Here is a 57,671-nt window from a genome sequence, read left to right as displayed (position 1 = left end):
TCGTAAGTTGACTTTGAGTGGAAGCATCCGGATGGATCAATCTAATTTGTTTGGAACAAATATCAAAAATCAATACAAACCTCTTTGGTCCATAGGCGCTTTATATCATCTGCCAAGAATTGATTGGGAACCATTAGATCGTTGGTCGGTACGTGCGACTTATGGTGTAAATGGAAATGTCCCAAAGGATAATGGACCATATTTGATTTCGAGGGTGAATAACAATCTGAACTACTTTAACGGTGAAATGCAAGCCTACATTGATTCTCCGCCTAATCCATTGTTGCGATGGGAGCGAACAAAAGTATTCAATGTTGGTTTTGATTTCTCACTATTTAAAGATAGACTTACAGCTACTCTTGATATCTACAATAAGAAAACTTCTGATTTATTGGGGAATACGCCGTTGGATCCAACTTTGGGATGGGATATGGTGTTGCTTAATTATGCTGATATGCAGAATAGCGGGATCGAGTTGGGGCTGAATGGTAAGATGATTCAACGTGAAAACTTCAGCTGGAACAGCACAGTGAATTTTAGTTACAACAAAAATAAGATTACCAATCTATATGTTGAACAGAATACCCCATACTATTACTATTATGCTCCCCAAAATCGGGTTGGAATCCCAATGGGTAGTTTATATAGCATAGATTATGCGGGATTAAATGATAAGGGACGACCTTTGGCACGAAAGGCTGATGGTAGTCTGGTCGAGACCACGCAAAAATTGACTGTCGATGATTTAATCTATGAAGGTACGACAGTACCTCCCTACACTGTTTCTTTCAGAAATGGATTTAAGTATAAAGATTTGACGCTTTCCTTTATGTTTATTTTCAATGGTGGCCATGTGATGCGGGGAGTTCATCCAGAGTTCTTGAGTAAATACGCGGAGCTTAACTACAATAATAACTTCGACAAATTATGGTTGAACTATTGGAAGAACCCAGGTGATGAAAGTAACCCTGATATTGCTCCCGCATTTGTTTCTGCTGCTTCAGGCAATATTTCCGATATTTTCAATGCTGCACATAAATTTGTTCAGAAGGCTGACTATATTAAATTGCGCGATATTTCATTATCCTACAACCTTCCTGCACAATGGATTGCACCGACAAAACTTTCTTATGTGCGTCTAACAGGACAGGTATTGAATGCATGGCGTTGGGTCGCTAACAAGGATAATCTTGATCCCGAGGTTTGGGCTGGGTATAGTACGGTAACGAGTCCAAGTAGAGGGATACAAGCACCAATAATTTACAATTTAGGTGTATCTGTAGGATTTTAATAAGAAAATATCATGAGAAAAATATATATAGGATTGCTATTCGGTTTATTGACATTGAATAGCTGTAACAAATACTTGGATATTAAACCAAAAGGTTTTACAATTCCAGAGAATCTGAATGATTACAAATTGCTTCTAAACGATCAATCTTTAGTAAGGGCTTCCGCTGTTTATCCGAACTATTTAGTAGATAATTTACAGTCCGGAGATCCTCAGGATGTACAATCGGCAGCAAGCTATGACTATTATGACTATGTAAAAAAACAACTCTATAGCTTTGCTCACGGTGCGATATTTGAAGATGGCCAGTATGATCCATACTGGGAATCGGCTTATAGCCACATATTCACTTACAATGTTGTTATTAACAATGTATTGGCAGCAACAGAGGGATCGGAAGCCGAAAAGAAAAGGGTTTGGGCTGAGGCTAAGGTCGGTCGTGCATTTGAATACCTTAGTCTAGTGAATATCTATGCCGCTCATTATAATCCTGCAAGTGCAACAAAAGATCTAGGGGTACCTTTGGTGCTGAAAGAGGATATCAATCAAAAATACGAACGTGTATCTGTTCAGGCGATCTATGATCAGGTAGTTAGCGATCTTAATGACGCGTTGCCAAATTTGAGTACAGTGCAGTCAAATAGATTTCAAGCAGTACGTTCCGTCGGTTTCTCTTTTCTAAGTCGGGTTTATCTCTATCAGGGAAAATACAAAGAGGCCCTTGAGAATGCAAAACAAGCACTTGCTGTGAATAAAACGCTCATTGATTATAGTTTATATACCAATAAAGACAAGACGACTTGGGGACGAGTTTGTCTTAAAACAGATAATTCGGTTCAATTTCCCGATTCCAGAACGAATATGGAGGCTGTATGGTCTCGATTGGGAACAAGTTCCCTAGGTAGCCCCAATGCCGAATTTTATGCCTCTAAAGAGCTGATAGAAACATACGCCAAAGATTTGCCAGCAGGTGCAACCGACAAACGTTATGAATTATTTTTCTGTCGCGATCAGGCTTCTTTAGGTGCTACTATTGTAAAATTTCCAGGACGGGTTCTTTTTGCTCCCTACGTCGAATTTAGCACAGGATTTAATACGCCTGAATTGTTTTTGATTGCTGCGGAAGCAGCTGTTCGGACGGGTAATACGGCGGAGGCACTAAGCTTCTTGAATACATTAAGAAATAGCCGAATAGAGAATAATAAAGCGTTAACCTCAACGGATCCAAAAATTGTTTTACAGACGGTACTTGACGAAAGACGTCGTGAAATGCCCTTTATGGCATCCGATAGGCTGATTGATTTGAAACGACTCGCTATAGCAGACAATTTTAAGAAGTCAATCCAACATCCATTGGCAGGGAAAGTTTTCGAAATGGAATCCACGGATGCCCGGATGATACTTCCGGTTCCCCCAAAGGTACTTTCGTTGAATCCGGGAATTCCCCAATACGAACGCTAAAAAATTAGATGTAAACCACTCATTCCTAATCAATTTCTATCAACATGGAAATTGATTAGGTTCTTAATAAAAAAATATGAAAAAGATACTATTGACAGCACTGGCTTTTACACAGTCGATGCTATTGCTCGCACAAGAACATATACAGTTTCAGAAGATCACTTTTGGCCAGGCAAAGGAATTGGCCAAGCAAGAAAATAAACTGATTTTCCTGGATGGATTTACCTCCTGGTGCGCTCCCTGTAAATGGATGGAAGGAAATGTGTTTTCACAACCTGAAGTCGCTCGTTATTTTAATAGCAGGTTTATCAATACTAAATTTGACTGCGAGATAGGAGAGGGTGTAGACATTGCTAAATTATACCAAATCAGAAGTTTTCCCACGTATTTATTTTTAGATGGGCAGGGGACATTGATCTATAGAACCCAGTCTCGCATGGAAGCTGATTTGTTCCTGAAACAGGCAGAGCAAGCTAATGATCCCAATTTTCAAATCCCCAACTTGCGTAAATCGTACGATTTGGGTATGCGGGAGTCTAATTTTCTAATCCGCTATATTAAAGTGATGGAGCAAACCGATAGTCAAGCAGCAAATGCAGCGAAAAAGGCATTGGACAGCGTGGCTACCGATAAATTTTTGAGGAGCCCAAACGGATGGGAGACCATAAAAATGATGGCACAAAGCCTGGATGATCGTTACGGAAAATTTTTTGAGTCGAACAAATCTTATTTTAAAAACATAGCAGTGCCGGCGGATTTTGCGAAAAAAGAGGCACAGCTGCTACGTTATGCCATGTATGGCTATATTAGAGATCATAAAGTAGATGAGTTTAATGCTGGCCTAGCCTATTTTGAAGGCCTAAAAGATCAAGAACAAAAAATAGAAGCTGCACTGTATAAAGTAGAATGGACCGCTGCACATGGTACCCATAAGGAGTTTGTTACCCTCACGAATGTCTTAAGAAAAGGCCTGCTCAAAAATGAGGACGAGAGATTGAGCTTTATTGCCCGCCGCAATGCCAATGCAAAAGGAAATATTGCAAATCCAGTTATCCTAAAACAATGCTATGTGCTGGCCAAACAGGCAGTCGAATTGAATCCCTCAAGTTATTCCAATCAAGGAACATTGGCCGATATTTGTATCGCATTGAAAAAAAAGAAAGAAGCTGTTCAAGCTGCAGAAGCTGCGCGTGGATTGGCGGAACTGGAAACTTCAAAAATTATTAAACTGGCCGATGCTCTTGTGGCACGTGCTAAAGCACTGTAATAGTCAATATGAAAAAAATAGCTACATCCATATTCTTGGTTTTAAGTTGTCTTGGGACAGTATCGGCTCAAGGTCAGCGTTTTCAATTAACAATAAAGGGAAAACAATTTCCCGCAAAATCTAAAGCATTTGTTCGCTACATCGTGGACAGAAAATTGACAATTGACTCTATTAATTTTGGATCCAATGATGTGATCTATAAGGGGGAAATTATGGAACCAACGCAAGTCATGTTATTTTATTCCAAAGATGGAGCTTCCTTCTGGAACCGCAAAGGTGGCCCGATGGAGCGTCTTACATTTTACGTAGACCCTATGGAACCCAATACGCAAATCACTGTTCAACGTCCTTTCGAGTCTTCCTTGGTGAAAGGCGGTAAACTGCAGGTAGCCTATAAGCAGTATCAAGATTATTTTAAACTCCTATGAGAAAAAGCTTATGGTTCAGCAGTCTAAAAGAGCTGATTTGTATCAGTAAAAAAATCGTGACGAGAATGCGCTCAACCAAATTGCGCAAGAAATAGACAAGATCGAAACAGAACGTAAGAAGGCGCAGCGAAATTTTATCGTCAATAATCCAGACAATTACTTCAGTTTGTTGGCCTTGCAGGAAGTTGCCAGCTACGATGATAATGTAGTTACCACCGAACCTTTGTTTTTCAATTTGTCATCGAGATTAAGGCAAACAGCTATCGGAAAAAAATTGAATGCAGATATTCAACTCGCAAAAAAACTAGGAATTGGACAGCCAGCTTTAGATTTTGAACAGGAAACTCCTGAAGGTAAAGCTTTAAAACTTTCGGATTTTAAAGGTAAATACGTGCTTTTGGATTTTTGGGCGTCATGGTGCGGTCCCTGTCGTGCAGAGAACCCTAATCTGGTGAAAGCCTATCAAAAATTTAAAGGATCAAAATTTGAGATACTGGGTGTTTCACTCGATAAACCCGGGAAGAAAGATAACTGGATGAAAGCGATTGAACAAGATGGGTTAACCTGGCCTCAGGTGTCTGATCTGAATGGTTGGCAAAATCAAGCGGCTCAATTGTACGGTATTCAGGCTATCCCGCAAAATTACCTCATCTCTCCCGAAGGTAAGATTGTTGGAATCAACTTAAAAGGAGTAAAGTTAATAGAGAAACTCGAAGAGCTCCTTAAATAAATTTTAAGGAGGGGTAAATCACCCCTCCTTAATTATGAACCTTTAACAGCTGCTATCGTTAGGGGACCGTTTTCTATTATAGCGCCGCTCTTTGGGGTGCTAAGGTAAGGGCTTGCAGCTTTTTCGCTATTTCTCTGCTATTCCGTTACTATTTCTTTGGGACAGCTAGGGGATTGACTCGCTTCTTCTTTGGTATTTCTTCGCTGTTTCTTTGGTATTCCTTTGCTGTTTCTTTGGTATTCCTTTGCTGTTTCTTTGCTGTTTCTTTGGTATTTCTTTGCTGTTTCTTTGGTATTCCTTTGCTAAAGAAGTAACAAAATACTAGAGAAACAGTAAGCAAAAGGGTAAGAATAAGCAAAGAAAGGCCAAGCCAGTATGTAGCTTGGCCCTGCAAAATAACCTTAAAAAGCTTTTCCAGCAGGTTCACTGCATCGAAGTAATCAATACAAAGCCCAGAAAAATGACACTGGATTTTGACGTTAGGAAGAAATCTGTTCCTTAAAGCCCGCTATTTTTTCCCTCAGACTATTGAGGTGTTCTGGACTGATTACGCCATTATCCTGATCAAAATTTTCGTAAAATTTGGGAAGCGAGAATGTTTCTTTAATGATAGCGCCAAACTGCGGAAAGAATTTATGCGCTTCGGCCATTACATTTCCACCACCGTAACCTCCGGGTGAAGTTGTCATAAGCAACATGGGTTTATCTTGGAAAACTTTAACATTTATTCTAGATGCCCAGTCGAATACATTTTTAAATGCAACGCTATAGGAACGATTATTCTCTGCCAGGGAGCAAATGATTATGTCACTGGAGGCAATATGATCCAGAAAAAGCTGCGCTTCCTGTGGGAAGCCATTCTTTTCTAGGTCAACAGAAAAGACAGGCATGTTATAGTCATTCAGGTCGATCAAATTAATCTCGTGCCCCTCGAAGCTTTTAAGTACAAATTTGACCAATTGTTTGTTAATTGATGTGGAAGAATTACTCCCAGCGAATGCAAATATTTTCATGTTTTATCCTTTATGATTATCGGTTGCTTAAATTTAGTCAATTTCACGAAAATAAATTTTCATTTTTTTGAATAGATCGCTATATCGATGTGGCTATCTATTATACTGAATATTTAATCATATTGTTTGCGAAAAAAATTGTTTGTGCTGTCTATTTTTAAGGGATTCTTCAAAAACCAATTTGAAAAAAGTGTCCATTTCTCTTCATTGTTTTCTAGCCATTTTTCGAAAGCATCTTCGTCGCCTTTCATTAATATCCAATGATTGTATGACTCGCCGTAACCTAAATCGATGATCTTTTTCTGATAACTGAAGAGGACATTTGGAAATATTTTGTTGTGTTTACTGCTAAAGTAGTTGTTTATGAAGTTAGTTCTTATAGGGTCTAGTGTATTGATATCTATAGATTTTGAACCGAGTATTGACATCGCGAGTGTTGTTTCATAAACTCCTACACCAAAAGGCAGTTTTATTTGACTGGAATCTGCTGTTTTTGCATTGACAAATGCGTTTTTACTAAAGCTAACGGAAAGCGCTGTGTCACTTTTCAATTTTATCTGCGTTTTGTATTGATCATAAAGAAGCTCGCTTATTTCAGCTGTTCTTTTGGTGTTTCGTTCTAAGTTCATAAAGATCTCACCGTAAATCATTCCCCAAACCTTTTCATCGGAAATACAAAATATCTTTGATGCCCAATAATAATTTGAAGAAAATTCCGGATCCACCTCTATGCCCTTTTCATAATAACCTAATGCATCTTCTAAATTTCCTTTGACACGTTGGATGGCTCCCATTTCCAAATAAAGATGACCTGATTTGGGAAATATTTTTAATCCACTTTCGTAAGTACCTACAGCTTTATCACTTTCGCCAAGCATATCGTATGCATTTCCCAATAATTGATATACTCTGTCATTGGTAATCTTCTCACTCTTAATACTTTCTAAGTACTTAATCGTCTTTTTATAGTCTTTTTTTAAATAATAGGCGTAGCCGAGCTCATAGGGGTACGTGATACTATGCGGATCGAGATTTTGAGCTTCTTTCAATAATAGGATACTCTCATCCACCTTTCCATCGTCCATGAGTTGGATGGCTTCCTTTCCTTTTGAAGAAGCTTTTTCCCGATTTGTTTCTTGACCATAGGTGGTTTGTCCAGTGAGAAATAAAAAAACGACGGCAATATATCCAATTTTGTTTTTCATTTTTTTAGCGGATTAAATGATTGATTTTTATTAAAAAGCTAGATCCGTTTTAAAAATAGAGTATAATGGAATATCGTAATACCGGCCATCTTTCTTTAAATGTTGTTTTAACAGGGCTTCTTTTTTCATGCCTATTTTTTCCATGACTTTTCCAGAGGCTGGATTATGTGGGAAGTAGGTCGCAAAGATTTTATTGAAGTTTAGTTCTTTAAAACCAAACTCAATGATTGCTTTTGCAGCTTCCGTGACATAACCATTATTCCAGTAAGGAATAGCAATCCAGTATCCCAACTCGGCCTTATCCGAGCCTTCATCGTGCAGACCAATAGCTCCGATCAGCTTTTTATCTTTATTTCGAATAGCAAAAGTGAATCCTTTACGATTGGCAAACGCTTCTTCGGCTAATTTAAGCCAATATTCAGCATCTTCTTTTCGGTATGGGTAGGGAATATTTGAGGTAAAGTCCGAATAAACCTTGTCTTGCAGATAGTTTACAATCTGTGGAATATCAGTCGTGTCAATGGCGTTGAGAATAAGTCGTTCTGTGACTAATTGTGGGAAATCCTTCATTTGATTAAATCTTCAATATGGCTAAAATGAAATTATGGGTTACTTAGTTTTATAAATGTAAGGAAGTTTTATGGGATTCTTTTCTTTATATTTTTTCGGGTGTAATAGGTATAAATTCCGGTAACAGTGATTAAGATCAATGTTATCAATAAGGCTATATATAGATTGAAGAATTTATGGACCAGTGTAAAGCCGATAAGTCCAATCAGGATTTCTAAAAAAGCTCCCCTTATGCGAGATGGAGGATTTGAATCTTCAAGGTATCTGGTATACTCTTCTACAATTGGTCGATCGGTATCTGTCCAGTCAAAATGCAATAGTTCTGCGGGGGAAACCCATAATGCTTGAACATATTTTTGAAAGGCAACTTCGCCAGAACAAAAGGTGCAGAGAACAGGATAGAGACAAGGTGCTGGACTTGTATAGTCTTGTTGCGTCATCTTTAACGGCCTTCCGACAAGAATATCTATATTAAGCTCTTCCCTGATTTTGAGCGACAAATTTGCTTTCATTGGTTTGTGGGACTCGGTAATGCGACCAGGAAATTCCCACTTTAAGGCATGCGTCACCGATGCCGGACGCTGACAGATGAGTACCTTATCGTCCTCCCTTATAATCGCACAAGTCAAATAATGCATAACGGTTTAAAGAATAGATATTAAGAGCTAGATTCTTTACTTTCAATTTGATGGCTTTCTAACAGCTCGATGTGGCCTTCAATAATCAGCAAATAAAAGTTTTCAAAGCAATCCTGATAGATCTTTTGCTCCAATGATTTTATTTCCTCAAAGAGACGTTCTTTTGAGACCGCAGGGTAACAAAGCTCATTTTTTGATGCTACTCTCGTTTCTTGGCAGGGCGTATCGTGAAGCTGTTTGTATAGGTCGCCTAAATCTGAAATGTCTTCACTACGGTGGTAGAAGGGGTGAAACCATACCCAAAAGTCTTCTTGATTTTTATAGGGATGAGGTAATAATTGAACCGACGTATTTCTAAATAGATCTCCCGGATGCTTCTTATAACGGAAATGAGTGGCTGTGGTCTTTAAACTATTCATAAAGCTAATTTGTCTGTAGGTTTACAAAAAACAATTCAAGAATAAAGATATCATCTTAAATATCGGTATTTTTTTTTAGTATTAAAAATTTACTACTGTTAACGCTAATTGGATCGTGATAGGATACAGAATGACCACAATGACAAAGCTCAACCGATCTATTTTGCTAAAAGAATAAAAGGATTTAATATTATACTATTAGCCCCAGAGAATTCTGATGAGAACGGATATTGTGAATACAAATAATCCGATATAGAATATATTTGTCCCATGTTTTCTGTCATGATCAGAATAGGAAAATATCCGTTCGCCATTCGGTAGGCTCTTTTTGGAACTAAACAACATATACCCGATTGCAATTCCTAAAAGACCACCTAGAAGGGCTGAAATATAGCCAAAAATAATCCAATACTTCTGTTGTGGTTCCGGTTCCCGTAGCTGCATGAGCCGCTCCTGCTTCAAAAGATCAAGCTTTTCCTGATCAATATCTTTCCCTCTTTTTAATAAAATTTCTCTGGCAAGCGCATAGTCCAATTTGTTCCATTCATCGGGTTTTTGCAGGATTTCGAAGAGCTCTTCGTCTGAAAATTGATACAGGTAGTGGTCATCTCCAACCAGTGGGAGAGATTGCATTTCCTGCTCTTCTAAAATAGATTCTGCATTTGCGAAATTGGCGGGGTCTATTTGAATCTCATATTGGTGTCCTACCGTATTTCCAGAAAATGTAATATCCACAGGGGGTAGATTATCAGCCAACCGCGTTTTTACACCTCTATCCGAAAGTAGCTGATGACATTCCTGAGCTTCTTCTAAACTAGTAAACCTTTTTAATACGATATAGTTAACTATTTGATCAATTATTTTTTAAAACCTGTATTTATGACCATTCGACAGCCCAATGCCTATATGCAATCTTCGCTATTTGCCGTAACAGTTGCCGCAAAAATCGGACGTGAATGTTTGAAACAGTGGATTAATTATGTAGTCTTTTTTTGAATAAAGTTAATAAAGCTGGTTTGATACTTTTCAGCTTAAAGATAGTAAAATCAAATGCTATTTTATAAGAACAACAATAGAATCCCAGCTATAAGATGAAGAAACATTTGATTCATCACATTTTTGGTGGTATTCGTCACATTTTTCTGTGTTATGTTTTCATTTCAGTTAATATTGTCTTATCAAAACCAATAACATGAAATTGAAAGACGTAAGAAAAATAGAGTTCTGGATGGCAACTGTCGTATTTGTCGCTGTTGTTTATGCTTTGCTTGTTGATACAAACAATCGGGATGATAGTGGTATGCATAACTATTTCATTGGTCAGAAAATAAACTACTCCTATTTTTTTAATTTTTTTGTACCCAAGTTTAGCTATTATCTGCTTCTATATTTGATGTTTCTCACATTAAATTTTGCCCTTATTCCTGCGCTCATCAACAGAAAACGGGAGCTGTTGAATTATTCATTACTAGCTGCTCTGATCTTGATATCTGGACTGATTTTAGGTGTATGCCGGAATTATAGCCATACCTATGAGCTTATGGATTTTGATAGTATTCAAAGAGGCTATAATAGCATGTTTTTTAAGTCCTTAACACAAGCAGTTCTATGGACAATCGTAATTTCTCTATACACCTGCATGCAATTTTTGATCAGCTATCTGCTTAAAAACAGGGTTGAAAACCCGGCTATACAAAAGCAGCTAAAATGGATTTGGCCTTTGGAATTGGCTTTTGGTTTATCGGATTGTTTTTTTTGATCATATCTCACTCGCATTACCAACTTTCGGTGTTATGGACTTTGGTCGTGTTGTCTGCGGTTGGTATCGTAATCTATTCCTTATACTATTTGTTGCCAAAATTACATGAAAAACAAAAGAAATTCCGCGACTTCTTTTGGATTATCGCTGCGGTGAGTTTGGTTTTAGTTATACCATTAAGCATATTGGCCCTATTCTTCTTTAACCAGAACGGTGAAGTGATCTTTATCGTTGCCATGTTTCATTTACCCACGCAATTATTGGTTAGCGTTCCGCTTTCCTGGTTTCTCTTTAAAAAACGTCTAATGCGTCACAACGAAATTGCCTCCTTACGTACGGAGCTCGGTCAGTCGGACGCAAATCTGACTTTTCTGAAATCCCAAATAAACCCACACTTTTTATTTAATGCCTTAAACACATTGTATGGCACGGCATTACAGGAAAAAGCCGAACGGACAGGGGAGGGAATTCAGCGATTGGGCGATATGATGCGGTTTATGCTCCATGAAAATACGCAAGATAAAATCTCGTTGACGCGTGAAATAGAATACCTGAATAATTACATCGCTTTACAGACCCTGCGGACTTCGATGTCAGACAAAATTACCATTATAACGGAAATAGAAGAGCAGTTTGAAAATTATCAAATTACCCCTATGTTGCTGATCCCTTTCGTTGAGAACGCATTTAAGCATGGTATAAGCCTTCAGAAATCGTCTTATATTAAAATATCTTTGCAAGTGCGAGACCAGGTTTTGTTTTTCGATGTGAGTAATAGCATTAATCCGAAAAGTGATCGTGATCCCGAAAAACTAAAAAGTGGTGTCGGTTTGGAGAATGTACGCCAACGTCTTTCATTGCTATATCGAGATCGACATGAACTGATGATACGTGAAAATGCCAATGAATTTTTTATCCATTTAACTTTACATATTTAAAGATGGCTAGTGTTATTTAAATCTAACTAGTTCCATTATCTTTTAATCAATTATTCACCTGATTTATTGGTTCCTTAATTAACAGCAATGAAAAAAATACTTGTTTTTTTGCTTATGACCTTGTATTGTCTAAGCAGTCATGCTCAATTTAAATTGAGCGGTAAGATTTGGAATTATGATCCAAACAAGGCCTTGGAAATTAATATTCCTCTTGTTTTTGGTTTTTATAAAGAAAATTCGCAACGGATAACCGTTGCCAGCGATGGCACATTTGAGGTCGCACTGCCAATAACAGCTCGAAAATCCGCGACTCTAAATTACAGCAGTGTATTTCAAACCTTGTTATTAAGCCCCGGTAAAGATCTTATCCTGAATTTAACCGACACTACGATCGTATTTACAGACGGTAGTGCTTTGACAGAAAACAAAATTATACAGCAAATAAAACACGATGAAGTGCCTTTTTTTATGAAGGCCCCGAACGTAAATAATCTTGCTCAATGCTCTTTGGCTCAGTTGAGACAGCAAGTGTTAATTCCCTGTTTAGCGGATTGCAATCAAATCAATAAAGTGATCCAAACTAGTCCATTGTCTTCCTCACTAAAAAACTATATACGTACTGAGTTTTACGCGCAACGAATGAACCATCTGAACGATTTTGCCCGTGTCGCTGAATTGCCAAAGTCTACCGCAGATAGTTTGGTTCTAGAGCTGTTTGGAAAAGCACTTATTAATTTACAGGACGACTTTGGAGGCCCTTCTTTTTATTCTTTCCTTGACAATTACCTGCGTTATTTGGAAACGAAAGCATTTGTTAAGATTCGGGCCGAGAAAATTCCGTCTAGTGAACCAATCCCTTATTTCGGGATAAGCTTAGACAGTGCAAATAGATTAATGACTATCTATAGTAAAGATTATTGGCGGTTTATCGGTGCTTTAAATAATTTCTCCAAGCCTATCGTAGAAAAATACAATTTTCAACAATTGGTCAATCTATATCATGACAAGGACTTAACGCATTTAAAAGCATTGGCAGGAGCACATTGGAAGATATTTCCAAAAGATAAGCATACGCCGCTTGTTGAAAGCTATATTGCCGATCTTGACGCTCTTTTGGTGGCGAATAAACACAACAAACACATTCGGTTGATTGAAGATGATCAACCTATCTCATCGATCGACGACCTGATTGCTGAATTGAAAGGAAAAGTGGTCTATTTGGATGTTTGGGGAACCTGGTGTGGTCCCTGCAAGTTTGAATTGAAGTATACACCTGAACTGAAGAAAAGATACATGGATAAAGATATTGCCTTCGTTTATTTGGATATGGATGAAGACCATCGCGATCAGGACTGGAAAGACTTTATACGCGTCAACAATTTAACCGGAATCCATTTACGTAAAAATAGGAAACAGATTGAGCCCTTTTGGAAGGAATTACTGCTAAATGCAAAAGACAAAGCCGAATATTATCCGCAATATTTTATATTTGATAAAACAGGAAAATTAGTTGTGGAAAAGGCTCTTCGACCAAGTAATGGAAAACAACTGTATGACCAAATAGATCAGATTTTAAATCAATAATTGTTATGATAGCCATCGCGATAGATGATGAACCTGTGGCACTGCAGGTTATTGAACACCATATAGCTAAAGTCCCTTTTATTGAATTAAAAAGTACATTTACGGATGCGTATATGGCGATTGATTATCTCCAGAAGGAGCAGGTGGACCTTATCTTTTTAGATATAAAAATGCCAGATATTTCAGGAATAGAGTTTCTGCGCAGTTTGAATACTTCGCCAATGGTGATTTTTACGACGGCTTATTCTGAGCATGCGCTATTGAGTTTCGAGCTCGACGCCATCGATTACTTGCTTAAACCATTTTCTATGAGCTGGTTTTTGAAAGCCTGCAACAAGGCGAGCGAATTGTATAGCCTTCGGGCAAAAAAGCTACAGCATAACAAAGACTATCTGTTCGTCAAAGATGGTTATGAACATGTTAAAGTTGAATTCGACCGTATCCTGTATATTGAAGCATCAGGCAATTACACCCAAATACATTTGAACGATAATAAATGCGTTAGTTCTAGAATTACCATTAGCGAGCTGCTGGAACTGCTCCCGAAGGGCGAATTTGTTCGTTGTCACAGAGCATTTATCGTCGCACGAAGTAAAATGATGAAGTTCGACAAAACCCAAATTTGGGTAGCAGACAGGGTTATTCCCATTGGAACGACATACACTGAATTGAAATTATATTAATTGACGCGTTTTTTGACTAATCAAGGCTGATTAGAAAGTAGGGAAGGCGGTGTGTTGTCCAAAAATCAAAGGGAGCGTATTTATGTTTTTAAAATAAATTGTATACTTTTGTAGCAACAGATCATTTGTGTTGTCAATTTTTAAAATTTAAAGTCATGTAATGCATTGTCGATATTTAGGAAGAAAGTAAACAACAGGATTTACCCGATTTGTTTACCCAATGCCTATGTCTTCAATTTTTTAGTATGGATTTAAATTTTAAAAATGGAATCAACAAAATATGGTCGTACCTATCATTTCCCATTTTCGCCAGGGACAAGCAGCGACGATCGTTTTAATCAATATTATTGGAAGGATATGCAATCTTTCCATCAACTGTTATTTACAGAAAAATTAGATGGCGAGAATAATTGCCTTTCACGGCGTGGAGTATTTGCACGATCTCATGCAGCTCCAACCACGTCGCCATGGACGGCCCAGCTTCGGGAGCATTGGTCCAGATTAAAAAACGATCTGGGTGATTTGGAGTTTTTTGGTGAAAATCTTTATGCTGTGCATTCGATCGAGTATATGCAACTTGAGCACTATTATTATGTTTTTGCTGCTCGAATTAAAGATCAGTGGCTTTCATGGGAAGAAGTTACTTTTTATGCCAGTTTATTTGATTTGCCTACTGTACCTGTTTTAAAACTCGACATGGTAAAGGATTTGACTGAGTTAGAACTTCGGCGTTTAGTCGAAAATTTGGCCATGCAGTCTTCTATATTTGGATCGGTTGATCCTAAAACTGAAGAAGCATGTACGATGGAGGGGTTAGTCTGCAGGAATGCTGATGCATATGCCGTCAGCGAATTTCAGCACAATGTTTTTAAATACGTTAGAAAAGGACATGTGCAGACCGACGAACATTGGACAAAATCATGGCGAAGAGCAAAAATGATTTGGGAAAGGAGGGATTATTCATGGAATGGACAATAGCAACAAATAAGGATTGGTCGGCTTTAGCGAAACAATTTTCTTGGGTCAGGGATATGGAACAGGTACAACAGGATCCTTTACATCATGCCGAAGGGAATGTCGCGATTCATACCCAAATGGTATTACAGCAGCTGGAAGCATTGCCTGAATATCGGAATCTGGATGAACAAAAGCAGGAGCTCCTCTGGGCTTCCGCTTTATTGCATGATGTCGAGAAGAGATCGACGACAGTTGTCGCTGCCGATGGTCGTATCAGTTCACCAAATCATGCCAAAAAAGGAGCACAGACCACACGGGAGATTTTATTTCGTGATGTGGAGACCCCTTTTGCATTACGGGAGGAAATTATCGCATTGGTACGCTATCATGGGTTGCCATTATGGTTGATGGAAAAAGCCGATCCGATGAAGAGCGCCTTGGAAGCGTCACTATGTGTCAAAATGAGTCAACTTAAGTTGTTGGCCGAAGCTGATGCTAAAGGAAGGTATTGTGGCGATTTGGATAATTTGCTCTATGCATTGGATATGTTCGAACTGTATAGTAAAGAGATTGGCTGCTGGGATGCCACGCGTTCTTTTTTGTCTGAAAATGCACGATTTACATATTTTAATGGAAACGATAGTTATGTTGGTTATGTGCCTTTTGATATATTCAAATCCACGGTGACTGTACTTTCAGGTTTGCCGGGAATGGGCAAAGATTATCAGATTTTAGCAATGAATACCGACCTCCCCGTTATTAGTCTGGACGACATCAGACGCAAGTATCGCATTGATCCGACCGATAAAAAGAGAAACGGATGGGTTGTACAGGAAGCAAAAGAGCAGGCAAAAAAATACTTACGCTGCGGACAGGATTTTATCTGGAATGCCACTAATATAACTTCCCAGATGCGAAAACAATTGATCGATCTTTTTGTCAGCTATCAAGCCTACGTGAAATTGTTGTACGTTGAAAAACCCTACAAGATTTGGCGCACGCAGAATAACGATCGGGAATATCCACTGCCAGATGTTGTATTGGATAAAATGCTTCATAATTTGGAAGTTCCGCAGTTGACAGAGGCGCATGAGGTTCACTACATTACGGAATAGATGGCGCTTTTTAGCAGGAGATTGCGGCTTTGTAGATTGGTTTTACGGATTAAGTAAATAAAGTACGAAAAGTTCGAATTTTACGTTAGTATAGTAAGGTTGTTTTCTGATAAACCGTATTGGATACCATAAATGCGAATCAGCCCGCCTATTTTAATGGCGGGCTGATTTTCTGTTAGAATCCTTTTTAGGAACACTAGTCACAATGTGCTGTCATTCCTTCAATTTTGGTGTTAACATGGACATGAGGTCCTTTTCTTTGATATCGATGACATCCATTACTTGAATTTATTTTCCCAGCCTTGCTCTTCGAGCTTATTTGAAATGGTGCCGCATGTATTTTTTATGATAAAATGAATGAGTAGCTTTGTCTGTACAAAAAATTGACAGACTGTTGGAAAAACTGAAAGAACATATAAAGAAATTTGTCGCTATCGATCCGGTCGAATTAGAAGAAATATTGCATTACTTTAAGACCAAAACGGTCGCGAAAAAAGAAAATATACTGGAGGAGGGCCAAGTGTGTAGATACCATTTTTTTGTATTGAAAGGTATTCTCCGTAAATTCTTTGTTAATGAAAAGGGAGTCGAACAAACGACTGAATTTGCCATAGAAAATTGGTGGATTACGGACAATATGGCTTTCGAACATAAGCTTGTTACGTCATTTTACATTCAGGCCGTAGAGACCTCAGATTTAGTTTATATCAGTCAAGAAAATCAAGAAAAATTGGTAGCTGCATTTCCGATCATGGAGCGTTATTTTCGATTTGTCTACCAAAGGGCTTATGCTGCTGCGCAAATGCGGGTTAAATATCTATTCTCTAAATCTAAAGAAGAATTCTACCATGATATGCTCCGTAAATATCCGCAGTTTGTACAACGTGTTCCGCAATACCTGATTGCTTCGTATCTGGGATTTACGCCAGAATATTTAAGTGAAATCCGTAAAAAAATACTTCCCTGAATCTCTTGCTATAATTTCATTGCAATTGAAGGCTAATAGCATTGGTCCGAATCTGCAATGCGAAAAGGGCTAATTTGAAATTGAAGCTTGTGTTCTTTTGCATAGTCTTGTGCTAATTTTTCGAATTTTTCCATTGCCTTTTCCTCAGAAGCAGCAAAACAGTGCAGGTTTAATTCCAAGGGTTTCTCTGAGGTGGCCGGATCGATACGCAATTGTTCAACTTCGGAGAGGACAACAGCAAAAGAAGTTTTACAGATCTCAACTTCTAAATGCGGCCCTATTAATTGAGATGATATGCTATAATAAGAATCATTATTTTGGATTTCTTCCTGAAAGGGGTCTAAATAGGTCGTAACAATAGATCGATAACCATATTTAGCATTACCAAAGAAGTGATCAATATATTCCTGTGCTTTTTCATATGTTGAGAAGACACCTTCCAGATTGGTGAATAAATCTGGATCTTCTTTTACTTCTTTTGAAACTACTGTATATACCTTAATGGGGTTGGTTGTCATATTTTGTATGCTACTGTTTGTACATTAAGTAAAAGTAAGTTTTTCTGCAAAAAAACTAATTTAGACTTTTATCTATGAGCGATTCTAAGATAAAATCCTCGTTTTAAAATAAAAAATTTCCTTTGTTAACTTGTAGCCTGTTTAGAGCAGGTGTTTGTGCTTTAAAGTTGTATATAATTTTCGTATTCTCCAAATTTTTTACTGATTGTTTTTATTTACTTTTCTAAAATAATACGAATTGCGTACACGACCCAGTCGTTGAGCCCTTTTTATGACCATCGTATCATCAAGTTCCTCCTACAAATAACGTGAGCCTATGTTGAAGCTAACTTTTTTAGTTGTTTTCACTGTGAAGTTACCTAGATTATACGGCCTAGGTGGGGCAATGTTAAAAGTAAGCTAATGAGAAGGGCGGGCATGTAGAATTGGAGATTAATCTGATTACTTCTAATGCCCAATGATGGAGACCTGTTTTGGCTAACTCATCAACGATATGGTTTTGTCCCAAACTTCGATCCTTTCATTTGACCTGACTTAAATAATGTATGTGACTTTTGTTTCCCTGACCATAAAAAAAATTCTAGGTCATGTCGGTTTTGTATTTAGTAAAGTTTGTATTATTTATTTCGTTAAATTTAATTTATTTTAAATTTGTTTTAATTTAAAATATAGTGAAATTATAGTTTAAAAAGATGTCATTTTTTATCAAAACTATGCTCTTTTGTCTCAATTTATTTTTAAATTTTATTTGTTTTAAAGCCTATGAAGGGCTTTTTGTTTGCTATATATTGTTTTTTAGCCAGAGGGCTGAACTATCCTCTTTATTTTGTTGGGATGCCGTGATTTGATTTTTATAGGCATTCAAACGTTTTCGTAAATAAATGAATTAAAAAGGTTTGATTGTATTTTATTAATTAATACTATTGTTTTGTGTTGATTAAATAATAACCAATTGATATGAACGACTAAAAGGTCTTGTTGTTAGCCTTTTTATAGTTTTATTTATTAATAACCAATAAATCTTAATCTATGAGAAAATTTAATCATTTAATTTTCGTTAGTTTTTCTTTTTTGTGTATGCTATTGCTGTCGACAGGAACCGTTCATTCACAAGGAACTGGAAAAGAATTAACGGGCGTCGTCAAAACTAATGATGGGCGTTTTTTGGAAAAAGTCACCGTTTTGGTGAAGGGAACTTCAACAGGTACTGTAACAGATAGCTACGGTCGCTTTAGTGTAAAATTGCAGCATAATTCTGCTAAGGTTACTTTAAGTTTTACCCATACAGGGTACTTGTCCAAAGAACTTGAGGTAGAAGTGGGTAAGGAAATAGAGATCACCCTTTCTGAATCTACAGAGAATCTAGATGAAGTTGTCGTTATTGGCTACGGAACCGCCAAGAGGAAAGATGTGACCGGCGCAATCGTTTCTGTTCAGACCGAAAAGCTTGAGAAGGAGGCGCCCAGGTCAGTTCAGGATCTCCTGCGGGGAAATGCAGCGGGATTGGTGATTGGACAGGGAAATTCGGCAAAGGGGGATGCAAGCTTACAGGTAAGGGGAAAGGGAACATTGAAAGCTGGTAGTAGCCCCTTAAATGTTGTGGATGGTGTTATTTTTGACGGAACATTTGCTGATATTAATCCCAATGATATTCAGTCAATAGATATTTTAAAAGATGCCAGTGCAACTGCTGTATACGGTGCAAAAGCTGCCAACGGCGTTATCTTAATTACGACAAAAAGAGGTAAAAAAGGAAAACCGTCCATTACTTTCAATGGAAATTTTGGTATGGTGGAAAGTGCAGGTATGCCTGCAGTGATGAATGCTGGTGAGTTTTTGAAATATCGCTATGACTTTGAAGTAGGTCGTCGGACAGAGGACTATCTTAAAGCTCACCCCGAAATGTTCGTGGACCCAAGATTGCTCAATGGAACCAATCAATTGGACTGGTATAATTACGATCAAAAGACCCCCGTTACAAATGTAACAGAGGATCAGTTGATCAGGTCTTGGCTTTCTCGATTAGAGCTTAAGACGCCGGAGATTGAAAATTACATGAACAATAAGATTACGGATTGGCAGGATTTGGTTTTTCAAAAGGGGATCCAGCAGGATTATGCTGTTGCTGTATCGAATAGTAATGAGAACACTAACTACTATTTTTCCTTAAACCATGTTGATCGGGAGGGAGTAGTGGTTGGAAGTCGGTTTAAAAATTTCAGAACACGACTAAATCTCGAAACTAGAATTACATCCTATCTAAAAGTCGGGGCGAATACAAATTTCGCCGTTCGAAATGAGGGCTTTCTAAAATCCGATTGGAAACAATCAGCAGTGATTTCTCCCTTCGGATCTAATAATCTTGATGATCCTTCTAGTATTTATCAAAGACTGCCGACAGGCGATGTCACTCCCGTAAACCCATTCTTTGACAATCAATTTAGAGATCGAAAAAATAATTATAATACATTGAATTCCAGTTTGTACGGTGTGATTACTTTGCCATTTGGGATAGAATTGCAATCCAATTTTACCCCTTCATTTATCTGGCACGAGTATTATAACCACGATTCTTCAAAAAATCCCGAGTGGAAGGCAAAAGGTGGAAGTAGCGAACGCTCATTTGAAAAAACATACAATTGGCAGTTAGATAATGTATTGCGTTGGAAGCGGCGTTTTGATGTACATAATTTTGAAGTAACATTGCTTCAAAATGCAGAGAAAGGGCAGTTTTGGCGAACCAAGGCCACAGCTTCTCAGTTTGTACCTTCTGATATTCTGGGCTGGCATCGATTACAGGCCGGTACAATTCCATTGAACGAAAGCGAAGACAAATATCAAACCGGAGATGCCTTAATGGCTCGCTTGTTTTATTCGTTTAAAGATCGCTATATGCTGACTGCTTCTGTACGACGCGACGGATATTCAGCCTTTGGCGCTCAAAATCCAAGGGCAACCTTTCCAGCCCTGGCTTTTGCCTGGGATTTTACAGCGGAAGGTTTTATGAAAAATACCAAATCTTGGTTGGATTATGGTAAGCTGCGACTTTCTTGGGGAAGAAATGGTAATCGTGATATTGAGCTTTACGAAGCGCTTTCCGACATGACCTCTGGATTACATCCCTATATTGATGCGAGTGGAAACCTCTATCTTTCGTCTCAGTTATACGTAAATAGAATGGCCAATTTGGGCTTGAAATGGGAGAGTAAAAGTTCGTATAATGCCGGTTTGGACTTTTCAGTCTTCCATGGCCGTCTCAGTGGTGCACTGGATTTTTATACGGCAACAACCCAGGATTTATTGGTAGATCGCGCATTGCCAGAAATTATCGGATTTAGCAGTGTTGCTGCCAATCTTGGTGAGCTCTCCAATAAAGGTTTTGATATTACCTTAAATAGTAACATCATGAATAGGGGCGATTTTAGTTGGAATGCGACGGCGATCTTTATGTTGAATCGGAGAAAAATTGTGAAGTTGTATGGCGATATGGTGGATGTAAAAGATAGTGAAGGAAATGTCGTCGGCCAAAAGGAAGCGGACGATGTTAAAAATAGATGGTTTATTGGACAGGATCCCGACCGGATATGGGCCTACCAACGAAATGGAATCTGGCAACTAGGGGAAGAGGAAATGGCTGCAAAATATGGTAACCAACCTGGCGATTTTAAATATGTAGATCAAAATGGAGATGGGGTCTTAACGGATGCCGACCGTGTATTTCAGGGGTATACAACACCGCGTTTTAGGTGGTCGTTTCGAAATGAATTGCGTTATAAAGAGCTGAGTTTTTCATTTTTAATTTATTCCAATTGGGGGCATTATGGAGACTTTAATCAGGCTGCAAACAACAGTAATTTTGCAGATCGGAGTACCGACTATGCACTACAGCGTTGGACGCCAGAAAATCCGATCAACGATTACGCGCGTATAGGATCAAAAAATAATGGTACAAACTACGTCAACATGTCCTTTATGCGTTTGGACAACATGGTGCTTTCTTACAGTCTGCCAAAATTTATCTTGCAATCGTTAAGAATTCAGCAGCTTCGTATTTCAGCTTCGATTAGAAATGTAGCATACTTGACAAAAGATTTTAAATTTGGAGACCCCGAAAGAAGCTGGAAAAGCGATGCATTGGCAGATGTTGGCGACCCAGCCCCCCGCACATATAATTTAAGTTTAAACTTTACCCTTTAATCACTAGATCATGAAATTCAAAAAAAATATACTATATAGTTTATGTATTGGTTCAATGGCTGTTTTTACATTTTCGTGCAGTAAGGATTGGCTTAAACCGAAACCCCTGTCTTTCTATGAACCAGATGTTGCGCTAGCCGATGCGCAAGGGATGTACTCCGCTTTAACGGCCTGTGAAAGAAATATGCGGCATGAGTTTTTTGGCGATGCTGCGCCCATTCTGACCGAGATTATCCAATCTGAAGTAGCCGTAGAGGGGACAACAGATAAAGCTGGTCCACAAATGGATATGGATATTGCACTGCTCCCCGATGCAGATCTCAATCACAACGATAGAACTAAAGTGGGGTGGTATTGGTACGAAGGATTTAAGGGAATAAAATATGCCAATCTTATTATTTCAAGAATAGATGCCGGAACTTTTAAAGACGAAAATGAAAAAAACGGGATTTTAGGAGCAGCTTATTTTCAACGTGCCTACCGTTATTTCAAATTAGTGCATCAGTTTGGTGATGTGCCCTTCATTGATAAAGAAATAAATGAACCGAAATATGATTTCTATAGCTACGATCGTTGGAGTATTCTCGAGAAATTGCGAAAAGACCTGGAATTTGCCTATCAATGGGTGCCCGAAAGAGTAGACCGTGGACGTACCTCCAAATCTGCCTGCGGTGTATTGTTGATGAAGGTCTGTATGGCTTTGGCAGATTTTGATCGGGCAATCGCCATCGGCAAAGAAATTGTTGCTATTCATCCACTTATGAAAAGTAGATTTACGGTGAATAAAAGTAGACCAAATACCAATCTGATGTTTGACCTTCATAGTGTTGAAGCAAAATTAGATGGTGCCAATACCGAAGGTTTAATGTATGTAGTTTCTTATCCTGGAGTTGATGGCTCTGATCGTATCAGAACAATGCGTAATGGCGTTCCTTTTTGGAACAACGGCGGTATAAAAACACCAGACGGGAAAACGGGGGCAGGATTATCATTGGCAGCGGATGAAACTGATCTTTCATTGGACTTAAATAAGAACTATGGTCGTGGTATAGGACGATTGCGTCCAACCTGGTATTTTACAAATCAGATTTGGAGGCCTGGCAAAGAGGATAATGACTTGCGGGGGATCTTTAACCGGGATAGTTGGCGAAAGATGGAAGATTTGAAGTACAATGAGCCCAACTTAAAAAAGACGGGCAATCCCTGGTATGGAAAAAATCTGGTTAAACCGGTGGGAATGAGTTTGGAGGATTCCATTCGGCTATGGTTCTCTTGGCCGCATTACAAATTATTTGTGCCGGATCCATTGCAGACACAATGGGAAGGCGGGGAGACCCCGTGGTATATTTACCGTTCTGCAGAAGTCTATTTATTGTTGGCCGAAAGTTACTATTGGAAAAATGATCTTGGTCAGGCTGCCATTGCCATTAACGAAGTCCGTCAACGCGCCGGTGCATCACAGCTAACAGCAGATGAAATCAATATCGGTGAGCTATTAGATGAGCGCGCACGTGAGTTGTATTACGAAGAAAACAGACATATTGAGCTCGTAAGGATTGCCTATACCTATGCAAAGACCCGAAAACCATGCGAAATTTTTGGTGGTCGTGTCTATGATTTAAAACAGATTAGCGGCCCAGGCGGAACGAATGCGAACATTAAACAAACTGGAGTTAATTTCTGGTACGATAGAGTGGTTGCTAAAAGTAATTTCTATAATAAAGGGGTAAAACATAAGTGGGCCGAATATAAAATTAGTGTGCACCATATCTTATGGCCTGTGCCCGCTAATGCGATTAATACCAATATTAAAGGTGTTATCAATCAAAATATAGGTTACCCAGGTGCAGAGAAAAATAAAACGCCGCTATTGGTTGAAGGTAAGTAACAAGTGTTTTCAAACGTTTTCGTAAATAAATCAGATCATTTGATTCATTTCACTTATATTAATTGATATTATTGTTTCGCTGAGTCAAATGATTAATGACTGCTTAGTAAATGATATGTATCAGGCTTGAATGTGGAGAAGCTGTGGATTGATAATTTTCAATAAATTGGCCAGACACACGTTGTAAGTTACAAACCAATGATGAATAAATAAACCGGGTCAATAGACTCAAGATTAAATTTTACAATGAAAAGAAATACACTATTTAAATCTGTTTTGATGGCTGCTATGGTCGGCAATGCTGTTATGTCGTATGCCCAGACAGATAAGAGTAATGAGAAAGGTTGGACGAACCTTTTTGATGGAAAAACGCTAAATGGCTGGAAGTCTGTCGGCGGAAAAGCACCTTATTCTATAGAGGGCGATGCTATCGTAGGTCGAATGACAAAAGGTACACCCAATTCTTTTTTGATCACTGAAAAAGAATATGGTGATTTCATATTGGAGCTGGATGTTAAACTTGAAGGCAATGAAACAAACTCAGGTATTCAGACACGGAGCCATCTTGATCCAAAGGCTAATGATGGACGCGGACGTGTATATGGAAGGCAAGTAGAAATAGACCCCTCTGCCCGTGCTTGGACAGGTGGAATCTATGATGAGGCGCGTCGTGGATGGATTTATCCACTCGATTTAAATGAAAATGCTAAAAAAGCCTATAAAGTAGAGGAATTCAATCATATACGAATTGAAGCCATTGGTGATGAGCTGCGCACTTGGATCAATGATATTCCTGTTGCTTATGTCGTTGATACGATCGATAGATCTGGCTTTATCGGGTTGCAGGTGCATGGTATTCCACCTAAACTGGATGGAAAGAAAGTGTACTTTAAGAATATTAAAATAAAAACAACCGACCTCAAATCAAAAGGTTTTCCAAAAGATCTTTATATCGTGAACTTGAAGCCAAACGACTTGGCTGACGCTGAAAAGAAGAAAGGTGTTAAGCTTTTGTTCGACGGTAAAACCAATAAGGGCTGGCGGAGTATACATGGCGATAAATTTCCGGAACGCGGTTGGGAAGTTAAGGATGGCCAAATGACTGTGCTAAAATCTGACGGTGGTGAATCGACCAATGGTGGCGATATCGTCACAAAAGATAAATACGCGGTGTTTGATCTTTCATTTGAATTTAAGCTTAGTCCGGGAGCCAATAGTGGTGTTAAGTATTTTGTGACTTTAAAAGAAAAATCAAAAGGATCGGCTATTGGTTTGGAATATCAAGTGCTGGATGATGCTTTACATCCTGACGCGAAGTTGGGACGTGACGGAAATCGTACCTTGGCATCGCTTTACGATCTCATTACATCCAATCGTGATGATCGCGCGCGTAGACCGATCGGCGAGTGGAATAGAGGTCGAGTTGTGGTCACAGCAGATAACAAAGTTGAACACTATTTAAATGGCATTAAGATGTTGTCTTATGAGCGGGGATCCAAAGCGTTTAAAGATTTAGTTCAGATCAGTAAATACAAAGATTGGGAAAACTTTGGCGAAGCGAAGGAAGGTTTTATTCTTCTCCAGGACCATGGTGATCGTGTTTCATTTCGCAGCATAAAAATTAATACACCGAATTAAGCCTATCTCTTATGAATCATTATTTATCGCGCAGAAGCTTTGTTAAACAGTCCGTTATCGCTGCAGGAGCGGTTATGCTGTCCAATAGTGTATTGGGGAATGTTAACTTGGCCAAACCAAATGAACGTGTCAACTTAGCCTGTGTAGGCTTGGGAAACAGGGCTGCCGACATCATTAAAGAACTCTATAAAACAGGACTCTGTAATATTGTTGCGCTATGTGATGTCGATCTTGGTGCGAAACATACGCAGGAAATTTTGGGTTTGTTTCCCGATGCACCGAAGTTTAAGGATTTTAGGGTAATGTTTGACAAAATGGGAAATCAGATTGATGCTGTAAGTATCGGAACTCCTGATTTTTCGCATTTTGCCATAACGATGCTTGCACTGGATTTAGGTAAACATGTCTACGTGGAAAAACCAATGGCGAGAACATTCCTTGAAGTCGAACTGATGGCAAATAAAGCTCGGAAAAACCCTAAGCTTGCTACCCAAATGGGAAATCAAGGGCACTCCGAAGCAAATTACTTTCAGTTTAAAGCCTGGAAGGATGCCGGCATTATTAAGGATGTGACGCGCATCGATGCGCACATGAATATGCCGCGTAGATGGCATGGCTGGGATGTAAATATAAAGGGTTTTCCTGCCGCAGAAATGATCCCCGAAACATTAGATTGGGATCTTTGGCAAATGCAGACTATTGGCCATAATTATAACAAAGATTTTGTGAATGGTCAGTGGCGCTGTTGGTATGATTTTGGAATGGGGGCTCTAGGCGATTGGGGGGCACATATATTGGATACAGCACATGAATTTTTAGATTTGGGGCTGCCTACAGAAGTGTCTGCTGTGAAGCTTGATGGGCATAATTCCTATTTTTTCCCCATGTCTTCAACCTTGAAATTTCATTTCCCAAAAAGGAAAAAGATGCCAGCAGTCGATATCAATTGGTATGATGGACTGGATAATTTGCCACCTATACCCGAAGGCTATGGTGTATCTGGATTGGATCCCAATATTCCTGCACCTAGTACAGGGAAATTGGAACCCGCCAAACTAAATCCTGGGAAAATTATCTACAGCAAGGATTTGATATTTAAAGGTGGCTCCCATGCCAGTACCTTGCAGATTATTCCAGCAACGAAAGCCAAGGAAATGGAGTCTCGGTTACCGGAAGTGCCAAAATCACCGTCAAACCACTTTGCTAATTTCTTGAAAGGTTGTAAAGGCGAAGAAAAAACCCGCTCGGCTTTTGAAATTGCAGGTCCTCTGAGCCAAGTATTTTGCTTGGGTGTAATTGCACAACGCTTAAACAGTAAGTTGATATTGAATACGCAGACAAAAGAAGTGACCAATGATAAGTTTGCCAACGCACTCTTAGCCGGACCTCCACCAGCAAGAGGTTGGGAGCAATATTATAAGATGTAAAGGCCATTAAATGGGTATCTAAAAGAAAGGGCAATGTGAACATTGCCCTTTTTATGTTTGAAATGAAAAGCCTTTATAACCTATCCCTACTATTATTGGGAAGATGGGCCTGCTTTTTTCTCGATTCGGTGATATGATAAAGGATGATGGAAGATTATATTTTTGCAGTCATTTATAAAAAAAAAGGTTTTCAAACGGGGAGAATGAAAACCTTAAATAACCAATTATAAACCTAAATTATGATGATACAAAGGTAAGTGTATTTACTACACTATGCAAATTTATTTTAAAAAATAATTGAATCGATTTTAAACAAGCTATAGGAAGTAGCTATTTTTATAGGAGTAAACTGTATTTTTGACGAAACGGACTGCTATCTGCATTCTTTTTAAACGCTGTAGCTTTATGGATTTTAAAAAGCATCCGCGTAGACTGTTAGCTATTTTAAAAGCATGGAAAATTTAGAAGTATGGATGCGTGGACCTATTGAAGGAGTTCCCGCTCTTCTCCAACCTGTTGCACATGCACTTTTACAAGTTGAAGAAGATGTTTTGAAGTATACCGCACAAATATCCTCAGCGCAGCTTTGGACAAAACCGGGTGGCAACGCCAGTATAGGTTTTCACCTGCAACATATTCGTGGAGTAATCGATCGCATGTTTACTTATGCCGAAAATAAATCCTTAACGGATAAACAATTTGACGACCTCCGTCAGGAAGGTCTAGAAGATGGTGCTTTAAGCGTGATATCGCTTGTAGAAAACTTACATCGGCAGATTCAGCAATCTTTGCAAAAACTGGCGTTAATTGATCCGGACACCTTGACGGAACTACGTTTCTTGGGTAGAAAACGGATCCCTACTACGTTGATTGGTTTGTTGTTCCACGCTGCAGAGCATGCACAGCGTCATGTCGGCCAATTACTGGTAACAGCACGATGTATGAAATAAAAACAACCTTTCGTTCTGTCAGCTAAAGTCTAAGATTTTTGAACCTGTTGTAACTTCTCTCCCCATTTCCCTAGTTCTCGAATAATTGGTTTGAGTTCATATCCCAGTGCAGTCAGCTCATAAAGTACACGTGCCGGGACTTCTGCATATACAGTACGTTTAATAATGTTATCATCTTCTAGCTTGCGCAATTGTAAGGTGAGCATACGTTCAGTGATACCCGGTAAACATTTTTTGATTTCAGAATAACGTAGCGCGCCATTGATGAGATAGCAGCATATGGCTAGAGCCCATTGACCACCAATCACATTAGCGGCAAAAACTTCGGGGCAATTATGCTCAAGTTGCTTTTTATTTGAAAAGTTCGTGGAGCTCGTCTTGATTTTAGTCATACGCACATTTTTTATAGTACCTAACATTGGGTTACAGATAAGCCAAAATAGGAATTATGTCGCTATTTTTAAATCATAGTCCTGTCGTTTATTAAAACTGCCGCTACGAATCGGCTAAATGTGGTGACTTGTGCATATATAGATACATAATAAAATGAAAACATTAATAGTCGTTATTCACCCCAATTTTGCTGCTTCCGTCGTAAATAAAAGTTGGGTTAAGGCCTTGGAAAATCAACCTGAGTTGTATGACATCCATCAATTGCACCAAGTCTATGCTGATGGTAAAATTGATGTCTTGGCCGAGCAGCAGATGATAGAGAAATATGATAAAATTGTCTTTCAATTTCCCTTTTATTGGTTTAATTGTCCGCCGTTTTTCAAGCAATGGCTGGATGAAGTGCTTACTTATGGATGGGCTTATGGTAAGAACAGTGGCTACAAATTGGAAGGAAAGAAAATTGCATTAGCAATTTCTGCTGGGATAGACGAGCAGGAGTATAGGGAGACAGGAAAGTATAAATATAGCATGGATCAATTAACAAGTCCTTTTGAAATTACTTTTGATTATGTTAAAGCGGATTATCAAAAACCTTTCGTCTTTTATGGAATTGAAAAAGAGTCATCTACCTCATGGGTAGAAGAGGGCGTGACGCGCTATCTCCGTTTTTTGGAGCAACTCTAGTTAATAAATATCAGGGCTTGTTTATTGTTGCTTAGCTTTTGTGATATACGAATCAATCCAAAGAAATAGGCTTATCAAGAAAGCATCTTTCTCAAGATGCTTTCTCTTTGTTGTTTTACCGTGTTGTATAACCACCATTGGCAAAAATGGTCTGCCCCGTTATCCACCAACCATCGGTGACCAAGAATTCCACCAAAGGCGCAATGTCTTTTATATCGGTTAGCCCACCTAATGCTGAAGCAGATTTATGGTAAGCAACAGCGTCTTCGCTTTCCTGTCCATAGAAAAATGGCGTATCCATTGGCCCTGGGGCTACAGCAGTAACCGAAATTCCCCGTTCTCCAAATTCTTTTGAAGCAGCTCGCGTAAAATGCTCTACTGGAGCTTTCAGTCCTTCATAAGTAGAGTATAATCCCGTATAGGCCGCCAATAATGAGGTAACAATCGTACAGATTTTGCCATTTGCATTCAGTTTTTTACCCGCCTCCCGAATAAAGAAATAAGCAACTTTTGAATTGATGTCACTCATGCTGTCATATTCTTCGACCGTGGTATCCACAATTGGCTTTTTCAATACTTTACCGACCGTATTAATGGCGATATCTACGCCACCAAACTGCTCAATTGCGACATCAAAAAGTTTCGTGATATGCTCAATTTTTGTCAGGTCCGCCTGCACTAATATTGCTTCTGCCCCCGCGGATTTGACAGCTTCCAGAGTTTGTTCAGCGTCTGCTTTGGTATATTCACTATTGTAATGGATCACCAGCTTTGCCCCTTGAGCCGCAAAATCCCGACTTAATAATCCGCCAAGGTTTTTTGCACCACCAGCGATAAGGACAACTTTTCCTTTTACATCATTTCTTGCCATAATAATTTAAATTTTGATTATAGCAAATCTCACAAATGTTAAGGAACCTCTTATGGTGAACTTTTCGCTTTTTTTAATTGACGAAATTGTGATGGCGACATGCCTTCATATTTTTTAAAAAATTTGGTGAAGTTGGACGGGTCGTATGTCAGCATTTGTGCAATTTTCGCAATGGTCAAATCACTATTAACGAGTAGGTCCTTGATACAAGCTAATATCTTTTGTACATAAAAATAGCAGGGATGATTTCCGGAAGTTTCCTGTATAATCTTGATAAGATGCTTTTGTGAAACACAGAGTATGTTGGCGATATCCTGAAGCTCCATCATTTCTATGCTGTCTCCACGAACCAATTCCGCTAAATGGCGATCTAAAAAGTCAAAATATTGAACTGTAATCTCTTCACTTCTTTTTCTATTGGAGAGCAATGCTGTGTTCATTTTAATTCCTTTCCGAATTGTTAGGTTAAATATAAACAAATAATATAGGACGTAATATTTTTTACCTGAATAATCGAGAATTCCGCATAATGGACTTGTCAACGTTATAGACAAAGATTTTTATCCTCGACACTGCTCTGGATCACCCAAACGATTAATTTGTAAATTCGTATACTTGTAGAATTCTAAGAGAAATGCGGGATTTTTATAATCCCGCATAAAAATAAACTGAGTATATGCAGATACTTTTAGTAGAAGACGATCGCCGTATTAGCAGCTTTGTTGTTAAAGGTCTAGAAGAGATGGGCCACAAGGTCATTTTGGTTGAATCTGCGGAAGCGGCACGTGAATGGATCAATGCGGATTCATTGGACATTGTCGTACTTGATATTATGTTGCCCGGAATAGATGGTATACAATTTACGAAGATGATCCGATATCGAAAAAATCATATTCCAATATTGATTTTAAGTGCCTTAGGAGAAGTTGAAGATAAAGTCGAGGCCTTGGAAAGTGGTGCTGATGATTTTCTTGTCAAACCCTTTTCCTTTAAGGAATTGGTTAGCCGTATCAAAGCCTTGGTACGCCGCGACAATTATAAAAACGTACCAAAGGATAGCTGCGTAGAAATTCATGATTTAAAAGTGGATCTTGAACGGTATGAAGTCCATAAGAATGGTAAAAATATCGATCTATCACCTAAAGAATTTAAACTGTTGAAGTATCTGATCGAAAATCGCAATAAAACCCTTTCAAGAACAGCGATCTTACAGGCTGTCTGGGGAATTGATTTTGATAATAATACCAATGTTGTCGATGTATACGTTTCTTATTTAAGAGGTAAGATTGATGCGGGGAGTGATACCTCCATTATCAAAACGGTGAAAGGGGTAGGTTATATGCTCACAACGGACTGACCATGAATTTAAAGATTCGACTCACACTCTTTTCTACCTTGGTATTCACCATCATTTTTGGGCTTGCAACGCTAGTCATCTACTGGATATTTTATAATTCTTCTGAACGACATCTGATAAGCTCGCTGGAAAAAAATGCGAAGATAGCCGGTATTTATTACCTTGAAGCGGACGAACAGAGTCCGCTAAAGCACATGGAATCCAAAAATCAATATGAAAGTCTGGTCAAGCGCGCGATGGTAGCCGTTTACAACGCAGCGGGGAAGGTGAGTTATGGTGGTATGCGGTTTGATAATCAAATTAATACAGATTTGCTGAACCAGCTGAAAACAGACAAAACGGTTTATTTTAAAACAGCCGATAGCTTTTATTTTGGTTTGTATTATCCCGATAATCAGGGCGATTTCTTTGTGTTTGTCAAAGAGTCCAGCGCAGATTTTGATCATCAGTTGAACCGTTTACTCATTACGCTTGTCTTTGTTTTTCTCATTGCATTGATTAGTATTGCCTTGTTGTCGGTCTGGCTGAGTAAGTATGCTTATCTGCCCATTCGTAAAGTGATCCAAGAAATTCAGCATAAAGATTTAAGTACCATTCAGGAGCCCTTGACCGCCATAAAAACCAAGGATGAACTCCAGGATCTGATTGAAAGTTATAATGCACTCCTACGTCGGATCAGTGAAAATATGATTATCAGAAAGAACTTTGTAAGTTATGTTTCCCACGAGTTCCGAACGCCTTTAGCGGGTATCCTGGGCTCAATGGAGGTCTTCGGCGCAAAAGTTAGAACGGAGGAAGAATACCGTGAACTGGCCGAAACCATTACCGAGCATGTGAATTTTCTGAATCAGCTTATTGGTAATTTTCTATTACTGACCGAAGATCAGGCCCTGAAACGTTCCCTGGAAACCTTTCGTATCGATGAGATCGTGTGGGACCTTGTACCTAAATTTTCGAGATCATTTGCCGTACCCTTGAAAGTCGATATAGAGGTCGACGAACCACAATACTTTAATTTTCGGGGCAACAAGATGCTCATCTCCCTTTCGATCTCTAATTTAATCGAAAACGCACTGAAATACGCAAATGGGCAAGAAGTGCTTATCCGAATGACCAGTGCAGATGGCAGACTGTCTTTACAAATTATAGATCACGGCATCGGTATCCCAAAGGCCGAACTGGAGTCTGTGAAACAGACTTTTTATCGTGGATCAAATGTCGGTCAGGTGAAGGGAAGCGGCATCGGTCTCTCATTTGCGCAAATCGTTTTTAAGGATCAAGGCGTAGACTTTGATATTCGCTCGAACCATCTGGGAACTACCGTATCACTGCTATTCCCTAAATTCTAATCCTTTTCTAATCTCTTCTAATTAAACTTTAATTTAACCTAAAGTTGCCTGTAATCTCTGTCCGTTAGTTTTGTGGAAATTCAAAATTAAGTGAGAAAGCTACGTATTACATTATTTTTACTTCTTGGCCTGAGTAGCAAACTATTTTCGCAGGAAGCGGTTGAAAGCCGTTTACGAAAATCGGAGATTGAACAGGTGTTCCTTGCGCATAACCTGAGCTTAATGGCACAACGTTTTCATATACAACAGGCTGATGCAGCAGTACTTCAGGCAAAGCTCTGGCCCAATCCAACGATCTCAATCTCAGAGGTCAATCTTTGGAAAAATTCCAGCAGCGAATCCTTTCCTGCGCTGATCGGTCATTATGGTAAATACCAGCAGCTGGCGGTTGAGCTGGAACAGACGATCGAAATGGCCGGGAAACGGAAAAAAAGGGTGCAATTGCAGCTTTTGGAAAAAGAGAATGCCCGGCTTCAATTTGAAGAATTATTGCGGAATTTGAAATATGATCTCCGGAGCCAATGCCTCGAACTACAGATCTTACAGGAAAAAGAACAATTATACAGTAGTCAGGTCGATATTTTTCAGACCCTAGCGAAGTCCTTTCAAAATCAATGGAAAGAAGGCAATGTGAGTGAAATGGACTATCTCAGGATTGAAAGTGAGTCGATTGCATTTGGGAATAAACTCAACGAAATCCAGCAGGAAAAAATTGCAAAAATGAATACAGTTGCGAGCTATCTAGGAGATAAGGGGACTGCACTTTACATTTCGGATACGATAGGTATGCCACTTTTTCTCCTGGGGACGAAACAGGAATGGAAAATGATGGCCCTGGAAAACCGTAGCGACTATAAAATCATCCACAATACCTGGAAGAAAAGTAATGCGCAGTTGGAAATCGAAAAAGCAGAACGTACACCAGATCTCAAGGTATCAATGAATTATGACCGGGGCGGAAATATCATGCGCGATTTTATAGGCCTGGGTGTTGCTATGGATCTTCCTTTATTTAATCGAAACCAGGGCAATATCAAAGTTGCTCAACTGGAACTTGAGAAAAACAAAGTTGAAATCGCACAATTTCGTATCGATATTGAACGAGAGATCGAGTTCCTTTCGGCGCGTTTGAGCAATCTCGAATCGAGCTTGAAAACGATGGATACAGGCTTTGATCGTAAACTGGATGTCGCGCTTGAACGCTATGTCCGCAATTTTCAAGAACGACGGTTGACCATCGTTGAATTTATAGACTTTATCAATAATTACATGGAAAACAAAGAATCAATATTGGAGCGCAGGGCAAAATACCTTCAGTATAAGGAAGAATTGACGTATTTAATCGGAAAGGACATTGTCTAATGAAAGGGAACTTTTTAATGCCACTGACACTCCTGTCCATATGTTTATTGTGGAGCTGTCAATCAACGAAAAATGAAGAGCAGGTTACGCCGCCAACTAAAGGTTTTTGCCTTAGCGCAGATTTCAAAAACCAAATTAAAATTGATTCGATTCAGAAGCGGGCGGTATTTGAACAGATCGCTTTAAATGGGGTCATTCAATACGATCAGGATGAGCTTGCTGCACTAAAGAGCCCGATACCCGGTATCGTGCAGTCTGTCTCCGTCAAGATGGGTGATTATGTGGAGAAGGGACAGATTCTTGTATCGCTTAAAGGGACCTCGGTCAATGATTTAGGAAAGGAGCTGCGTGAGCTGGAGAATAGCAAGCGCTTGGTGGAGAGTAAATTGGCAAGTCTTCGCAGTCTACTGAAAGATGGTATGGCTTCCCAACGGGAACTAGAAGAGATGGAAAGCGAATTGAAAGCCACACAAATCGGAATACGTCATGTAAAGGCCAATATGAACCTGCTCAATGGATCATCAGAAAATGGTCTATTTTACATTCGTGCACCCAAAGCGGGTTATATAGTCGATAAAAAGGTGAGCCCCGGTATGACAGTTGGTGATGATGCCGAGTTACTCTCGGTAAGTAAACTAAATGAAGTATGGGTTTCGGTCAATATTTATGCAAATAATTTACCTTTTGTGAAAAATGGTGCGCCTGTCAAAATCACCACGTTAGCCTATAAAGGGGAATCTTTTGATGGCTATATTGATCAGGTAGCCAATTTCTTCGATCCTGAAGAACGTGTCGTCAAGGCGCGTGTAAAGTTGTTGAACAAAGACCTGAGGTTAAAGCCGGGCATGAGTGTGGATGTATTGGTGGAAAAAGCTGTTTCAGGACAAGAACAGCAGATGCTGGCTATTCCCAAAGATGCCATCATTCTGCATAATAACCAGAATTTCGTGGTGCTGTACAAAAATGACTGTGATCTGTCCGTAAAGCCTGTGGATATTGTTGCTGAGAATGAAACCTATGCTTTTGTCAAAACAGGAATAGCCGAGGGAGATCAGGTGCTGACAGAAAATGAGCTGATTGTATTTGATGAATTGATAAATAGATAGGATGAAGAAAGTTGTACAAAATATTGTTTCGTTTTCATTGAAACACTCCTTGGTCGTCCTATTTTTTACGTTGGCATTATTATTCGGCGGGATATACGCCTACCTGCATACACCGATTGAAGCTTTCCCCGACGTCACCAATACACGGGTCAGGATTATCACACAATGGCCGGGACGTAGTGCTGAAGAAATCGAGAAGTTCGTCACATTACCGGTAACCAAAGAGATGAATACCATCCCAAAGAATACGGATGTTCGTTCGATCTCCTTGTTTGGCTTATCCGTTGTAACGATCCAATTTGAGGATGGTGTAGAGGACTTTTATGCCCAGCAGTATGCGGGTAATAAGATGCGTTCCATCGATTTGCCGGACGGCGCGGAAAGCTCCATCGAACCACCCTCGGGTGCTACCGGAGAAATTTTTCGCTATGTGGTGAAGAGCAATCTTCCGATTAAAGAAGTCTCTGCCATTCAAGATTGGGTGATCGAAAGGGAACTTGTGGGGGTGCCAGGTGTGGCGGACGTCGTGAGTTTTGGGGGGGAGGAAAAGATCTATGAAATAAAGATCAACCCAACAGAGCTGGCGAATTATAACTTGTCGCCACTGGACGTATATGAAGCCGTATCGCGTTCGAATATCAACGTCGGTGGCGATGTGATCCAGAAAGGAAATCAAGCCTATGTCGTTCGTGGAGTAGGTTTATTGGATAAGATCGACGATATTGGTAATATTTTGATCAAGGTGGTCGGCAATACACCGATTCTAGTCAAACATGTAGCCGAAATAGAACTGGGCGCAAAGCCACGACTTGGCCAAGTGGGACTCAATCAGGAAGATGATCTTGTACAGGGAATAGTCATTATGCTGCGGGGAGAAAATCCTTCGGCTGTCGTCACAAGGCTAAAGGCAAAAATCGAAGAGCTAAACCAACGTATTTTACCCGAAAATGTCAAGATCGAACCCGTTATAGATCGTACTAAACTGGTGAATAATACCGTGCATACGGTTTCCAAAAACCTGATAGAAGGGGTTATTCTGGTTTCGATTATTGTCTTTATCTTTTTGAACAACTGGAAGACAACCTTTATTGTTGCCTCGGTCATTCCACTGGCTTTCCTCTTTGCGATTATATTATTGAAAATACAAGGTTTGCCGGCCAATCTGATTTCAATGGGGGCGTTGGACTTTGGACTCTTGCTCGAAGGAACATTGGTAATCGTCGAGACTGTTTTTGTCTCTTTAGAAAAAGAGGCCCATCGGCTTGGGACGGAACGCTTTAATAAAATCTCCAAGCTAGGGATCATAAAAAAAAGTGCAGGTTCTGTTGCAGGGTATATCTTTTTTGCACTATTGATTTTAATTGTCGCACTGACTCCTATTTTCTCTTTTCAAAAGGTGGAAGGAAAAATGTTCTCACCATTAGCCTTTACGCTCGGTTACGCCTTATTGGGGTCCTTGATCCTAAGTTTGACCTATGTGCCCGCGATGTGTAAATACTTATTAAAAAAGAACATCAAAGAAGATGAAAATAAGATTACTAAAGTCAGCCGTAATGCCATTTTTAAAGGTTTTAAAAAGGCTTTTGACCATCCAAAATGGACATTGTCGATTTTTATGGTTGTCTTGTTCGTCTGTATGTTCCGGTTTAGCCATTATGGTTCCGAGTTTCTTCCAAAATTGAATGAGGGTGCAATCTATGTTCGCGCAACCTTACCCAATAGTGTCAACCTGGAAGAATCGGTGAAGCTGACCAAAACAATGAAAACAAAACTGATGAAGCAGTTTGACGAGATCGACTTTATAATGACACAGACAGGCCGTCCCAATGATGGCACGGATCCAACAGGCTTTTTTAATATTGAATTTAATATTGAATTGAAGCCCGAGGGGGAGTGGAAACGTAAACTTTCCAAAGAGAAATTGATCAGTCAGATGCGGGATAGCCTGCAGACTTTTCCTGGAATCAACTTTGGCTTTAGCCAGCCGATTCAGGATAATGTGGAGGAGTATGTGGCCGGGGTAAAAAGTCCACTAGTTATCAAAATCTTTGGTGAAAACTTACAAGATTTAGAGAATAAGGCCAATAAGTTTGCAGAGTCACTAAAAAAGGTCAATGGCATTACGGATGTCAATGTTTTTAAAAATATAGGTTTGCCAGAACTCCGCATTCAACTGCATGATTCAAAAATGGCTAAATATGGCGTTTCAACCAAAGATGTGCAGTCCGTGATCGAAATGACTATCGGGGGGCAATCTGTGACACATTTCTACGAAAATGAGCGGATCTTTGATGTTCGCCTGCGCTTCCAAAAATCATACCGCGACAACCCCGAGAAGATCGGAAATATCATTATTCCGACGATGAATGATCAGAAAGTACCCCTACGGGAGATCGCAACAATAGATTATCATACCGGGCCGGCATTTATTTACAGAGAAGGGAATTCCCGCTATATTGGTGTTGGCTTCAATATTGAAGGTCGAGATTTGGGAAGCACAATTGCCGATGCGAAAAAACAGATAGAAAGAGATGTGAAACTGTCCAAATCCTATAAGGTCGTCTGGGCTGGTGAATTCGAAAGCAAGGAACGGGCAACAAAACAACTGATGAATGTTGTTCCAATTTCGTTGATTTTGATCTTACTCTTGCTGTATGCCAATTTTGGTAATGTCAAAGATACGCTGATTTCTTCACTGACCCTCGCCTTTGCTTTTATTGGTGGATTCATTTCCTTGTGGATTACTGGAACGACATTTGGAATTTCGGCCGGTATCGGATTTATTATTCTCTTTGGGGTAGCCACGATTGATGGTATTGTCTTAATCGGGATTATGAAAGAAAATCTGTTGAATAAAATGCGCTTGAAACCCGCTATTTATGAAGCTGTCAAAAGCCGGATCAGACCCATCTTAATGATTGCATTAATGGGGGCGATGGGCTTATTGCCAGCTGCACTTTCAAACGGTATGGGGTCTGAAATTCAAAAACCTCTGGCGATTATGATCGTTGGTGGATTGATTATTTGTATGATTCTCTCGTTTTCAGTACTACCTATTGTTTTTTACTTCGCTTATAAGAAGGAGAACCGCGATTAGTTACCCATTTTTAATTATTATATACGAAACAAAGGTTGCCTGTCTGACAGTGCAACCTTTGTTATTTTTAACATGCAGCTGTACGTTTCGTAATAGCAATCCAAAGTTGAAGCGAATAGCGATATATCGTTTACATGCTATTTTGTGTAAATCTTGTTATAAATGTTGAATTTACATTTAAGTTCCTTAAATTAAGCCTCAACATAAAAAGCACTTCGTTGAAGTTTTGCCGAGATAAGTTATAAAGCTGTATTTAAAATTAGAAAAAACATTCTTTTGAATCCTCGTGAGTTGTATTTACGAGAAAAGGTCAATATTAGGTCAGTGTTGATTAATTCATAAGAAGACTGAACGTACTATTCCAGATAGATTTGTGATAAAGAAATATTAAAATAATACGCTATGGCACAATTTAAATGGGAAGGAATATATCCTGCAATGTTATCACCATTTGATGAAAATGGAAATTTGGATTTTGATATGTTTGGTAAAAACATTGAAGCACAATTGGATGGAGGTGTTCACGGTTTGATTATCGCTGGATCATTGGGGGAAGCAAGTGTTTTGACTACAGAAGAAAAGTATGATTTATTGACCTATGCGTTGAAACTTGTTGGTGGTCGTGTACCCGTATTGCTAAATATTGCAGAAAATACAACTGCTGCTGCGATCAAAGTGGCGCAGACCAGTGAGGAATTGGGAGCCGATGGTTTGATGTTATTGCCACCAATGCGCTATAGAGCCGATGATAGAGAAGCTGTCGCTTATTTTCGTGCTGTTGCACAAAGTACCAAACTGCCAATTTTAATCTATAATAACCCAGTTGACTATAGTACTTATGTATCGTTGGATATGTTTGAAGAACTATTGTTGGAACCAAATATCCAGGCAGTGAAAGAATCTACACGAGATTTAACCAATATCACGCGTTTGAAAAATCGTTTTGGTGATCGATTAAAGATTATGGCCGGTGTAGATACCTTGGGGCTCGAGTCTTTAATGTTAGGGGCTGATGGGTTAGTCGCTGGATTGGTGGACGCATTCCCAAGAGAAACAGTGGTTATGTATGATCTTGTGAAAGCTGGTGAATATAAAAAAGCGGTAGAAATATACCGTTGGTTTATGCCTTTGTTGGAATTGGATATTCATCCTAAATTGGTCCAATACATTAAATTGGCCGCTACAGCTGAAGGAATTTCAACACCTTATACACGCGCTCCAAGATTACCATTGATCGGTGAGGAAGAACAACGTGTGAAAAAAATTATTGCAGATTCAATCGCAACGAGACCACAATTATAGGAATGCTTCTGAACTTTCTAGCTATGAGGGTTCAGGAAATTTTCTTTTAGGGACCAAGTAAAAATAGGCGAGAAGGACCTTCTTATTATATTGAATAACCGCAAGGAATGAAAATATAGGGAAGGTTTTTATTGATTTTTGAAGATACTACTTACAATAAAAACAAAAGGAATGGATAGAAACGAAAATGAGATTGATGACGTCGTAAAACAGGCGGAGGCTGGATTTCAGTTTCTTCAGCAAAAGGATGTCATCGAAAGAGCGGAATTGATGTATGCCATTGCCGCTGAAATTGAGGAATTGGGCGAAATATTGATTGAAACTGCTCATCTGGAAACGGCACTACCTTTGGGAAGACTGCAGGGTGAAAAGGCGAGAACAGTCAATCAATGGCGTCGATATGCCGATGCTGTTCGTACTGGTTTATACAGTGAAGCTCGGATAGATCGGGATCCAAATGGCCAATTTGATTTAAGGAAATATAACAAAGGACTTGGTCCAGTGGTCGTTTTTGGCGCGAGTAATTTTCCTTTCGCCTTTTCAACAGCTGGCGGAGATACAGCAAGTGCCATTGGTGCTGGCTGCTCAGTCATCGTAAAAGCTCATCCTGCGCATCTTAAAACTTCTCAATTAATGGCTGACGCTATTGATCGTGCGGTTTCAAAACAGGGTGCCCCAATCGGTGTTTTTAATCATATACTGTCAGATTCATTTGCTGTTGGACAACAGTTGGTAAGCCATAAACAGGTAAAGGCTGTGGCATTCACAGGTTCATTTCGTGGCGGAAAAGCCTTGTTTGATTTAGGGCAGTCGAGACCTGAACCTATTCCGGTATTTGCTGAAATGGGAAGCGTAAATCCGGTTTTTATTTTGCAAGACTACCTCGCTAATCATCTGGAAGCATTTGCAAAGCAGTATATTGGATCATTACTCCTCGGTGTAGGGCAGTTTTGTACTAATCCGGGTGTATTGGTAGGCTTGGCGGGCGAACCGTTCGATCGGCTCAAACTGGCCTTAAAGAGCGAACTAAAATCTGCTGCTACAGGGAAAATGTTACATGCGGGTATTCTGGATAGCTACAATCGCCTAAAAAGCGAAATGGTTCAATCGGAAGGGATCAGCGTATTGGGGGAAGGAGAAGATAATACACACCATGATTTTGCCCGAGCTTTACTTGTCGAAACTGAAGCAAGTCAGGTGTTGAACAACCCCAACTTGCTGGAAGAGGTTTTTGGACCTTTTGGGTTGATTGTATCCTGTAACGACCAAAATGAGATGAATCTTGTCATGCAACAGCTTGATGGGCAGATTACCCTGACTTTCGCTGCCACGGCGCAGGACATACATGAATGCCCGGCTCTTTTTGCAATGGCTCAGGACAAATGCGGAAGACTGCTGTTCCAAGGTATGCCAACAGGCGTAGAGGTTCAGTATGCCATGCAGCATGGCGGACCTTATCCCGCAACCACAGATGCTCGTTTTACTTCAGTAGGGCCAGATGCGGTAAAACGGTTCGTCCGACCTTTTAGCTTCCAGAATTGGCCGAATGAGTTTTTACCTAAAGAGCTACAAGACGGAAACCCATTACAAATTGATCGTCTGGTCAATCAACAATGGACGAAAGCATAATATAGATAAATGACCATATAAACAACAAGGACTCAGAAATGAAGAAGACTTTTTTTTGTATTGATTCGCATACCTGTGGTTGTCCCGTACGATTGGTTGCAGGGGGAACCCCATTGCTAGCGGGTAATTCCATGATGGAGCGCAGATTGCATTTTATACGTGAGTACGACTGGATTCGCAAAGGATTGATGTTTGAACCAAGGGGACATGACATGATGAGTGGAAGTATGCTTTATCCACCATTTGATCCGCAAAACGATATCGGCGTTCTTTATATTGAGACCAGTGGTTGTCTGCCTATGTGCGGACACGGAACGATCGGTACCGTAACGATTGCCATCGAGGAGGGACTCGTTCAACCTAAAATTCCCGGAAAATTAAGGTTGGAAACTCCGGCAGGGCTTGTACATATCGATTATATTCAAGAGGGTCCTAAGGTGAAAAGCGTAAAGCTTACTAACGTCAAGTCTTTTTTATATGCTGAAGGGCTAACGGTAGACTGTCCAGATTTAGGAATTATCAGCGTAGATGTTGCCTACGGTGGCAATTTCTATGGTATTATTGATCCCCAGGCTAATTTTGACGATATCAGTTCTTATTCTGCGAGCCAATTGATCCATTATGGGAAAATAATTCGTCAACTGCTCAACGAAAAATATGCTTTTGTTCATCCCGAAGATGCGAATATTCATGGGTTGACACATATCCAATGGACAGGTAATCCAACGCTTCCCAACTCGTCCGGACGCAACGCCGTACTGGTTGGCGATAATGCCTTGGATCGTTCTCCTTGTGGTACAGGTACTTCGGCGCGTATGGCGCAGTGGTACGCGAAAGGGAAGCTTAAAAAAGGAACGGAATTTATACATGAAAGTTATATTGGTTCACAATTTACCGGCAAAATTGAAGCGGAAACAACCGTGGATGGTAAGCCTGCTATTGTGCCGTCCATCGAAGGCTGGGCACGGATAACAGGATATAATACCATTTTTTTGGATGATGAAGATCCTTATTTTGGCGGTTTTCAGGTGATTTAATACATTAATAAGAAAAGAGCAACGTGAAAGAAAATAATAGAGGTACAGTTGTTGTAATAGGTGCTGGAATTGCTGGTCTTGCTTCGGCCTATTACCTGGTGAGAGATGGTTGGGATGTGAAAATCCTGGAAAAAAATACTTTGGACAATAATTGTTCTTATGGCAATGCAGGCATGATCGTCCCCAGTCATTTTACGCCCTTGGCAGCCCCCGGGATAGTCGCGCAAGGAATAAAGTGGATGTTCAATAGTAAAAGCCCCTTTTATGTACGGCCTTCGCTCAATCCGCGGTTGATCAATTGGGGTCTGAAATTCCTAAAACATGCCAACCGCACGCATGTGGAGCAACATGCTTCCGCCATACGTGACCTGAATCTCTATAGCAGCCGCTTGTATGACGAACTGGCCCAAGAAGATAATTTTGATTTTGAATTGAAGCAGAATGGTATCCTGATGATGTATAAATCGAAAGAAATGCAACATGAGGAGATTGAGCTGGCGCATCGTGCACAGGACCTCGGACTCGATGTCGATATCCTCGAAGGAAATACCGTTCAAGAACTGGAACCTAATCTGAAGCTAGATGTATTGGGTGCTATACTTTATCGCTGCGATGGAAAACTATATCCACCCAAGTTAATGCAGCAATTGATTCAATACCTGAAAGCCGCAGGTGTTGCTTTTTTCGAAGAAACTGAAGTCCATAAATTTATGACGGCCGGAAATAAGATTAAAGAGGCAATCAGCAATAAAGGAAGTTTTCAGGCAGATGCTTTTGTCTTGACTGGCGGTGCTTATTTGCCGCAGCTGACTTCAAAGTTGCATTTAAATACACCGCTTATGCCTGGAAAAGGATATTCTTTTATGTATCAGCCCCAGGGTGAGCAGAGCTTGAATCATGCGGCATTATTACTGGAAGCTCGTGTTGCTGTAACCCCCATGAATGGCCAGATCAGATTCAGTGGTACGATGGAATTGGGACCTGCAAATGATAAAATTTATGAAAATCGTGTTCGTGGCATAGTAGAGTCTATTCCCAAATATTACCCGGAGCTACAAGTCGATTATCCAAAGGAAAAAATATGGTATGGTTATAGGCCCTGCTCGCTCGATGGATTGCCTTATTTGGGACGATTGGAAAAATTTGACAATGTCCTGGTTGCCGGTGGAGGTGGGATGATGGGCTTGAGTTTAGGTCCAGCATACGGGAAAATCATTGCAGATTTATTGGCCGGACAAAAAATACAGGCTGATATTGATGGGTTTAGGCCCGATCGTTTTGATCGATAAAATTATGATATAAACCAATACCTGAATTATGAATCGTTCTTTTTCTTTTAAAGCTCCCAAAACACTGTTTTATGGACTACTCTTTCTATTCCCGGTATCCACACATGCACAAAAGATGAAATTATACGAGCATACCACCCCCATAGAACCTTATATCGTGCAATATGGGCATGATGTTGAGGCGATCAACTATTTCTATGGTCCAATGCCCAAAGGCTGGGGCAATCAACAGGCTGCAGCATCGCCCGAACAGCTGGCACGTCTTCAACGTTTGGATAACGAATATTTGAACAAATTGGACAAATTTCCCTATGAAGAACTTGAAACATCTGGGCAGGTGGATTTTATCTTACTGAAGCGCAAACTAAAAAGTGATCTCCTTGCACTGAAAGAACATGAGTCGAATTACAACAGGTTATCCCTGTATTTACCTTTTGCACAACGAATATTTAAACTCGAAAAGGAACGTCGTCGAGGAAAACGTTTGGCGGGAGAAGATGTCGCGAAAGAGCTGACGCGGGTTGTCGATGAAATCGATCGATCGATAACCGCTTTGCAAGAAAAGACCAATATTCCTGATGCAGATGTGAACTTTTTGGTTGGCCTATTAAATTCTTTGGATTTAAGGATAACAAGCACCTTCGATTTCTATAATGGATACGACCCTGAATTTACCTGGTGGGTACCCGCCATATTTCAACAGGTGAAAAGTAAATTGTCGGATTATAAGGAGAAATTAGCCGCAAAAAGCGACCGGAAAGTTTTTGATGATGGTAGCCAGATTGCGGGTGTGCCGATTGGCGAAAAAGAAATAAACCGAAGACTCAAAGCTGAAATGATCAGTTATACAGCTGCCGATCTGCTAAAATTGGCTGATCAAGAGTTTAAATGGTGTGAAGCAGAGTTATTGAAAGCGAGTCGTGAAATGGGGTTTGGAGACGACTGGCGGGCAGCACAGGAGCAGGTTAAAAACTCCTACGTTCCCATTGGTAAACAGCCGGAACTCATCCTGAAATTGTATAACGATGCACAGCAGTTTATTCAAAAAAATAAACTCATGGATATTCCTGAACTGGCAGATGAAACTTGGGGAATGATCATGATGACCCCAGAACGTCAGCGTGTCAACCCTTTTTTTACGGGTGGTCGGGAAATTAGTATATCATATCCAACCAACACGATGGATCAACAGGCAAAATTGATGAGTATGCGTGGTAATAATCCTTATTTCTCCCGCGGTACTGTGCAGCATGAATTGGTCCCCGGTCATCATTTGCAATATTTTATGAATAGGCGCTACAAGCCTTATCGCGAGGAAGCGTTTAATACACCCTTTTGGACAGAAGGATGGACACTTTATTGGGAATTATTATTGTATAGTAAAGGATTTGCCAAAACTCCCGAAGAGCGTATAGGAATGTTATTTTGGCGTATGCACCGCTGTGCGCGAATAACCTTTAGTATTAAATTTCATTTGGGTGAATGGACGCCGCAGCAATGCATAGATTACTTGGTAGACAGGGTGGGATTTGAGTCTGCTAATGCCCATGGTGAAGTAAAGAGGTCTTTTGAAGGTTCATATGATCCCTTATACCAGTTGGCTTATCTGGTCGGCGGATTACAACTGATGCGGATCAAAGAGGAGGTGGTTGATCAGGGTAAAATGTCATTTGCTGATTTTCATGATCGTGTGATTAAAGAAAATTACCTGCCCATGGAAATGCTAAGAGCGATTATCAAAGGCGAGCAATTAAAACCAGACCATGAGACAAATTGGAAATTCTATCATTTTAACAACTAGGTGTTTATGAGTGAGTCAAAACAAACTTTTCAAAAGTCGCTGGGATTGCTCGATGCAACGATGCTTGTTGTTGGAAGTATGATTGGTTCTGGAATTTTCATCGTTTCTGCAGATATCGCACGCAATACCGGTTCTGCGGGTTGGATGATGGTTGTCTGGCTAATCTGTGGATTTATGACTTTAACAGCAGCATTGAGTTATGGTGAACTCAGCGCGATGTTTCCCAAGGCCGGTGGCCAATATATTTATCTTCGGGAGGCTTATGGTCCCGTATTGAGTTTTGTATTTGGCTGGACATTTTTTGCTGTGATACAAACCGCGACAATCGCCGCCGTCGGCGTTGCGTTTGCTAAATTCACTGCCTACCTTTTCCCCTTTATGGACGAAGATGTCTATCTGCTTGAATGGTCAGATTACCGCGTCTCGGCAGCACAGGTGCTGGCCATTGCGGTCATTATGGTATTAACCTACATTAATTCAAGGGGTGTAAATAGCGGAAAGCGTGTGCAGACATCCATTACATTGATCAAAATTGGGAGCCTGTTGCTTTTGTTGCTCTTTGGCTTCCTGGCTTTGAAACATGAAGTTTGGGCTTTGAACTGGGACAATATTTCGCTTTGGTCCATGCGCCGCTTAAATGTGGATGGAACCTACACATCTTATGATGGGTTTTCAGCAATGGGTGCTTTTTCTGCGGCTATGGTCGGAGCCCTCTTCAGTAGCGATTCTTGGCACTCATCCTCAGCTGTAGCGGGCGAAATTAAGAATCCGCAACGCAATATCGGATTGAGTCTGGCATTAGGGACTTTGCTGGTCACCGTCATCTATCTGTTGACCAATTTAATGTATACGGGCATATTGCCTTTGGAAGCTATGGTCAACGCACCAAAGGATCGGGTAGCGATGAGTGTGGCACAAGAAGTATTCGGCCCTTTTGGGATCACGATTATAGCCATTATGATCATGATTAGTACCTTCGGTTGCAATAATGGAATTATCCTGGCCGGCGCGAGGGTGTATTATTCCATGGCTAAAGATGGTTTGTTTTTTAAAAGGGCAGGCAAGCTGAATGCACATGCGGTACCCGCCTGGGCCCTCTGGATACAGTGTCTTGCAGCGTCAATATGGTGTTTGAGTGGAAAATATGGTGACTTATTGGATATGATTACCTGTGTGGTCGTGATCTTTTATGTCCTTGCAATTGCAGGTATTATTCGCCTCCGTATCACGCGTCCGGATTTGAACAGACCCTATAAAGCATTTGGATATCCTTTTCTTCCCATTCTTTATATTCTGATGGGGCTAGCCTTTATCGGCTTGATGGTAATTTTTAAACCAAATTATACCTGGCCAGGCATTATCATTGCACTATTGGGTATCCCGATCTATTATTTAATCAATCCTAAGCGAAGAAAATATGAAGTTTCTTAGTACAGTGGTTTTGTTGTTGTCTGCACAGTTTCTGTTTGGTCAAGGAACTTTGGTAGATTATACCCGTGCACAAAACCTAAAAAAACAATTGACCAATAAAATCGAAAATCTACCGGGGCAGTTTTATTGGAATGATGGGGGGGACCTGTTTTGGTATGATCGAAATACGGCGCAGGGAAAAGAGTACATTTTGGTCAATCCCCAGGCAAAAACAAAAGAACCGCTGTTTGATCTAACGAAGGTATTTTCCTTGGTGGATGAAAAGCTGGAACGAAAAGTCGAAAATCGCGTTATTTCCAATGATCAGATAAAATTGATGGATCAAGATCAAGTTTCGCTCGATATCGCGGGCTACTTTTGGATCTGGAACCGCCGTTCCTCGCAATTGAGCCAGGGCGCTGCAAGTGGAAGTAAAGAGCGCAATCCGCGATATTGGGGGCAGCGTGAACAAGGAAATACCTATCGGGAAGTTGAATCTCCAGATAAAATACATGTTGCTTTTATCCGCAACAATAATGTTTTCTTAGCAAAGAAGGGAAACTTAAATCAGGCGCGACAAATTACGTTTGATGGTAATACGTCAAACTACTATAGCAATGATATTCAATGGGCACCGGATAGCCGGAAATTGGCTACAGTAAAAACACAAAAAATAGAGATCAGACAACTGACGCTTATTGAATCTTCCCCTAAAGATCAATTACAGCCAAAGATTCAGACACGAGATTATGTCAAACCTGGTGACGAATTAGCGCAAAAACTACCCGTTTTATATGATCTCGAAAAAGATAAACTGTGGGTATTTGATGCGGAGCTTATACCGAATCAATTTTATCTTTCGGAATTATCCTGGCGCGATGACAGTAGAGCATTTACCTTCGAGTATAACAAACGCGGGCATCAGGTCTATGGTGTCATGCAAATGGATGCCAATAGCGGTATGTCCAGTTATTTGATCCGAGAACAAAATAAGACCTTTATCGATTATAGCGGTAAGAAATATCGGGAGGATCTAGCCGATGGAAAGGAAATTGTGTGGGCTTCTGAGCGTGACGGATGGAACCACCTGTATCTTTATGATGGATCTACTGGAAAAGTGAAAAATCAAATCACAAAGGGAAATTGGGTGGTTCGGAAAGTCGTACATGTCGACGCTGACAAACGAACGGTCATTTTTGAAGGCAGTGGTATGAATGCAGAGGAAGATCCCTATTTGATCCATTATTATTCAATCGGTTTAGATGGAAAGGGCTTAAAACTGCTGACGGAAGAAAATGCAAATCATCAAGCTTTTTTCAATAAAGACTATTCCTTGTTTGTGGATACCTATTCCCGAGTTGATCAGCCGCCAATTTCAGTATTGCGCGACAACCATGGTCGTCTTATCATGGAACTGGAGAAAACAAACAGCAGCTTGCTCGAAGCGGTAGGCTGGCGTGCTCCAGAAGCCTTTAAAGCCAAGGGACGGGATGGTGCAACGGATATCTGGGGTATTATTATTCGACCGACCAATTTTGATCCTGCAAAAAGTTATCCTGTCATCGAATATATTTATGCGGGACCGCATAGCTCTTTCGTGCCCAAATCATTCTACAGCAACCCGAGTGGGATGTATGAATTGGCGGAATTGGGCTTTATCGTGGTGCAGATCGATGGAATGGGGACGTCAAATCGTTCAAAGGCTTTTCATGATATCTGTTGGAAAAATCTGAAAGATGCGGGCTTTCCCGATCGGATCGCCTGGATGCGGGCCGCTTCGAAACAATACAAATACATGGATATCGGTAGAGTAGGGATCTATGGAACGTCGGCTGGCGGTCAAAGCTCGACGGGCGCGCTGTTATTCCATCCGGAGTTTTACAAAGTTGGTGTTTCCTCCTGTGGTTGCCACGATAACCGAATGGATAAAATATGGTGGAACGAGCAATGGATGGGCTGGCCTGTAGGGCCTGAATATGCGGCCAGCTCCAATATTGAAAATGCCGCTAAGCTGGAAGGAAATCTTTTGTTGATTGTTGGAGAACTGGATGAAAATGTGGATCCTTCATCCACTTTCCAATTGGTTGATGCCTTGATCAAAGCGCGTAAGAACCATGATTTTATTATGGTTCCTGGGATGGGACATTCTTCTGGGGGAGATTATGGTGAACGAAAAAGGAGGGACTATTTTGTTAAACATCTACTTGGCGTAGACCCGCCTGTATGGAGTCAGTATTGATCGTTAGTAGGCTAATGATCCTATAATGAATGATCCAGTAATGTAGGTTTATTGCCTATTTTTTCTGAAAGTACCTGATCTTATTGGACAGAAGGAACCTTCAGTTTGCTTTCATTGCTTTTGGTGTTTGCGAAGTCATGAAGGGTCCAATTGGGAATACTTATGAAGCGATAAGAGTGGTTCAATAAATACAATGCCCCAGAAAGTGACTTACTTTCCGGGGCGTTGCATTTATTTTATGTCTGTAACCTTGAATCCGTTTTATTCGACCAATACGCCAACATAATAGTTGAACGTATCGATATCAATATTATCTTTCGTTAAACCGGCTATTTTAATCGGTCTGAAACGTTGATCCAACTGGATAAGTTCTCTTTTTTGACCTTTTACGCCAATATGTATAGGCATATGGAAGCCTTTGACTTCACTGATCCATCGGCCCAAGACTCTCCCCGAAGGATCTTGTTTGATTTCCAGTGTAGGAATGGCGGTATGCTGTACATACTGTTCAAATACTTTTAACAGGTCTAAACCGGATTGCTGATTTACGTAGTTGACGATATCATTATAATCGACTTGCTGATGATAAAACCTGCTGTTTAGTCCCCGGAGAATATTTCGCCATTTTTCATCGTTGTCAATCATTGTACGGATCATGTTGAGCATGACACCGCCTTTAGGGTACATATCGCCAGATCCTTCTTTATTGACGTGGTAGGGGCCCTGAATGGGGCTGTCATTTTGGATTCCACTTCGGATACCATGAGCGTACGCTTGGCTAGCTTCTTTGCCATAGAAATAGTCGATAAATAAACCTTCAGAATAGTTCGTGAAGCTTTCATGGATCCACATATCGGCCAGATCAGCGGAGGTTATATTGTTGCCAAACCATTCGTGGCCAGATTCGTGGACCACAATAAAATCCCATTTATGTCCCCAGCCAGTTCCCGACGCATCCCCGCCACGATAGCCATTTTGATAATGGTTTCCATAGGCGATGGCACTTTGGTGTTCCATGCCTGTATGGTAGGTTTCAACAAGCTTATAGCCATCTTCATAGAACGGATATGGACCAAACCAATGTTCAAAAGCCTCTAAGGTCTGGTTGGCATTTTTTTGAAGATGGGCTTTCTTTTCTGCCGTATCATTTTCGCGCAAGATATAGTAATCTATATCCAATGGTCCTTTTTCACCTTTATATTTTTCCTTAAAATGAACATAATCGCCGATATTGATGGCGACATTGTAGTTGTTGATCGGATTGGCGACTTTCCAATGGTATTTGGTATAACCATCCTTCATTTTTTCTACTTTGACCAGGCGACCATTGGACACATTCATCACCTCTTTTGGGACGGCAATGGAAATCATCATACTATCCACTTCATCGGATTGATGGTCTTTGTTTGGCCACCAGACACTCGCGCCCATACCCTGGCATGCGGTTGCTACCCACGGTTTGCCCTTGCTGTCTTTTTTCCAGTCAAAGCCACCATCCCATGGAGCTTTAACCGCCTCTGTCGGATGACCTTCATAAAACACGGTAAATTCATCCTGTGTCCCTTTCTTGATCGCAGTAGGAAATTCGACAAAGACCGCATTGTGCTCTCTGGTAAAGGAAAGTTCTTTCCCTTTATAAATGACTTTATTTACTTTTAAATTTGCAAAAAGATCAAATTGCAGGCGGTTAAAATCAGTCGTGGCCTTGAAACGGAAAAGGTTTGAACCTGAAATATATTTATTATCTATATCCACCTTAACATCCAGATGATAGTATTGGATGTCGTAGCAGGTGCGTAATGGCGTCAGGTATCCGCGCAGTGAATCCGCTCTTGTGAATTCATTTTTTTCTTTCATCAGCTGCGCTGCCGATTGCTGTATACCTGCGGTCAATAGACCGCAGGTACCCAATGCATATAACAGTATTTTTTTCATTTTTAAATAATAACGATTCAGTCTATCTTCCTCCCGGAGGACAATGTAATTTTAGATAGTTTGTAAATAATGTCCTTAAATGCTCATGTGTGCCCTGTCCCTCGCTAATTGAATGGCTGCGGTTTGGATAAGACATCAGCTGGAACTGCACGTTATTTTTGATCAGTTCATTGATCAGGACTTCGGCATTTTGATAGTGCACATTGTCGTCTCCAGTTCCATGGATGTAGAGTAGGTTGCCTTTGATATTTTTTGCATATTTCAGTGGCGAGCCGTTTTCAAAGTCCGCCAGATTTTCTTGCGGAAGGCCCATATAGCGTTCTTGGTATACATTGTCGTATAGTAACTGATTGGCTACCGCTGCAATGGCAATACCGGTTTTATAGATCTGCGGATATTGCCCCAATAGGTTAAGCGTACTCGATCCGCCACCGCTCCAGCCCCAAACGGCCACGCGTGAATTGTCGACAAACGGCCATTTCAGTATTTCTTGCGTTGCTAAAGCCTGGTCGCGAATATTGAGCTGTCCGATATTGCGGTAGATGCTTTTTCGCCAAGAGCTGCCTTTAGGAGCAGGCGTACCGCGATTATCCAACGAAATATAAATATAACCGTCCTGTGCCATATTTCCTTTATATAGACTGTTATAACCTGCACCAAAATTGTCTATCACAGTTTGTGATGCGGGTTCGCCATAAACCATAAAGACAACAGGATACTTTTTATTGGGATCGAAATCCAGTGGCTTTACCATCCAGCCATCTAATTCAATACCTTCGGTGGTTTTAACTTTAAAAAACTCCGCAATGCCGTCGCTGACTTTCTTTTCACGTTTCAGTTCAAAGTCGACGCGTATTTTGTGGGTCGGTAATTCAATAACGGCATTGTGCTGTAATGTTGTCCGGTTGCTAAAGTTGAAGATGGCGATTTTACCGTCTTTTGAAATATCATAATCGCAGGTTCCTTCGTATGAGCCTGGTGTAAGTCGTTTTGGAACGCCACCTTTTGTAGATACGCTGTAGAGGTATTTTTGCGTCGCATTGCTTGGCGAGGCCGTAAAATAAATGGTTTCATTTTTCGGATCAAAAAAATCAAGATTGATCATATCATAATCGGCTTTCATAACCAGCTTCTCATTTCCTGCTAGATCGATCTGGTAAATTTTGCGCCAGCCGTCCTTTTCAGATACCCAGATGAAGGCCTTGCCGCCTTGAACCCAGTCCCATCCGGAAGGATCGTTGTTGTTCCACCGTGCTTTGATATCAATCCACGAATCGCTTTGCTCCTGATGTATGTTCTGCGCTTTATTATCGGAGAGTGCAACAGTGTAGATCTTGCTCTCATTCTGTTTTCTATTGAGTTGCTCCAGAATAAGTTGTTTGCTATCAAGGCACCACTCCATACGTGGGATGTAATGCTGGTTGGGATCTCCCGGGATATTGATCTGTGTGTTCTTGCTATTTGCAAGTTCATAAGTCCATATGGAGCAGGCACTCGGTGATTGTCCAACTTTAGGATACTCTACGGGAATGGTGTAGGAGTAGAGGCTATCGGTATTGTTGATCATTAGAAAATTGCGGATGTTGCGGGCGTCAAGTTTCCAATAAGCAAGGGAAGTGCCGTCCGGCGACCAACGGAAACCGTCTTTACAACCAAATTCTTCTTCGTATACCCAGTCGAAAGTACCATTGATTAAACGGTCTGTACCATCGTTAGTAACCGAAACAATGCTGCCATTGGCGAGATCCTCTAGGTAGATATTATGGTCAGCTTTGTTCACGTATGCTACTTTATCCGCTTGCGGGTTAAACTTCGCAAACATCAGTTGCGAGGCTGGGAATTTCTTGCCTAGTTGCTGCAATTGATTGGTCTTCTTGTTGTAAACCCAATAATCACCGCGCGTATTCTCTCGCCATACTCTTTTGCTATTGGTATAGATCAAAATAAGCTCCTTATTTTTGGAGATGGAAAAATTTTCGACCTTTAAGGCCGCCGTCGCGCCTTTTGGAATAAGTAATTGTTGCGAAAGGAAGACTGTCCGCATGCCATTTAGCGGATTTACCGTTTCTATTCCCTTGTCGGAAAATTCATAATACTGGTCACCCTGATCTGTCCACAATCGCTGTGCAACAAGTAAATTTGGCGCATAAAAAACCAGTATAAGGATAATAAAGATTAACTGTTTAATTCTGTTCATTTGTTTATCTGTTTTTTTTAAGAATCCCCAAAAAAGATTTCAGTTCACTTTCAAGGTTTTATCACGAGTTTATTTAGTCAATTGGATTGTCTTTAAGCTGATAGATTTCCTGGATTTCACGTTCAAGGTATTGTCCGAGACGTCGGTATCCATTCTGCTCGATCAAGTAATTGTCTTCAATACGAACCCCACCAAAATCAAGCTGTTTATTTAAGAAATCATAGTTGATAAATTCTTTGTGTAAATTTTGTTGCTCCCAAAGCTGCGTTAGTTCTGGAATAATATAGATGCCAGGTTCAACGGTTAGCACATTACCAGCTTCCAGTTTCTTACCGAGCCGCAGCGATTTAATGCCAAAAGTTTGGGTATCCTTTGGTTCTGCTTCGGTATATCCAACATATTGCTCGCCGAGATCTTCCATATCATGTACATCGAGGCCGAGCATATGGCCGAGTCCACATTGGAAGAAAAGTGCATGGGCATGGTTCGCGACAGCATCTTGCGTATTCCCTTTCATAAATCCTGTTTGTATAAGTCCGTCTACAAGCGCTTCACAAGCTTTTAAATGAATTTCTTTAAAGTGGATTCCGGCAGTCAGGAGCTGCTCTGCCGTTTTAAACGCATGTAAAACAATCTGGTATATTTCCTCTTGTAACGCAGTGAAACGTTTTCCTACAGGAAAGGTTCTGGTCAAGTCTGACGCATAGCCCATAGCGGTTTCGACGCCCGAATCATTGAGAAGCAGATCACCTGCATAAAGTTGGTGAAATTGCATATGATTGTGTAGGATTTCACCACGTTTTGTAACTATCGGTGGATAGGAGAAGGAGGTACCCTGATCTTGCGCAAAATGCTGCATGGCATTACTGATCTGATATTCGTAACAATCAGGTTTTGTCATACGCATAGCGATACGATGCATCTCAACGGCAATATCTACCGCTTTCTCCAGTTCGAGGATTTCTTCTGCCGATTTAATGCTTCTTTGTGCGACGACTGCTTTAATCAAAGCCACAGAGGGGGTGAGCTGATTTGCAGTACGGCCGGTTAGCTGCTCAAGTAATAATTTATTATGCGACTGATAAGGAGGAAGATAGTGAATATCCTCCTGTTTTCCTTTGCTAAGGTAGTCGAAAAGTTGATTGAAAGGCAGGATTTTGTCGATACCCGACAGGTCTGCCTTTTCAGCTAAAGTTTGCTGTTGACCCATCCACACAATATCATCGATTGTCATTTCGTCGCCAAATAATATGGTCTCGTTTTTTTCAGCATCCAATACGGCCGCCAAACATGGACTTTTGATACCTATATAATATAAAAAGCTGCTGTCCTGACGAAATGGATAGGTATTGTGCTCAAAATTGATCGGATTTTCAATGTTACCTAGCAAAAGAATTTTGCCAGTTGTGAACTTTGATAACAGATTATTTCGGCGATTAAGATATACTTCTTTTTTGAACATAAGTTTTGGGAATTATTTGAAGTTGGATTGTCTAATTAGGTGCCTATTGTGTAGTACGAATATCGTAAAATTTATGCGCTTCAAAATGATTTATTTAAAAGGTCTTTCTTTAATGTGTAGTGTTTGTTCTTGTTACAAATGATATGTTCTCCGTTTTTTATACTAAAAAGTGCTAAAAACGAAATTTAATAAAGTTCAATCTTTCTATTGAATAATAATTATCACAATTTATCAAAGTCTAATTGTATTTTAACCCATTTTTCCAATATAAATGGGTTTTTATTGTCAATTCGTTGTTTTGTGTGTGGTATTATTAGAGGATTATTAAATATTGTCGAATACTAAACATATTTTAGTATAGTATTTTTATGTTTTATTTCCAAGTCGTGTTGTTGCTTTGGAGTTGTTATATTTATGTTACTAAACAGTAAACATAAAACTAAACAAACCTATATGAAAACGCTCCAATTTAATGTGCCGACCATGCGAGGACAGAGTCTAACAATTCAAGAAGATATATTGGAAACTTTTTATCCTCATTTCCATCGACATCAAGAAGCTCAATTAATGTGGATAAAAAAAGGTAAGGGAGTTTTGATTGTGGAAGACACCTTACATCCTTTTAAGGAAAATGATATTTTCTTTTTGGGAGCGAATCAACCACATGTATTTAAGTCTGCCTCCCAGGACGGATTCTCGAATGAATCTCGCTCCGTTTCCATTTTTTTCGATCCAAATGGAAGGCTTAAATCGCTTTTTTCCCTGGAGGAATTTGAATCGTTGAATCAGTTTATTTATAACAACTCAAGAGGGTTTAAGGTTCCCGATTCATATTTTCCCCAAATAGCAGAACGGGTCTGTTTATTAAAATCTGCAGACCAAATGGATAAACTGATGCATTTCTTCTATCTATTGTGGTCTTTAGCAAATATATCCCGTGAAGCAGAAGCGCTTTGTAATGAAAGGGTAGAAGTGGTTTTTGATAATATACAAGGACCGAATCGCATAAATTTTATCTGTAATTATATTAAAGAACATTATAGGGACGAAATTACCTTAGAGGATGTTGCTGATCATGCTAATCTTACTCCACAGGCATTTTGCCGTTATTTTAAAAAGCATTGCGGTGTTACCTTTGTCACCTACCTCAATAGAATAAGAGTCAAGGAAGTATGTAACCAGTTAAATGAAGATCACTTAGACAGTGTTTCATTTATTGCCTATAACTGCGGATTTAATAGCATAACCAATTTTAATCGGGTTTTTAAACAAATCGTAGGCTGCAATCCGAAAGAATATGTGCAGCAATATAAACAAACGCTTTACTCTGTGATTTAGAATACAGTACCGAAATCAAGATTTAGGCTTGCCGCTAAAGTACAACAAGGCAACTATCGATTTAAAACTCGTAAAATGAAAGAACAGGTTTGCAGTGAGGCAACTTCCGTTGCCTCGCTGTTTTTTATAGCCTTTAAATAGCATCCTTTAATTGCTATTTTACCACATTTTAAATTCCAATGTACGTGTAAGACAGTTAGAATGTTCTCTCTTATCTTTTTTCGTCTTAATTTTTTTCGAATCAACTGTGGATCAAGTAGGAATTATATTATAGTTTTAGATAGTGCTTGTTCAGTGCTCGTTCAGTGTTTGTTCAGTGCTCGTTCAGTGATGACTCAGTGGAAACTGAATAACGAGTGACGAATCACTGTCTAAAAATTGATTGAAAATTGTGATTAGCTATAAGTTGATATGCAGATGTGATGCTAATTCTATACCCATTCGACTCCTGGAAATAAACCTAAAGACCTTCAAACAGGAATAACGATTCAAAAAAGCAGATCTATACGTGCAATTGATGAAAAAAATAGGCAAAAAAAAAGGTTTTCAAACGGGGAGAATGAAAACCTTAAATAACCAATTATAAACCTAAATTATGATACTACAAAGATAGTGTGTTTTTTACACTTTGTCAAGAATTATTTCAAAAAAATTAAATCTTTTTGAAGACGATACTCGAATTGTGTCCTCCAAAGCCAAATGCATTGCTCATTGCGGTCTGAACTGTTTTTTCATGCGGTTGATTGATGACAATCTGAACTCCTTCGGGAATATCGGGATCGATATTTTCGATATTAATAGTTGCAGGAATTACATTATTGTTGATGGATTTTATGGCAATGATTGCTTCGATAGCGCCAGCCGCCCCAAGTAAATGTCCTGTCATCGATTTGGTGGAACTGACCCATAGATTATTTGGGCTTCCAAAAGCCCGTTGCACGGCCTTAAGTTCGGCGATATCACCCACTGGTGTGGAAGTCGCATGGAGATTCAAATAGTCGAGCTGGCTGATATCGATTTTTGCTTCTTCCAGCGCCAATGACATGGCTTTGGCTGCCGCTATCCCTTCGGGATGGGGCGAGGTCATATGGTAAGCATCTGCGGTCATTGAAGCCCCAACAAGCTCTGCGTAAATTTTTGCGCCTCTTTGCTTGGCATGTTCATATTCTTCCAAGATGAGTGCTCCGGCTCCTTCACCCATGACAAAACCGTCACGATCGCGGTCAAAGGGTCTACTCGCAGTCTGTGGACTATCATGCCGGCTCGACATGGCTTTCATTGCAGAAAAGCCGCCAACTGATGCCGGTGTGATGGGGGCTTCTGAACCGCCACTGATGAAGACTTTGGCTTTGCCGAGCCTAATGTAATTAAAGGCGTCCATAAAGGCCGTATTGGATGTGGCACAAGCTGATACGGTGGTGTAATTGATTCCTTTTAAGCCATACTTCATTGAAATCATGCCTGAAGCCATATTCACAATAAGTCTAGGAACAAAGAAAGGACTGAATCTCGGTTTATAATCTCCCGTTACGTAAGCCTCAACTTCGTTTTCGAAAGTTTCCATTCCACCCTGACCAACACCCCAGATCACACCGATATCAAATGGATCCATGGTATCGAGATCTAGTCCCGAATCTTCCATCGCCTGCGCTGCACTGTACAAAGCATATTGCGTAAAGAGATCACTTCGTTTAATCTCATTTCTATCTAAGTATTTTTCGGGTTGAAAATGCTTAATTTCACTTGCAATCTGTGTTCGAAACAACGAGGCATCAAAACGGCTAATAAGCGTTGTATGGTTCTCGCCCCGTAAAATGTTGTCCCAAAATATGTCTATATTTTCTCCCAGCGGGTTAATCGTTCCCATGCCAGTTATTACTACTCTTTTCATCTCTTTTTTTTGATATAAATGTATTAATATACCAATTGGTATTTGTTTTTGTAAAAAAAATTACGCCTTGATCTCCCGATCCACCATATCCTTCATTTTATCCAATACAATGGCAAGATCTTTTGCTCGGCCGGAAATCTTGGAAAGCAGGATTCCGCCTTCAACCATAGCCATAAACGTAATAGCATAATTTTCGGTAGAAATATGCTGTTTAAATTCGCCGCTGGCAACTCCTTCTTCAAGGATTAGAATTAACTGTTGTCTCCATAGGTCAAAAGA

47 protein-coding genes (2 of these 47 running past the window's edge) are annotated in these 57,671 nt (G+C 40.0%); 31 read left to right on the top strand and 16 right to left on the bottom strand.

Annotation, left to right across the window (positions count from 1 at the left end; all coding sequences use genetic code 11):
* From B2O97_RS24015 to B2O97_RS23995, 5 genes are all read left to right on the top strand, one after another.
* On the top strand, positions 1-1,291 hold the 3' end of the coding sequence (locus tag B2O97_RS24015; protein WP_286768293.1) for a SusC/RagA family TonB-linked outer membrane protein. The gene continues 2,180 nt to the left of window position 1, outside the view; 1,291 of the gene's 3,471 nt are visible here — the last part of the coding sequence; its start codon lies beyond the left edge, outside the window; the stop codon is at positions 1,289-1,291.
* Positions 1,292-1,303: 12 nt separating this feature from the next.
* Positions 1,304-2,752, top strand: coding sequence for a RagB/SusD family nutrient uptake outer membrane protein (locus B2O97_RS24010; RefSeq protein ID WP_070569390.1), 1,449 nt, complete (start codon positions 1,304-1,306; stop codon positions 2,750-2,752).
* A gap of 76 nt (positions 2,753-2,828) precedes the next feature.
* Positions 2,829-4,019: a thioredoxin family protein gene (locus tag B2O97_RS24005; RefSeq protein WP_286768292.1), complete on the top strand. Its 1,191-nt coding sequence runs from the start codon at positions 2,829-2,831 to the stop codon at positions 4,017-4,019.
* 8 nt (positions 4,020-4,027) lie between these two features.
* Positions 4,028-4,447 (top strand): hypothetical protein, encoded by a 420-nt coding sequence (locus tag B2O97_RS24000; protein ID WP_286768291.1) that lies wholly within the window; start codon positions 4,028-4,030, stop codon positions 4,445-4,447.
* Between the two features lie 175 nt (positions 4,448-4,622).
* The gene (locus B2O97_RS23995; protein ID WP_236560157.1) at positions 4,623-5,177 is read left to right on the top strand and encodes a peroxiredoxin family protein; all 555 of its coding nucleotides are present in this window, start codon (positions 4,623-4,625) and stop codon (positions 5,175-5,177) included.
* A 148-nt stretch (positions 5,178-5,325) separates the two neighbouring features.
* Here the strand turns inward: B2O97_RS23995 and B2O97_RS23990 are convergent, their stop codons facing one another.
* The 7 genes from B2O97_RS23990 to B2O97_RS23960 form a co-directional block, all read right to left on the bottom strand.
* The gene (locus B2O97_RS23990; protein WP_286768290.1) at positions 5,326-5,604 is read right to left on the bottom strand and encodes a hypothetical protein; all 279 of its coding nucleotides are present in this window, start codon (positions 5,602-5,604) and stop codon (positions 5,326-5,328) included.
* Positions 5,605-5,656: 52 nt separating this feature from the next.
* On the bottom strand, positions 5,657-6,190 hold the full coding sequence (locus B2O97_RS23985) for an NADPH-dependent FMN reductase (protein WP_115047908.1): 534 nt from the start codon (positions 6,188-6,190) through the stop codon (positions 5,657-5,659).
* 113 nt (positions 6,191-6,303) lie between these two features.
* The gene (locus B2O97_RS23980; protein ID WP_115047910.1) at positions 6,304-7,395 is read right to left on the bottom strand and encodes a tetratricopeptide repeat protein; all 1,092 of its coding nucleotides are present in this window, start codon (positions 7,393-7,395) and stop codon (positions 6,304-6,306) included.
* 30 nt (positions 7,396-7,425) lie between these two features.
* The gene (locus B2O97_RS23975) at positions 7,426-7,965 is read right to left on the bottom strand and encodes a GNAT family N-acetyltransferase (RefSeq protein ID WP_115047911.1); all 540 of its coding nucleotides are present in this window, start codon (positions 7,963-7,965) and stop codon (positions 7,426-7,428) included.
* A 68-nt stretch (positions 7,966-8,033) separates the two neighbouring features.
* Positions 8,034-8,603, bottom strand: a complete 570-nt coding sequence (locus B2O97_RS23970) for an NUDIX domain-containing protein (protein ID WP_115047914.1) — start codon at positions 8,601-8,603, stop codon at positions 8,034-8,036.
* A gap of 20 nt (positions 8,604-8,623) precedes the next feature.
* The gene (locus B2O97_RS23965) at positions 8,624-9,022 is read right to left on the bottom strand and encodes a hypothetical protein (protein WP_115047917.1); all 399 of its coding nucleotides are present in this window, start codon (positions 9,020-9,022) and stop codon (positions 8,624-8,626) included.
* A 198-nt stretch (positions 9,023-9,220) separates the two neighbouring features.
* Positions 9,221-9,757 carry a hypothetical protein gene (locus B2O97_RS23960; protein WP_201303501.1) on the bottom strand — a complete coding sequence of 179 codons (537 nt, stop codon included), beginning with the start codon at positions 9,755-9,757 and terminating at the stop codon, positions 9,221-9,223.
* A 457-nt stretch (positions 9,758-10,214) separates the two neighbouring features.
* Here B2O97_RS23960 and B2O97_RS23955 point away from each other — a divergent pair, with 457 nt between their 5' ends.
* The 7 genes from B2O97_RS23955 (at position 10,215) to B2O97_RS23925 (ending at position 17,025) form a co-directional block, all read left to right on the top strand.
* Positions 10,215-10,781, top strand: coding sequence for a hypothetical protein (locus B2O97_RS23955; RefSeq protein WP_286768289.1), 567 nt, complete (start codon positions 10,215-10,217; stop codon positions 10,779-10,781).
* Positions 10,730-11,719: a sensor histidine kinase gene (locus tag B2O97_RS23950; protein WP_286768288.1), complete on the top strand. Its 990-nt coding sequence runs from the start codon at positions 10,730-10,732 to the stop codon at positions 11,717-11,719. Before B2O97_RS23955 ends, B2O97_RS23950 begins: the two co-directional genes overlap by 52 nt.
* Before the next feature lie 87 nt (positions 11,720-11,806).
* Positions 11,807-13,303: a TlpA family protein disulfide reductase gene (locus B2O97_RS23945; RefSeq protein WP_115047923.1), complete on the top strand. Its 1,497-nt coding sequence runs from the start codon at positions 11,807-11,809 to the stop codon at positions 13,301-13,303.
* A gap of 5 nt (positions 13,304-13,308) precedes the next feature.
* Positions 13,309-13,986, top strand: a complete 678-nt coding sequence (locus tag B2O97_RS23940) for a LytR/AlgR family response regulator transcription factor (protein ID WP_286768287.1) — start codon at positions 13,309-13,311, stop codon at positions 13,984-13,986.
* A 264-nt stretch (positions 13,987-14,250) separates the two neighbouring features.
* Positions 14,251-14,964, top strand: coding sequence for an RNA ligase family protein (locus tag B2O97_RS23935; RefSeq protein WP_115047927.1), 714 nt, complete (start codon positions 14,251-14,253; stop codon positions 14,962-14,964).
* A complete protein-coding gene (locus tag B2O97_RS23930) occupies positions 14,907-16,058 on the top strand; it encodes an AAA family ATPase (protein WP_236560158.1) in 1,152 nt (383 codons plus the stop codon). The genes B2O97_RS23935 and B2O97_RS23930 overlap by 58 nt, the downstream gene beginning before the upstream one ends.
* Before the next feature lie 394 nt (positions 16,059-16,452).
* Positions 16,453-17,025 (top strand): Crp/Fnr family transcriptional regulator, encoded by a 573-nt coding sequence (locus tag B2O97_RS23925; protein ID WP_236560159.1) that lies wholly within the window; start codon positions 16,453-16,455, stop codon positions 17,023-17,025.
* Between the two features lie 32 nt (positions 17,026-17,057).
* Here B2O97_RS23925 and B2O97_RS23920 read toward each other — a convergent pair whose 3' ends face one another.
* Positions 17,058-17,543 (bottom strand): hypothetical protein, encoded by a 486-nt coding sequence (locus tag B2O97_RS23920; RefSeq protein ID WP_070569433.1) that lies wholly within the window; start codon positions 17,541-17,543, stop codon positions 17,058-17,060.
* Positions 17,544-18,572: 1,029 nt separating this feature from the next.
* On the opposite strand from B2O97_RS23920, the gene B2O97_RS23915 reads away from it, so the two are divergent.
* The 5 genes from B2O97_RS23915 (at position 18,573) to B2O97_RS23895 (ending at position 27,643) form a co-directional block, all read left to right on the top strand.
* Positions 18,573-21,740: a SusC/RagA family TonB-linked outer membrane protein gene (locus B2O97_RS23915; RefSeq protein WP_201639432.1), complete on the top strand. Its 3,168-nt coding sequence runs from the start codon at positions 18,573-18,575 to the stop codon at positions 21,738-21,740.
* A gap of 10 nt (positions 21,741-21,750) precedes the next feature.
* On the top strand, positions 21,751-23,628 hold the full coding sequence (locus B2O97_RS23910) for a RagB/SusD family nutrient uptake outer membrane protein (RefSeq protein WP_286768286.1): 1,878 nt from the start codon (positions 21,751-21,753) through the stop codon (positions 23,626-23,628).
* A 246-nt stretch (positions 23,629-23,874) separates the two neighbouring features.
* On the top strand, positions 23,875-25,266 hold the full coding sequence (locus B2O97_RS23905) for a 3-keto-disaccharide hydrolase (protein WP_084823277.1): 1,392 nt from the start codon (positions 23,875-23,877) through the stop codon (positions 25,264-25,266).
* An 11-nt stretch (positions 25,267-25,277) separates the two neighbouring features.
* Entirely contained in the window at positions 25,278-26,693 is a 1,416-nt protein-coding gene (locus B2O97_RS23900; RefSeq protein ID WP_286768285.1) for a Gfo/Idh/MocA family protein, read from the top strand.
* Between the two features lie 452 nt (positions 26,694-27,145).
* Complete coding sequence (locus B2O97_RS23895) at positions 27,146-27,643, top strand: DinB family protein (RefSeq protein ID WP_286768284.1); 498 nt, start codon at positions 27,146-27,148, stop codon at positions 27,641-27,643.
* Between the two features lie 29 nt (positions 27,644-27,672).
* Here B2O97_RS23895 and B2O97_RS23890 read toward each other — a convergent pair whose 3' ends face one another.
* Positions 27,673-28,035, bottom strand: coding sequence for a winged helix-turn-helix transcriptional regulator (locus B2O97_RS23890; RefSeq protein ID WP_046676349.1), 363 nt, complete (start codon positions 28,033-28,035; stop codon positions 27,673-27,675).
* 154 nt (positions 28,036-28,189) lie between these two features.
* Between B2O97_RS23890 and B2O97_RS23885 the strand changes: the two genes are divergently transcribed.
* Entirely contained in the window at positions 28,190-28,720 is a 531-nt protein-coding gene (locus B2O97_RS23885; RefSeq protein ID WP_286768283.1) for an NAD(P)H-dependent oxidoreductase, read from the top strand.
* Between the two features lie 115 nt (positions 28,721-28,835).
* On the opposite strand, the gene B2O97_RS23880 is transcribed toward B2O97_RS23885, so the two are convergent.
* Positions 28,836-29,591, bottom strand: coding sequence for an SDR family oxidoreductase (locus tag B2O97_RS23880; protein ID WP_286768282.1), 756 nt, complete (start codon positions 29,589-29,591; stop codon positions 28,836-28,838).
* Positions 29,592-29,641: 50 nt separating this feature from the next.
* A complete protein-coding gene (locus B2O97_RS23875) occupies positions 29,642-30,031 on the bottom strand; it encodes a helix-turn-helix domain-containing protein (protein WP_286768281.1) in 390 nt (129 codons plus the stop codon).
* 236 nt (positions 30,032-30,267) lie between these two features.
* Here B2O97_RS23875 and B2O97_RS23870 point away from each other — a divergent pair, with 236 nt between their 5' ends.
* The 12 genes from B2O97_RS23870 to B2O97_RS23815 all read left to right on the top strand — a co-directional run bounded on the left by B2O97_RS23870 (position 30,268) and on the right by B2O97_RS23815 (position 48,569).
* Complete coding sequence (locus B2O97_RS23870) at positions 30,268-30,948, top strand: response regulator transcription factor (protein ID WP_046675722.1); 681 nt, start codon at positions 30,268-30,270, stop codon at positions 30,946-30,948.
* A gap of 2 nt (positions 30,949-30,950) precedes the next feature.
* On the top strand, positions 30,951-32,297 hold the full coding sequence (locus B2O97_RS23865) for a sensor histidine kinase (protein WP_286768280.1): 1,347 nt from the start codon (positions 30,951-30,953) through the stop codon (positions 32,295-32,297).
* Positions 32,298-32,387: 90 nt separating this feature from the next.
* Complete coding sequence (locus B2O97_RS23860) at positions 32,388-33,659, top strand: TolC family protein (RefSeq protein WP_083296095.1); 1,272 nt, start codon at positions 32,388-32,390, stop codon at positions 33,657-33,659.
* Positions 33,659-34,765: an efflux RND transporter periplasmic adaptor subunit gene (locus B2O97_RS23855; RefSeq protein WP_070569459.1), complete on the top strand. Its 1,107-nt coding sequence runs from the start codon at positions 33,659-33,661 to the stop codon at positions 34,763-34,765. Before B2O97_RS23860 ends, B2O97_RS23855 begins: the two co-directional genes overlap by 1 nt.
* 1 nt (position 34,766) lies before the next feature.
* On the top strand, positions 34,767-37,862 hold the full coding sequence (locus B2O97_RS23850; RefSeq protein ID WP_070569462.1) for an efflux RND transporter permease subunit: 3,096 nt from the start codon (positions 34,767-34,769) through the stop codon (positions 37,860-37,862).
* Positions 37,863-38,264: 402 nt separating this feature from the next.
* Complete coding sequence (locus B2O97_RS23845; RefSeq protein WP_070569465.1) at positions 38,265-39,164, top strand: dihydrodipicolinate synthase family protein; 900 nt, start codon at positions 38,265-38,267, stop codon at positions 39,162-39,164.
* A gap of 171 nt (positions 39,165-39,335) precedes the next feature.
* On the top strand, positions 39,336-40,793 hold the full coding sequence (locus tag B2O97_RS23840; RefSeq protein WP_070569468.1) for an aldehyde dehydrogenase (NADP(+)): 1,458 nt from the start codon (positions 39,336-39,338) through the stop codon (positions 40,791-40,793).
* A gap of 38 nt (positions 40,794-40,831) precedes the next feature.
* The gene (locus tag B2O97_RS23835) at positions 40,832-41,830 is read left to right on the top strand and encodes a 4-hydroxyproline epimerase (RefSeq protein WP_070569471.1); all 999 of its coding nucleotides are present in this window, start codon (positions 40,832-40,834) and stop codon (positions 41,828-41,830) included.
* A 23-nt stretch (positions 41,831-41,853) separates the two neighbouring features.
* Positions 41,854-43,119 (top strand): NAD(P)/FAD-dependent oxidoreductase, encoded by a 1,266-nt coding sequence (locus B2O97_RS23830; RefSeq protein WP_286768279.1) that lies wholly within the window; start codon positions 41,854-41,856, stop codon positions 43,117-43,119.
* 28 nt (positions 43,120-43,147) lie between these two features.
* Positions 43,148-44,920 carry a DUF885 family protein gene (locus B2O97_RS23825; RefSeq protein ID WP_217493567.1) on the top strand — a complete coding sequence of 591 codons (1,773 nt, stop codon included), beginning with the start codon at positions 43,148-43,150 and terminating at the stop codon, positions 44,918-44,920.
* A 6-nt stretch (positions 44,921-44,926) separates the two neighbouring features.
* Positions 44,927-46,351, top strand: a complete 1,425-nt coding sequence (locus tag B2O97_RS23820) for an APC family permease (protein WP_046675729.1) — start codon at positions 44,927-44,929, stop codon at positions 46,349-46,351.
* A complete protein-coding gene (locus B2O97_RS23815) occupies positions 46,338-48,569 on the top strand; it encodes a S9 family peptidase (protein WP_070569477.1) in 2,232 nt (743 codons plus the stop codon). Before B2O97_RS23820 ends, B2O97_RS23815 begins: the two co-directional genes overlap by 14 nt.
* Before the next feature lie 261 nt (positions 48,570-48,830).
* Here the strand turns inward: B2O97_RS23815 and B2O97_RS23810 are convergent, their stop codons facing one another.
* The 3 genes from B2O97_RS23810 to B2O97_RS23800 all read right to left on the bottom strand — a co-directional run bounded on the left by B2O97_RS23810 (position 48,831) and on the right by B2O97_RS23800 (position 54,163).
* Entirely contained in the window at positions 48,831-50,504 is a 1,674-nt protein-coding gene (locus tag B2O97_RS23810; RefSeq protein ID WP_070569480.1) for a M1 family metallopeptidase, read from the bottom strand.
* 22 nt (positions 50,505-50,526) lie between these two features.
* Positions 50,527-52,701, bottom strand: a complete 2,175-nt coding sequence (locus B2O97_RS23805) for a S9 family peptidase (RefSeq protein ID WP_070569483.1) — start codon at positions 52,699-52,701, stop codon at positions 50,527-50,529.
* 73 nt (positions 52,702-52,774) lie between these two features.
* Positions 52,775-54,163, bottom strand: a complete 1,389-nt coding sequence (locus tag B2O97_RS23800; protein WP_070569486.1) for an aminopeptidase P family protein — start codon at positions 54,161-54,163, stop codon at positions 52,775-52,777.
* Positions 54,164-54,616: 453 nt separating this feature from the next.
* Here B2O97_RS23800 and B2O97_RS23795 point away from each other — a divergent pair, with 453 nt between their 5' ends.
* A complete protein-coding gene (locus B2O97_RS23795) occupies positions 54,617-55,501 on the top strand; it encodes an AraC family transcriptional regulator (protein ID WP_070569964.1) in 885 nt (294 codons plus the stop codon).
* A gap of 652 nt (positions 55,502-56,153) precedes the next feature.
* Here the strand turns inward: B2O97_RS23795 and fabF are convergent.
* Complete coding sequence (gene fabF, locus B2O97_RS23790) at positions 56,154-57,392, bottom strand: beta-ketoacyl-ACP synthase II (RefSeq protein WP_070569489.1); 1,239 nt, start codon at positions 57,390-57,392, stop codon at positions 56,154-56,156.
* 60 nt (positions 57,393-57,452) lie between these two features.
* Positions 57,453-57,671, bottom strand: partial view of a TetR/AcrR family transcriptional regulator gene (locus B2O97_RS23785; protein WP_070569491.1) — the 3' end only. The gene runs 375 nt beyond the window's last position; 219 of the gene's 594 nt are visible here — the last part of the coding sequence; the start codon falls outside the window, past its right edge — the gene reads right to left on this strand; the stop codon is at positions 57,453-57,455.

The sequence above is a fragment of the Sphingobacterium sp. UBA865 genome (genome assembly GCF_002295765.1).
Classification (GTDB): domain Bacteria; phylum Bacteroidota; class Bacteroidia; order Sphingobacteriales; family Sphingobacteriaceae; genus Sphingobacterium; species Sphingobacterium multivorum.
This window is presented reverse-complemented; position numbering and strand designations above follow the sequence as displayed.

What these genes read in the sequence shown, in the direction of transcription:
- B2O97_RS23890 (WP_046676349.1), bottom strand. Translation starts at nt 28,035, where the DNA reads ATGACTAAAATCAAGACGAGCTCCACGAACTTTTCAAATAAAAAGCAA.
- B2O97_RS23900 (WP_286768285.1), top strand. Translation starts at nt 25,278, where the DNA reads ATGAATCATTATTTATCGCGCAGAAGCTTTGTTAAACAGTCCGTTATC.
- B2O97_RS23865 (WP_286768280.1), top strand. Translation starts at nt 30,951, where the DNA reads ATGAATTTAAAGATTCGACTCACACTCTTTTCTACCTTGGTATTCACC.
- B2O97_RS23980 (WP_115047910.1), bottom strand. Translation starts at nt 7,395, where the DNA reads ATGAAAAACAAAATTGGATATATTGCCGTCGTTTTTTTATTTCTCACT.
- B2O97_RS23985 (WP_115047908.1), bottom strand. Translation starts at nt 6,190, where the DNA reads ATGAAAATATTTGCATTCGCTGGGAGTAATTCTTCCACATCAATTAAC.
- B2O97_RS23800 (WP_070569486.1), bottom strand. Translation starts at nt 54,163, where the DNA reads ATGTTCAAAAAAGAAGTATATCTTAATCGCCGAAATAATCTGTTATCA.
- B2O97_RS23845 (WP_070569465.1), top strand. Translation starts at nt 38,265, where the DNA reads ATGGCACAATTTAAATGGGAAGGAATATATCCTGCAATGTTATCACCA.
- B2O97_RS23850 (WP_070569462.1), top strand. Translation starts at nt 34,767, where the DNA reads ATGAAGAAAGTTGTACAAAATATTGTTTCGTTTTCATTGAAACACTCC.
- B2O97_RS23965 (WP_115047917.1), bottom strand. Translation starts at nt 9,022, where the DNA reads ATGAATAGTTTAAAGACCACAGCCACTCATTTCCGTTATAAGAAGCAT.
- B2O97_RS23885 (WP_286768283.1), top strand. Translation starts at nt 28,190, where the DNA reads ATGAAAACATTAATAGTCGTTATTCACCCCAATTTTGCTGCTTCCGTC.
- B2O97_RS23955 (WP_286768289.1), top strand. Translation starts at nt 10,215, where the DNA reads ATGAAATTGAAAGACGTAAGAAAAATAGAGTTCTGGATGGCAACTGTC.
- B2O97_RS23940 (WP_286768287.1), top strand. Translation starts at nt 13,309, where the DNA reads ATGATAGCCATCGCGATAGATGATGAACCTGTGGCACTGCAGGTTATT.
- B2O97_RS23835 (WP_070569471.1), top strand. Translation starts at nt 40,832, where the DNA reads ATGAAGAAGACTTTTTTTTGTATTGATTCGCATACCTGTGGTTGTCCC.
- B2O97_RS23895 (WP_286768284.1), top strand. Translation starts at nt 27,146, where the DNA reads ATGGAAAATTTAGAAGTATGGATGCGTGGACCTATTGAAGGAGTTCCC.
- B2O97_RS23910 (WP_286768286.1), top strand. Translation starts at nt 21,751, where the DNA reads ATGAAATTCAAAAAAAATATACTATATAGTTTATGTATTGGTTCAATG.
- B2O97_RS23930 (WP_236560158.1), top strand. Translation starts at nt 14,907, where the DNA reads ATGGCGAAGAGCAAAAATGATTTGGGAAAGGAGGGATTATTCATGGAA.
- B2O97_RS23795 (WP_070569964.1), top strand. Translation starts at nt 54,617, where the DNA reads ATGAAAACGCTCCAATTTAATGTGCCGACCATGCGAGGACAGAGTCTA.
- B2O97_RS23810 (WP_070569480.1), bottom strand. Translation starts at nt 50,504, where the DNA reads ATGAAAAAAATACTGTTATATGCATTGGGTACCTGCGGTCTATTGACC.
- B2O97_RS23870 (WP_046675722.1), top strand. Translation starts at nt 30,268, where the DNA reads ATGCAGATACTTTTAGTAGAAGACGATCGCCGTATTAGCAGCTTTGTT.
- B2O97_RS23945 (WP_115047923.1), top strand. Translation starts at nt 11,807, where the DNA reads ATGAAAAAAATACTTGTTTTTTTGCTTATGACCTTGTATTGTCTAAGC.
- B2O97_RS23815 (WP_070569477.1), top strand. Translation starts at nt 46,338, where the DNA reads ATGAAGTTTCTTAGTACAGTGGTTTTGTTGTTGTCTGCACAGTTTCTG.
- B2O97_RS23905 (WP_084823277.1), top strand. Translation starts at nt 23,875, where the DNA reads ATGAAAAGAAATACACTATTTAAATCTGTTTTGATGGCTGCTATGGTC.
- fabF (WP_070569489.1), bottom strand. Translation starts at nt 57,392, where the DNA reads ATGAAAAGAGTAGTAATAACTGGCATGGGAACGATTAACCCGCTGGGA.
- B2O97_RS23920 (WP_070569433.1), bottom strand. Translation starts at nt 17,543, where the DNA reads ATGACAACCAACCCCATTAAGGTATATACAGTAGTTTCAAAAGAAGTA.
- B2O97_RS23820 (WP_046675729.1), top strand. Translation starts at nt 44,927, where the DNA reads ATGAGTGAGTCAAAACAAACTTTTCAAAAGTCGCTGGGATTGCTCGAT.
- B2O97_RS23855 (WP_070569459.1), top strand. Translation starts at nt 33,659, where the DNA reads ATGAAAGGGAACTTTTTAATGCCACTGACACTCCTGTCCATATGTTTA.
- B2O97_RS23970 (WP_115047914.1), bottom strand. Translation starts at nt 8,603, where the DNA reads ATGCATTATTTGACTTGTGCGATTATAAGGGAGGACGATAAGGTACTC.
- B2O97_RS23805 (WP_070569483.1), bottom strand. Translation starts at nt 52,701, where the DNA reads ATGAACAGAATTAAACAGTTAATCTTTATTATCCTTATACTGGTTTTT.
- B2O97_RS23875 (WP_286768281.1), bottom strand. Translation starts at nt 30,031, where the DNA reads ATGAACACAGCATTGCTCTCCAATAGAAAAAGAAGTGAAGAGATTACA.
- B2O97_RS24005 (WP_286768292.1), top strand. Translation starts at nt 2,829, where the DNA reads ATGAAAAAGATACTATTGACAGCACTGGCTTTTACACAGTCGATGCTA.
- B2O97_RS24000 (WP_286768291.1), top strand. Translation starts at nt 4,028, where the DNA reads ATGAAAAAAATAGCTACATCCATATTCTTGGTTTTAAGTTGTCTTGGG.
- B2O97_RS24010 (WP_070569390.1), top strand. Translation starts at nt 1,304, where the DNA reads ATGAGAAAAATATATATAGGATTGCTATTCGGTTTATTGACATTGAAT.
- B2O97_RS23975 (WP_115047911.1), bottom strand. Translation starts at nt 7,965, where the DNA reads ATGAAGGATTTCCCACAATTAGTCACAGAACGACTTATTCTCAACGCC.
- B2O97_RS23880 (WP_286768282.1), bottom strand. Translation starts at nt 29,591, where the DNA reads ATGGCAAGAAATGATGTAAAAGGAAAAGTTGTCCTTATCGCTGGTGGT.
- B2O97_RS23825 (WP_217493567.1), top strand. Translation starts at nt 43,148, where the DNA reads ATGAATCGTTCTTTTTCTTTTAAAGCTCCCAAAACACTGTTTTATGGA.
- B2O97_RS23935 (WP_115047927.1), top strand. Translation starts at nt 14,251, where the DNA reads ATGGAATCAACAAAATATGGTCGTACCTATCATTTCCCATTTTCGCCA.
- B2O97_RS23840 (WP_070569468.1), top strand. Translation starts at nt 39,336, where the DNA reads ATGGATAGAAACGAAAATGAGATTGATGACGTCGTAAAACAGGCGGAG.
- B2O97_RS23950 (WP_286768288.1), top strand. Translation starts at nt 10,730, where the DNA reads ATGGATTTGGCCTTTGGAATTGGCTTTTGGTTTATCGGATTGTTTTTT.
- B2O97_RS23915 (WP_201639432.1), top strand. Translation starts at nt 18,573, where the DNA reads ATGAGAAAATTTAATCATTTAATTTTCGTTAGTTTTTCTTTTTTGTGT.